General features: G+C 63.7%; 51 protein-coding genes and 2 pseudogenes (2 of these 53 only partly in view). 34 read left to right on the top strand and 19 right to left on the bottom strand.

The features are described 5' to 3' along the window. The 4 genes from VSR68_RS34840 to VSR68_RS34825 all read left to right on the top strand — a co-directional run. Positions 1-1527, top strand: partial view of a ribonucleoside-diphosphate reductase subunit alpha gene (locus VSR68_RS34840; protein WP_342944102.1) — the 3' portion only. Its footprint begins 1494 nt before the window's first position; 1527 of the gene's 3021 nt are visible here — the last part of the coding sequence; its start codon lies off the left edge, out of view; the stop codon is at positions 1525-1527. Positions 1528-2250: 723 nt separating this feature from the next. Beyond that, positions 2251-3474, top strand: a complete 1224-nt coding sequence (locus VSR68_RS34835; protein WP_090868600.1) for a ribonucleotide-diphosphate reductase subunit beta — start codon at positions 2251-2253, stop codon at positions 3472-3474. Positions 3475-3553: 79 nt separating this feature from the next. Further along, complete coding sequence (locus VSR68_RS34830) at positions 3554-3880, top strand: hypothetical protein (protein WP_090868439.1); 327 nt, start codon at positions 3554-3556, stop codon at positions 3878-3880. A gap of 29 nt (positions 3881-3909) precedes the next feature. Next, entirely contained in the window at positions 3910-4548 is a 639-nt protein-coding gene (locus VSR68_RS34825) for a histone H1-like DNA-binding protein (protein WP_342944117.1), read from the top strand. Positions 4549-4881: 333 nt separating this feature from the next. On the opposite strand, the gene VSR68_RS34820 is transcribed toward VSR68_RS34825, so the two are convergent. The 10 genes from VSR68_RS34820 to VSR68_RS34770 form a co-directional block, all read right to left on the bottom strand. Next, positions 4882-5370 carry a glycine zipper 2TM domain-containing protein gene (locus VSR68_RS34820; protein WP_342944101.1) on the bottom strand — a complete coding sequence of 163 codons (489 nt, stop codon included), beginning with the start codon at positions 5368-5370 and terminating at the stop codon, positions 4882-4884. 70 nt (positions 5371-5440) lie between these two features. Further along, positions 5441-6385, bottom strand: coding sequence for a carbohydrate kinase family protein (locus VSR68_RS34815; RefSeq protein ID WP_342944100.1), 945 nt, complete (start codon positions 6383-6385; stop codon positions 5441-5443). A gap of 112 nt (positions 6386-6497) precedes the next feature. Then, positions 6498-6998, bottom strand: a complete 501-nt coding sequence (gene tpx, locus VSR68_RS34810) for a thiol peroxidase (protein ID WP_152755309.1) — start codon at positions 6996-6998, stop codon at positions 6498-6500. A gap of 95 nt (positions 6999-7093) precedes the next feature. Continuing rightward, positions 7094-9091, bottom strand: coding sequence for a DUF3426 domain-containing protein (locus VSR68_RS34805; protein WP_428983662.1), 1998 nt, complete (start codon positions 9089-9091; stop codon positions 7094-7096). A 59-nt stretch (positions 9092-9150) separates the two neighbouring features. Beyond that, positions 9151-10053 (bottom strand): 50S ribosomal protein L11 methyltransferase, encoded by a 903-nt coding sequence (gene prmA, locus VSR68_RS34795; protein ID WP_342944099.1) that lies wholly within the window; start codon positions 10051-10053, stop codon positions 9151-9153. Between the two features lie 3 nt (positions 10054-10056). After that, positions 10057-11424 (bottom strand): acetyl-CoA carboxylase biotin carboxylase subunit, encoded by a 1368-nt coding sequence (gene accC, locus VSR68_RS34790; protein ID WP_087735195.1) that lies wholly within the window; start codon positions 11422-11424, stop codon positions 10057-10059. A 136-nt stretch (positions 11425-11560) separates the two neighbouring features. Next, positions 11561-12031 (bottom strand): acetyl-CoA carboxylase biotin carboxyl carrier protein, encoded by a 471-nt coding sequence (gene accB / locus VSR68_RS34785; protein WP_090868451.1) that lies wholly within the window; start codon positions 12029-12031, stop codon positions 11561-11563. 68 nt (positions 12032-12099) lie between these two features. Beyond that, a complete protein-coding gene (gene aroQ / locus VSR68_RS34780) occupies positions 12100-12564 on the bottom strand; it encodes a type II 3-dehydroquinate dehydratase (RefSeq protein WP_342944098.1) in 465 nt (154 codons plus the stop codon). Positions 12565-12758: 194 nt separating this feature from the next. Then, a complete protein-coding gene (locus VSR68_RS34775) occupies positions 12759-13307 on the bottom strand; it encodes a TlpA disulfide reductase family protein (protein WP_342944097.1) in 549 nt (182 codons plus the stop codon). Between the two features lie 18 nt (positions 13308-13325). Beyond that, positions 13326-13976, bottom strand: coding sequence for a UDP-N-acetylmuramate--alanine ligase (locus tag VSR68_RS34770; protein WP_342944096.1), 651 nt, complete (start codon positions 13974-13976; stop codon positions 13326-13328). A gap of 216 nt (positions 13977-14192) precedes the next feature. Between VSR68_RS34770 and mpl the strand changes: the two genes are divergently transcribed. From mpl to mtgA, 5 genes are all read left to right on the top strand, one after another. Beyond that, positions 14193-15614 carry a UDP-N-acetylmuramate:L-alanyl-gamma-D-glutamyl-meso-diaminopimelate ligase gene (mpl, locus tag VSR68_RS34765; protein ID WP_342944095.1) on the top strand — a complete coding sequence of 474 codons (1422 nt, stop codon included), beginning with the start codon at positions 14193-14195 and terminating at the stop codon, positions 15612-15614. After that, positions 15611-16213 (top strand): YqiA/YcfP family alpha/beta fold hydrolase, encoded by a 603-nt coding sequence (locus tag VSR68_RS34760; RefSeq protein WP_342944094.1) that lies wholly within the window; start codon positions 15611-15613, stop codon positions 16211-16213. The genes mpl and VSR68_RS34760 overlap by 4 nt, the downstream gene beginning before the upstream one ends. Positions 16214-16341: 128 nt before the next feature. Next, entirely contained in the window at positions 16342-18453 is a 2112-nt protein-coding gene (locus VSR68_RS34755; RefSeq protein WP_342944093.1) for a ribonuclease catalytic domain-containing protein, read from the top strand. Then, positions 18450-19319: a shikimate dehydrogenase gene (gene aroE, locus VSR68_RS34750; RefSeq protein WP_342944092.1), complete on the top strand. Its 870-nt coding sequence runs from the start codon at positions 18450-18452 to the stop codon at positions 19317-19319. Before VSR68_RS34755 ends, aroE begins: the two co-directional genes overlap by 4 nt. A 49-nt stretch (positions 19320-19368) precedes the next feature. Further along, positions 19369-20103 (top strand): monofunctional biosynthetic peptidoglycan transglycosylase, encoded by a 735-nt coding sequence (gene mtgA, locus VSR68_RS34745; protein ID WP_342944091.1) that lies wholly within the window; start codon positions 19369-19371, stop codon positions 20101-20103. A gap of 77 nt (positions 20104-20180) precedes the next feature. On the opposite strand, the gene VSR68_RS34740 is transcribed toward mtgA, so the two are convergent. Next, a complete protein-coding gene (locus tag VSR68_RS34740; RefSeq protein WP_342944090.1) occupies positions 20181-20696 on the bottom strand; it encodes an outer membrane protein in 516 nt (171 codons plus the stop codon). Between the two features lie 563 nt (positions 20697-21259). Between VSR68_RS34740 and VSR68_RS34735 the strand changes: the two genes are divergently transcribed. The 11 genes from VSR68_RS34735 (at position 21260) to pyrF (ending at position 33058) form a co-directional block, all read left to right on the top strand. Then, positions 21260-22276, top strand: coding sequence for an IclR family transcriptional regulator (locus VSR68_RS34735; RefSeq protein WP_342944089.1), 1017 nt, complete (start codon positions 21260-21262; stop codon positions 22274-22276). Next, positions 22273-23328, top strand: a complete 1056-nt coding sequence (locus tag VSR68_RS34730; protein ID WP_342944088.1) for a 2-dehydro-3-deoxygalactonokinase — start codon at positions 22273-22275, stop codon at positions 23326-23328. The genes VSR68_RS34735 and VSR68_RS34730 overlap by 4 nt, the downstream gene beginning before the upstream one ends. Positions 23329-23409: 81 nt before the next feature. Further along, complete coding sequence (locus VSR68_RS34725) at positions 23410-24090, top strand: 2-dehydro-3-deoxy-6-phosphogalactonate aldolase (RefSeq protein WP_342944087.1); 681 nt, start codon at positions 23410-23412, stop codon at positions 24088-24090. Continuing rightward, complete coding sequence (locus VSR68_RS34720; RefSeq protein ID WP_342944086.1) at positions 24087-24863, top strand: SDR family oxidoreductase; 777 nt, start codon at positions 24087-24089, stop codon at positions 24861-24863. The genes VSR68_RS34725 and VSR68_RS34720 overlap by 4 nt, the downstream gene beginning before the upstream one ends. Positions 24864-25046: 183 nt before the next feature. After that, entirely contained in the window at positions 25047-26021 is a 975-nt protein-coding gene (locus VSR68_RS34715) for an arabinose ABC transporter substrate-binding protein (protein ID WP_342944085.1), read from the top strand. A 209-nt stretch (positions 26022-26230) separates the two neighbouring features. Beyond that, a complete protein-coding gene (gene araG, locus VSR68_RS34710; protein WP_342944084.1) occupies positions 26231-27745 on the top strand; it encodes an L-arabinose ABC transporter ATP-binding protein AraG in 1515 nt (504 codons plus the stop codon). A gap of 128 nt (positions 27746-27873) precedes the next feature. Next, positions 27874-28890 carry an L-arabinose ABC transporter permease AraH gene (gene araH, locus VSR68_RS34705; RefSeq protein ID WP_087735180.1) on the top strand — a complete coding sequence of 339 codons (1017 nt, stop codon included), beginning with the start codon at positions 27874-27876 and terminating at the stop codon, positions 28888-28890. Between the two features lie 37 nt (positions 28891-28927). Next, entirely contained in the window at positions 28928-29728 is an 801-nt protein-coding gene (locus VSR68_RS34700; protein ID WP_342944083.1) for an SDR family oxidoreductase, read from the top strand. Next, positions 29725-30687, top strand: coding sequence for an SMP-30/gluconolactonase/LRE family protein (locus VSR68_RS34695; protein WP_342944082.1), 963 nt, complete (start codon positions 29725-29727; stop codon positions 30685-30687). Before VSR68_RS34700 ends, VSR68_RS34695 begins: the two co-directional genes overlap by 4 nt. A 270-nt stretch (positions 30688-30957) precedes the next feature. Next, the gene (locus VSR68_RS34690) at positions 30958-32022 is read left to right on the top strand and encodes an aldose 1-epimerase (RefSeq protein ID WP_342944081.1); all 1065 of its coding nucleotides are present in this window, start codon (positions 30958-30960) and stop codon (positions 32020-32022) included. Between the two features lie 214 nt (positions 32023-32236). Continuing rightward, entirely contained in the window at positions 32237-33058 is an 822-nt protein-coding gene (gene pyrF / locus VSR68_RS34685; RefSeq protein ID WP_342944080.1) for an orotidine-5'-phosphate decarboxylase, read from the top strand. 25 nt (positions 33059-33083) lie between these two features. On the opposite strand, the gene VSR68_RS34680 is transcribed toward pyrF, so the two are convergent. The 4 genes from VSR68_RS34680 to thiL all read right to left on the bottom strand — a co-directional run bounded on the left by VSR68_RS34680 (position 33084) and on the right by thiL (position 35854). Beyond that, on the bottom strand, positions 33084-33599 hold the full coding sequence (locus VSR68_RS34680; protein ID WP_342944079.1) for a cupin domain-containing protein: 516 nt from the start codon (positions 33597-33599) through the stop codon (positions 33084-33086). 118 nt (positions 33600-33717) lie between these two features. Next, positions 33718-34218 carry a CinA family protein gene (locus VSR68_RS34675; protein WP_090868493.1) on the bottom strand — a complete coding sequence of 167 codons (501 nt, stop codon included), beginning with the start codon at positions 34216-34218 and terminating at the stop codon, positions 33718-33720. Positions 34219-34272: 54 nt separating this feature from the next. Continuing rightward, the gene (locus tag VSR68_RS34670; protein WP_342944078.1) at positions 34273-34869 is read right to left on the bottom strand and encodes a phosphatidylglycerophosphatase A; all 597 of its coding nucleotides are present in this window, start codon (positions 34867-34869) and stop codon (positions 34273-34275) included. Beyond that, positions 34859-35854 carry a thiamine-phosphate kinase gene (gene thiL, locus VSR68_RS34665; protein ID WP_342944077.1) on the bottom strand — a complete coding sequence of 332 codons (996 nt, stop codon included), beginning with the start codon at positions 35852-35854 and terminating at the stop codon, positions 34859-34861. The genes VSR68_RS34670 and thiL overlap by 11 nt, the downstream gene beginning before the upstream one ends. A 263-nt stretch (positions 35855-36117) precedes the next feature. Here thiL and VSR68_RS34660 point away from each other — a divergent pair, with 263 nt between their 5' ends. The 4 genes from VSR68_RS34660 to VSR68_RS34645 all read left to right on the top strand — a co-directional run bounded on the left by VSR68_RS34660 (position 36118) and on the right by VSR68_RS34645 (position 42593). After that, positions 36118-38412 carry an NADP-dependent malic enzyme gene (locus tag VSR68_RS34660; RefSeq protein WP_342944076.1) on the top strand — a complete coding sequence of 765 codons (2295 nt, stop codon included), beginning with the start codon at positions 36118-36120 and terminating at the stop codon, positions 38410-38412. A 1348-nt stretch (positions 38413-39760) separates the two neighbouring features. Next, positions 39761-41461 (top strand): group II intron reverse transcriptase/maturase, encoded by a 1701-nt coding sequence (ltrA, locus tag VSR68_RS34655; RefSeq protein WP_342944075.1) that lies wholly within the window; start codon positions 39761-39763, stop codon positions 41459-41461. Between the two features lie 150 nt (positions 41462-41611). Then, positions 41612-42016, top strand: a complete 405-nt coding sequence (locus VSR68_RS34650) for a ribonuclease (protein ID WP_342944074.1) — start codon at positions 41612-41614, stop codon at positions 42014-42016. Between the two features lie 16 nt (positions 42017-42032). Next, a complete protein-coding gene (locus VSR68_RS34645; protein ID WP_342944073.1) occupies positions 42033-42593 on the top strand; it encodes a barstar family protein in 561 nt (186 codons plus the stop codon). A gap of 160 nt (positions 42594-42753) precedes the next feature. Here VSR68_RS34645 and VSR68_RS34640 read toward each other — a convergent pair whose 3' ends face one another. Together VSR68_RS34640 and VSR68_RS34635 are read right to left on the bottom strand one after the other, a co-directional pair. Beyond that, positions 42754-43494 (bottom strand): 16S rRNA (uracil(1498)-N(3))-methyltransferase, encoded by a 741-nt coding sequence (locus VSR68_RS34640; protein ID WP_342944072.1) that lies wholly within the window; start codon positions 43492-43494, stop codon positions 42754-42756. Between the two features lie 19 nt (positions 43495-43513). Next, on the bottom strand, positions 43514-43927 hold the full coding sequence (locus VSR68_RS34635; protein WP_342944115.1) for a glyoxalase/bleomycin resistance/extradiol dioxygenase family protein: 414 nt from the start codon (positions 43925-43927) through the stop codon (positions 43514-43516). Between the two features lie 669 nt (positions 43928-44596). Between VSR68_RS34635 and tkt the strand changes: the two genes are divergently transcribed. Together tkt and gap are read left to right on the top strand one after the other, a co-directional pair. Next, the gene (gene tkt / locus VSR68_RS34630; protein WP_342944071.1) at positions 44597-46615 is read left to right on the top strand and encodes a transketolase; all 2019 of its coding nucleotides are present in this window, start codon (positions 44597-44599) and stop codon (positions 46613-46615) included. A gap of 108 nt (positions 46616-46723) precedes the next feature. Further along, positions 46724-47734: a type I glyceraldehyde-3-phosphate dehydrogenase gene (gene gap, locus VSR68_RS34625; protein ID WP_342944070.1), complete on the top strand. Its 1011-nt coding sequence runs from the start codon at positions 46724-46726 to the stop codon at positions 47732-47734. A gap of 103 nt (positions 47735-47837) precedes the next feature. Here gap and VSR68_RS34620 read toward each other — a convergent pair. Then, positions 47838-48532: pseudogene (locus VSR68_RS34620) on the bottom strand (FadR/GntR family transcriptional regulator). 139 nt (positions 48533-48671) lie between these two features. Between VSR68_RS34620 and VSR68_RS34615 the strand changes: the two are divergent. The 3 genes and pseudogenes from VSR68_RS34615 to VSR68_RS34605 all read left to right on the top strand — a co-directional run. Next, positions 48672-49847: pseudogene (locus VSR68_RS34615) on the top strand (C4-dicarboxylate transporter DctA); the annotation flags it as partial. A gap of 108 nt (positions 49848-49955) precedes the next feature. After that, complete coding sequence (gene alc / locus VSR68_RS34610) at positions 49956-50966, top strand: allantoicase (RefSeq protein WP_342944069.1); 1011 nt, start codon at positions 49956-49958, stop codon at positions 50964-50966. A gap of 39 nt (positions 50967-51005) precedes the next feature. Then, positions 51006-51518, top strand: coding sequence for an ureidoglycolate lyase (locus tag VSR68_RS34605; protein ID WP_342944068.1), 513 nt, complete (start codon positions 51006-51008; stop codon positions 51516-51518). Between the two features lie 125 nt (positions 51519-51643). Here the strand turns inward: VSR68_RS34605 and fur are convergent, their stop codons facing one another. After that, complete coding sequence (gene fur, locus VSR68_RS34600; protein WP_342935836.1) at positions 51644-52072, bottom strand: ferric iron uptake transcriptional regulator; 429 nt, start codon at positions 52070-52072, stop codon at positions 51644-51646. A 151-nt stretch (positions 52073-52223) separates the two neighbouring features. Here fur and VSR68_RS34595 point away from each other — a divergent pair, with 151 nt between their 5' ends. The 5 genes from VSR68_RS34595 to leuS form a co-directional block, all read left to right on the top strand. Continuing rightward, a complete protein-coding gene (locus tag VSR68_RS34595) occupies positions 52224-53084 on the top strand; it encodes an outer membrane protein assembly factor BamE (RefSeq protein WP_342944067.1) in 861 nt (286 codons plus the stop codon). Between the two features lie 239 nt (positions 53085-53323). After that, the gene (dapB, locus tag VSR68_RS34590; RefSeq protein ID WP_342944066.1) at positions 53324-54121 is read left to right on the top strand and encodes a 4-hydroxy-tetrahydrodipicolinate reductase; all 798 of its coding nucleotides are present in this window, start codon (positions 53324-53326) and stop codon (positions 54119-54121) included. Between the two features lie 61 nt (positions 54122-54182). Continuing rightward, entirely contained in the window at positions 54183-54920 is a 738-nt protein-coding gene (locus tag VSR68_RS34585) for a MotA/TolQ/ExbB proton channel family protein (protein WP_342944065.1), read from the top strand. Positions 54921-54960: 40 nt separating this feature from the next. Further along, on the top strand, positions 54961-55467 hold the full coding sequence (locus VSR68_RS34580) for a biopolymer transporter ExbD (protein WP_342944064.1): 507 nt from the start codon (positions 54961-54963) through the stop codon (positions 55465-55467). A gap of 245 nt (positions 55468-55712) precedes the next feature. Next, positions 55713-57671, top strand: partial view of a leucine--tRNA ligase gene (gene leuS, locus VSR68_RS34575; RefSeq protein ID WP_342944063.1) — the 5' portion only. It continues 636 nt past the right edge of the window; 1959 of the gene's 2595 nt are visible here — the first part of the coding sequence; it begins with the start codon at positions 55713-55715; its stop codon lies off the right edge, out of view.

Genomic DNA, 57671 nt, shown 5'->3' with positions numbered 1-57671 from the left:
GACTGGACGCTGTTCTCGCCGTCCACCTGCCCGGACCTGCACGACAAGTTCGGCGCCGAGTTCGAAGCCGCTTACACGGCTTACGAAGACAAGGTCGCGCGCGGCGAGATCAAGCTGTTCAAGAAGATTCCGGCGGCGCAGCTGTGGCGCAAGATGCTCGGCATGCTGTTCGAAACGGGCCATCCGTGGATCACGTTCAAGGACCCGTGCAATGTGCGCTCGCCGCAACAGCACGTCGGCGTCGTCCACTCGTCGAACCTGTGCACGGAAATCACGCTGAACACGAGCGACACCGAAATCGCCGTCTGCAACCTGGGCTCGGTGAACCTCGTCGCGCACCTGAAGGAGCAGGCCGATGGCACGCTCGCGCTCGACCACGACAAGCTCAAGCGCACGGTCAGCGTCGCGATGCGCATGCTCGACAACGTCATCGACATCAACTACTACGCGGTCGCGAAAGCACGTAACTCGAACCTGAAGCATCGCCCCGTCGGCATGGGCATCATGGGTTTCCAGGACTGCCTGCACGTGCTGCGCACGCCGTACGCGTCGCAGGAAGCCGTCGAGTTCGCCGACCGTTCGATGGAGGCCGTCTGCTACTACGCGTACTGGGCGTCGACGGAACTGGCGGAAGAGCGCGGCCGCTACTCGACCTACCGCGGCTCGCTGTGGGATCGCGGCATCCTCCCGCAGGACACGTTGAAGCTGCTCGCCGACGCACGCGGCGGCTACGTCGAAGTGGATTCGAGCGAATCGATGGACTGGGCGTCGCTGCGTTCGCGCATCGCCACGCACGGCATGCGCAACTCGAACTGCGTCGCGATCGCGCCGACGGCGACGATCTCGAACATCATCGGCGTGTCTGCATGTATCGAGCCGACGTTCCAGAACCTGTACGTGAAGTCGAACCTGTCGGGCGAATTCACGGTGGTGAACGACTACCTCGTGCGTGACCTGAAGGCACGCGGCCTGTGGGACGAAGTGATGGTCGCCGACCTGAAGTACTTCGACGGCTCGCTGTCGCGCATCGACCGCGTGCCGGCCGACCTGCGCGCGATCTACGCGACCGCGTTCGAAGTCGATGCAACGTGGCTGGTCGAAGCGGCGTCGCGCCGTCAGAAGTGGATCGACCAGGCGCAGTCGCTGAACATCTACATGGCGGGTGCGTCGGGCAAGAAGCTCGACGAGGTCTACAAGCTCGCATGGCTGCGCGGCCTGAAGACGACGTACTACCTCCGCACGATGGCGGCGACGCACGTCGAGAAGTCGACGGTCGCGCACGGCGCGCTGAACGCAGTGCCGTCGGGCGACGGTGGCCAAGGCGGCGCAGCGGGTGGATTCGGTGTCGGTGGCGGTGCGGCTTCGTCGGGCGTGACGGGCGGCTTCCAGGCATCGGCGGCGGCAGCGAAGGCAGTGCCCGCAGCGGCAACCGAAGCAGCACCCGAAGCAGCACCCGAAGCGGACGGTCCCGTTTGCATGATGCGTCCGGGCGACCCTGGCTTCGAAGAGTGCGAAGCCTGCCAGTAAGCACGCGCAGTCAGCAGGCAGTACAGCCATCAGCAGCAAGCGGCGGCAAGCAGTAACCCGCCGCCGGTCCTCGCCGGCGGCGCGCAGAAAGAGATGGGCGGCGCAGGCAGGACGCGGCGCTCATTGCGAAGCGAAGTCGCTCACACGTAAGAGGTCGAGCAAGACTTCGGGCAGGACTCGGCGCAAGACTCCGATCACGCGCCGCGCAAGCAGAAGCCGATGCGCTTCGAGCGAGCGTGACGCACGAGAGCCGACGTTCGAGCAGCACTTCGATCAGGCGATTCATCGCGCAGTTTGCCCGGCGATGTGCCGGGGCAGTCAGTCAGACGAAGCAACGAGGAACATCACGTGCTACACGTCAGTTGATGGCTGCGAGGAAACACGAAGCCGCAAGCAGAATGAAGTACGCGAAGCAGCGGACGAACAGGCGGTGCATCACATGCCCGACATGCTTCGACAGAACATCGCGACGTGTACGAAGACGCAATCGTTTCGAAGCCGAAGCAACGCACACGCATCGCTGAAGCAACGCTCTTTCGATCATGCATCGCGCTGCATCGACACACGTTTCGATCGACTCGCGTCGAGTGACCTTCACAGACTCACGAACAAAGTGTTGTATGAAGGTCGCAACGCGATTCGAAAACAGGATTTTTCATGAGCGGACCCTTTTAACGCTCGTGAAAAGATGGTACAAACCGATCTAAATTGATGGTGACATTTATGCTCAACTGGGATGACGAGATCACTGCCGTAACTCCCTCGAGTGCTACGCAACCGAACGTGTTGCGCAACGCTGAGGGAACGGCCGTCGGTTCGCAAGTGCAAACGCGTTCCGCTCATCAAGCTCCCTCGGCTCAACAGGTCTTCGCGAACGACATCGCAATCGCACCGCCGGCACAAACGAATGCGCCGGCCGTCGCTCCCGAAGCACGCGTGAATGTCGCCGACAAGCGCATCATCAACGGCCAGACTGACGTCAATCAGCTGGTGCCGTTCAAGTACAAGTGGGCGTGGGAGAAGTATCTGTCCGGCTGCGCGAACCACTGGATGCCGCAGGAAATCAACATGTCCCGCGACATCGCGCTCTGGAAAGATCCGAACGGGCTGACGGAAGACGAGCGCCGCATCGTCAAGCGCAACCTCGGCTTCTTCGTGACGGCCGACTCGCTCGCGGCGAACAACATCGTCCTCGGCACGTATCGTCACATCACGGCGCCCGAATGCCGCCAGTTCCTGCTGCGCCAGGCGTTCGAAGAGGCGATCCACACGCACGCCTACCAGTACATCGTCGAGTCGCTCGGTCTCGACGAAGGTGAAATCTTCAACGCGTATCACGAAGTTACATCGATCCGCGACAAAGACGAATTCCTGATTCCGTTCATCCACACGCTGACCGACCCGGCCTTCAAGACGGGCACGCTCGAAGCAGACCAGAAGCTGCTCAAGTCGCTGATCGTGTTCGCGTGCGTGATGGAAGGGCTGTTCTTCTACGTCGGCTTTACCCAGATCCTGGCGCTCGGCCGCCAGAACAAAATGACGGGCGCGGCGGAACAGTACCAATACATCCTGCGCGACGAGTCGATGCACTGCAATTTCGGCATCGACCTGATCAACCAGATCAAACTCGAAAACCCGCATCTGTGGACGCCGGAGTTCCGCGCGGAGATCCGCGAGATCTTCAGGCATGCGGTCGACCTCGAATATCGCTACGCAGAAGACACGATGCCGCGCGGGGTGCTCGGCCTCAATGCGTCGATGTTCAAGAGCTATCTGCGCTTCATCTGCAACCGCCGTTGCCAGCAGATCGGCATCGATGCGCTGTTCCCGAACGAGGAAAACCCGTTCCCGTGGATGAGCGAGATGATCGACCTGAAGAAGGAACGCAATTTCTTCGAGACTCGGGTTATCGAATATCAGACCGGCGGCGCGCTGTCCTGGGAGTAACCCAACGCGTCGCGTATGTATTTGATGGGGTTGCCGCCGGCTGTGCCGCGGCAAGTTTGATGAGGAGCATGACCGCCTGATGCAGAGCGTGCCCGGTGCGCCGCGGAATGCCGCGACCCATAAAGATTACAGGCACTTTGCGAACCCTTCAGTGGGATGGGCAAACTTCCCCCCGGAAAAAGCCGTCCGCGCGAAAGCGAGCGGCTCGATCAAACGATTGCCGGCATCGACATCCGATGCCGACTGGACTTGGCGCGCTGTGCCCGATGGCACGGCGCGCCTTACCGTATTCATTAGCGTAAGCGCGCTGGAGCTGCGTACGCCGATGAATAGCCCGCTTCGCAGTGGCCGCCGTGAGAAGCGTCCGCGGGAAGCGGGTTTTGACGAAGGGTGTAGTTTGAACTGACTCTCATCTGAAACCTGAAGGAGAAAATGATGGCACTCGCCAAGAAGAAGCCGGCAGCCAAGAAGGCTGCAGCAAAGAAGGTCGTTGCGAAGAAGGCGGCTCCCGCCAAGAAGGCAGCACCGGCGAAGAAGGCCGCTGTGAAGAAGGTTGCTGCGAAGAAAGTCGCCGTGAAGAAGGTTGCTGCGAAGAAGGCAGCACCGGCGAAGAAGGCCGCTGCGAAGAAGGTCGCGGCGAAGAAGGTTGCAGCGAAGAAAGTCGCCGTGAAGAAGGTTGCTGCGAAGAAGGCAGCACCGGCGAAGAAGGCTGCTGCAAAGAAGGTCGCAGCGAAGAAGGTCGCAGCGAAGAAGGTCGCAGCAAAGAAGGTTGCAGCGAAGAAAGTCGCCGTGAAGAAGGTTGCTGCGAAGAAGGCAGCACCGGCGAAGAAGGCCGCTGCGAAGAAGGCGCCTGCTAAGAAGGCTGCCGCCAAAAAGGCTGCGCCTGCCAAGAAGGCTGCCGCGAAGAAGGCCGCTGCCCCTGCGAAGAAGGCTGCTCCTGCGAAGAAGGCAGTTGCGAAGAAGGCAGCACCTGCTCCCGCTGCGCCCGCTGCTTCGACGGCGCCGGCTGCTACGGTCAAGACGGCGTTGAACCCGGCTGCAGCATGGCCGTTCCCGACGGGCAGCCGTCCGTAAGAGCTGATGTCGCAACGGACGCATCCAGCATGCGTCCGGCGATTGAGTAGGGCTACTCAATCAACCTGATCCCGCCGCCGGGCAACTGGCGGCGGGATTTTTTCGTCTGGTGCCCGTCCAGACTCGTCGTGCGCTTCGCGCCGGCGGCGATGCGATAGGCTCGCGCACGGACAATGCCTGTCGAAGGATGCGCTGCTCGCAACTCATGCGGCGATGCGCAAACGCGGAGGCAAAAAAAAACGCATGCACAGGGGAGCACATGCGTGTGAGGTTGCCGTCACGGCGCGAGAGCGCGCCGCTGGCAGGGAAATGGATTGCGTCTGCGGGAACGCGTCAGTGGGTCACGCGGGTCACGCCGCCGCTCGACAGCAGACGCACGCGCTCGCCGGCGCTGAAGATTTCGCCTGTTGCGCTTTGCGTGATCGCGCGCATGTCGCCGTTGTCGAGGCGCACCGTGATCTCGACGCCGTCGCGCATCGCGGTGCTGTTCTCGATCGTGTTGCCTGCCACGGCGCCCGCCAGCCCGCCGACGATGCCCGTCAGGATCGAGCCACGGCCGCCGCCGATCGCGCTGCCCGCCACCGCGCCGAGCGCGCCGCCGCCCACTGCGCCGATGCCGCTCGGCTGACCGTTGTTCGTGCTGATCTTCACGGCACGCACGCTGTCGACGATGCCCATGCGTACGGTCTCTTCACGTTGCGCCTGCGATGACGTGTAGACGTCGGCGGAACTGCTGTTGTACGCGCAGCCCGTCACGGCGAGCGAACTGACGATCACCGCGCCCAGTATCAGGCGGCCCAAAGTACGACTTGTTGTTTTCATTCCCTTGACTCCAGACGGGCTCGCTTATTCGAGCCCTCAAACGCGACCGGTCAGGCGCGGCGTATGCTCGTCACGCGCCTTCAGGCAGTTCATACCCGAATGCCTGTTTGAACCGGTCGTTGATCTCCGCGCGCGAAGGCGCATAGTTTTGCGGCCCCTGATGTTCGATCTTGAGCGCGCCCATCAGGCTCGCGAGACGGCCCGTGGTTGCCCAGCCGAGACCCTTCTCGATACCGTGCAGCAGGCCGCCCCGGAAGGCATCGCCGCAACCCGTGGGGTCCAGCACCTGCTTTGCCTTGACGGCCGGAATCTCTTCGATGCCGCCCGAGTGGTGAATCTGCGCTCCGTGTTCGCCGCGCGTCACGATCAGCGCATCGACACGGCTTGCGATCTCTTCGATCGACCAGCCCGTCTTGTTGCTCACGAGCGCGGCTTCGTAGTCATTGACTGCCACGTAGGTGGCAAGTTCAATCATGCGGCGCAGCGACGCGCCGTCGAACAGCGGCAGTCCCTGGCCCGGATCAAAGATGAACGGAGTGCCTGCCGCCGCGAACTGTTCGGAGTGCTGGATCATGCCGTCGAAGCCGTCCGGCGCGACGATGCCGAGCTTCACGCCCGGCTGGTCGGCGCGGTTCAGGTGCGACTGCATCATCGCGCCCGGGTGGAACGCGGTGATCTGATTGTTCTCGAGGTCGGTCGTGATCATCGCCTGCGCCGAGTACGTGTCGGGCAGCACGCGCACGTGCTCCTTCGAGAGGCCGAGCGTGTCGAGGCGATCGATGTACAACTGCGCGTCGACGGCGCCGAGCGTTGCCATGATACGCGCGTCGCCGCCGAGCAGATGCAGCGAGTACGCGATATTGCCCGCGCAGCCGCCGAATTCGCGACGCATTGTCGGCACGAGGAAGCTGACGTTCAGGATGTGGACCTGTTCCGGCAGGATGTGCTCCCGAAAGCGCCCTTCGAAGGTCATGATGTTGTCGTAGGCGAGCGAGCCGCAAATCAGCGTAGCCAAGGCGAGCGTTCCTATAAGAAGTATCGGTGTCGGAAGAAAATGGGCGCGACGATGTGACAGCGCCGCGCCCGGACGATGCGGGAGCGGCGCTGTGTCGACGCAAGCGTGAAGCTTACTTCAGCGCGGCGAGCGCTGCGTCGTAGTTCGGTTCGTTCTTGATTTCGCCGACGAGCTCTGCGTGCACGACTTTATCGTTCTCATCGAGGACGACGACGGCGCGCGCCGTCAGGCCCGTCAGCGGGCCGCTCGTCACGTCGACGCCGTACGCTTGCGCGAACTCGTGGCCGCGGAACGTCGAGGCCGTCACGACGTTTTCGATCCCTTCCGTCGTGCAGAAGCGCGAAGCGGCGAACGGCAGATCACCCGACACGACGATCACGGCCGTGTTGTTCAGCTTGGCGGCTGCTTCGTTGAACTTGCGCGTCGAGGTTGCGCAGGTCGGCGTGTCGAGACTCGGGACGATGTTCAGCACCTTGCGCTTGCCGGCGAAGTCGGCGAGCGAGAGCGGCTTCAGATCCTTGCCGACGAGCGTGAAGGCAGGTGCCTTCTGGCCGACGGACGGGAAGGTGCCAGCGACTTCGATCGGGTTGCCACCCAGCGTGACTTGACTCATGTTGTGCTCCGAAGATTCGTCAGGGATTGACGGGATGCGCGCCCGGTTCGTGCCGGACGCGCGGGTGTAACCTGCTCGCGCCGCAGAGATATCCGTTACGGATAGAAGATCTGCACGCGGAAATTCGAGGCGACGGTATTGCCGGTGTCGAGGCGCACGATCATCGTCTGCGTCGTGCGGGCGGGCAGGCCCGCCGCAATCGGCGTGCCGGGCTTTACGTAGTCTTGCGGCCACAGCACGCGCCGCACGGCGACGTTGTTGTTCTCGTCGAGCAGCGTCAGCTCGACGGCGGGATAGGCGAGCGCGATGTCGAAGCGGTTGCGCAGCGGCATCCTCAGTTCGAGCTTGTGCGGTCCGTCGATCTGGCGCAGATCGGACGGCTCGACCAGCAGGCCATCGATATCGCGCGGCGGTCCGACCTTGCAGCCGAGGTTCGCGCAAGCCTTCACGAAGAGCGACTGCGAATCGGGCCACGCGACCATCACCGATTCGCGTTGCCACCATGCGAGCTGCGCGAGCAGCAAGACGGCCAGCACGCCGATCGCGACTCCGCCGACGGCCTGCCACACGACGCGGCGCGAGTCTTGTCCGAGCGGCTCGCGTCGGACGGCGAATGCATCGTCGTCATCGTCGGGCGTGGACGCGAACGGCTTGCGCGCGCTCCCGCCGAAGCGCGGTTCGTAATCGTGTTCTTCCGCAGGCGACCCGAAGTGAGGCTCGCGATCCCGACGATCGTCGGCGGGCGGCGCGGCGGCGCTCTCATCGGGGTCGAAGAGGGGTTTGTGCCGCTTGTCGCGAAGCGGCTCGTACAGCCCCTCGTGCAAGGTTTCGTGCAGCGGTTCGTGCAATGGCTCGTGCAACGATGCGTCGGCTTCGGTTTTTGCTGCGCCCGCTGTACCGGCATCGGGTGTGTGTGCCGATTCGCGCGCGGGCTCCGCTGCGCGCCACGTATGCGGCGGCGGCTCTGCGATTTCCTGTTCGAGCACGCGCTCGGGCGAGGCTTCGAAGCTCGGTTCGGCCTTCGGCTGAGCTTGCGCGGCGGCTGAGGGCTCGGTCTTCGGCTGAGCTTGCGCGGCGGCTGACGGCTCGGCCTTCGGCTGAGCTTGCGCGGCGGCTGACGGCTCGGCCTTCGGTTGCGTTTGCGTGGAGACTGACGGTTCTGTCTTCGGCTGAGCTTGCGCGGCGACTGAGGGCTCTGTCTTCGGCTGAGCTTGCGCGGCGGCTGAGGGCTCGGCCTTCGGCTGAGCTTGCGCGGCGATCGACGGCTCGACCTTCGGCTGAGCTCCCTCCTCGGCAGCCGGCGCGGCCTTCTGCTCGACGGGCGCTTCGACATGCGGCTCGACCGCTTTGCGTGCGGTCGCCTTTTCCGCATCGGGCGTCGCGTCGGTCAGCTCGAGCGTCAGAGGCGGCTGAGCGGAACTCGGAATCGTGACGGGCTTGAGCGGAATCGTCGATGCGTTGTGGCGAATGCGTCCGTCGATCGACGCGTCGGGCGACGGGGCCCACGGGTTCCACGCTTCCGCGCGGAAATCGGGCGAGCTGGCGGCCGCTGCGTCGTGTTCCGGCGTCGAGCCTTTGGCTTCGACGGACACTTCATCGACTTGCGCTTGCGCCGCGGCGTGACCGGCCGGCGCTTTTTCGTGTCGTGCTGCCTCGTCGCTCGCAAGCGGCTTTGCAGCATGCTCGCCGATGGCTTCTGCCGGATGCGCAGCGGTGCGTTCTATCGTGGCTTCCGCGACGTGTGGCGAAGCGGATTCCACGGCGTGCATGCCGGCATCTTTGGCCGGCTGCTCGATGCGACCCGCATTGGTATCGGCGGGCGCAGCGGGTTCGGCAGCAGGAGCGGTTCCTTCACGCGCGGGCGCTTGCCCGCCATTGGCGAGTTTATCGAGCGTGTACGCGGTGACATCGTCGATCGACACGCGCTTCGCTTTGTCGACGCTCGTGCCGTTGGTCACATCAAAGAGATTGTTCGATGCATCGAACACTTCGTGGCAATGGCCACAACGAACGAGACCGCGGCGCAGCGTGAGCTGCTCCGGCTGGAGTTTGAAGGCAGTTTTACAGAAGGGACAGCGTGTCGCTAGAAGCATATTGAGCCGATTGACCGGTTAGCCGTTAAGGGGCCGGAAGCAGACAGATATGCCTTATTCTAATGGCTTTCGCGGCGAGTACCTGCAAGGCAGACCCAGCCCTCGTGTTCACGCCATACGTCGATGTCGATCCATTGCCGATAGATCTGCGCGACCTCTTCGGCCTGGCGCGCGAGAATGCCCGACAGCGCAATGCGTCCGCCCGGCTTCACCTTCGACGACAGCATCGACGCCATCAGTTTCAGCGGATTCGACAGAATATTCGCCACGACGATGTCGAACTCGCTCGCGGGGCAATCGTCGGGCAAGCCGTAGGTGACGTCGGCGTGATTGCGCTCGCTGTTGTGGCGCGCCGACTCGACCGCTTGCGGATCGATGTCGATGCCGATCACCGGGTCCGCGCCGCATTTCTTCGCGAGAATCGCGAGGATGCCCGAGCCGCAGCCATAGTCGAGCACCGACTCGCCTTTCTTCACCGACTGCTCGAGCCACTCCATGCACAGACGCGTCGTCGGGTGGCTTCCCGTGCCGAACGCGAGGCCCGGATCGAGTTCGAGCACGAGCGCATCGGGATCGGGTGCGGCGTGCCATGACGGCACGACCCAGATGCGCTCGCCGATCGGAATCGGATCGAACTGCGATTGCGTGAGGCGCACCCAGTCCTGTTCCTCGACTTCGCGCACGCTGAACGACGGCGTATCGGCGAGACCGAGTTCGTTCGCGGCGGCCGCGAGCAGCACCGCCGGCTCGTGTTCGGGTGCGAGCAGGGCGATCACGCGCGAATGCGTCCACGCGGTGCGCTCCGGCGTGAGACCGGGCTCGCCGAAAAGCGGCTGCTCGTCGGGCGTATCGGCATCCGCGTCTTCGACGGACACCGACAGCGCGCCCAGTTCGAGCAGCGCATCCGACAACGCTTCCGCGTGTTCGCGCGCGAGTTCGACGATCAGTTCCCGGTAGCTCATTGCTTACGCTTCTTCCGGTGCGGCCTGCAGCTTCGCGGCCAGCCGGTTTTCGAGGTAATGGATGCTGGTGCCGCCTTCGACGAACTTCGCGTCGAGCATCAGTTCGCGATGCAGCGGAATGTTGGTCTGAATGCCTTCGACCACCATTTCCGACAGCGCGATGCGCATCCGGCTGATCGCCTGTTCGCGCGTCGCGCCGTAAGCGATCAGCTTGCCGATCATCGAATCATAGTTCGGCGGAACGAAATAGCCGTTGTACGCATGCGAATCGACGCGAATACCGGGGCCGCCCGGCATATGCCACGACGTCAGACGCCCCGGCGAAGGAATGAACTTGAACGGATCTTCGGCGTTGATACGGCACTCGATCGCGTGTCCGCGGAACTGGATGTCGCGTTGGCGCAGCGCGAGCTTTTCGCCGGCAGCGATGCGGATCTGTTCCTGGACGATGTCGATGCCCGTGATCAGTTCGGTGACGGGATGCTCGACCTGCACGCGCGTGTTCATTTCGATGAAGTAGAACTCGCCGTTCTCGTACAGGAATTCGAACGTGCCCGCGCCGAGGTAGCCCATCTTCTTGCACGCGTCCGCGCAGCGGTCGCCGATGCGCTCGATCAGGCGTCGCGCGATGCCGGGCGCCGGCGCTTCCTCGATCACCTTCTGGTGACGGCGCTGCATCGAGCAGTCGCGCTCGCCGAGCCAGAGCGCGTTCTTGAACGAATCGGCGAGCACCTGGATTTCGATGTGCCGCGGGTTCTCCAGGTATTTCTCCATGTAGACCTGCGGATTGCCGAACGCACGGCCGGCTTCTTCGCGCGTCATGTTGACGGCGTTGACGAGCGCCGCTTCCGTGTGCACGACGCGCATGCCGCGGCCGCCGCCGCCGCCCGCCGCCTTGATGATCACCGGATAGCCGATCGCGCGCGCAATCTTCACGATTTCCTTCGGATCATCCGGCAATGCGCCTTCCGAACCGGGCACGCACGGCACGCCCGTCTTGATCATCGTCTGCTTTGCCGTGACCTTGTCGCCCATCAGGCGAATCGTGTCGGGGCGCGGGCCGATGAACACGAAGCCCGATTGCTCGACGCGCTCGGCGAAGTCGGCGTTCTCGGAGAGGAAGCCGTAGCCGGGGTGAATCGCTTCGGCGTCCGTGACTTCCGCCGCGCTGATGAGCGCGGGCATGTTCAGGTAGCTCAGGTTCGACGGCGCCGGTCCGATGCAGACCGCCTCGTCGGCGAGCTTCACGTATTTGGCTTCCTTGTCGGCTTCGGAATAGACGACGACCGTCTTGACGCCGAGCTCGCGGCACGCGCGCTGAATACGGAGCGCGATTTCGCCGCGATTGGCAATGAGGATTTTTTCAAACATAGCGGATATTCGACTCATCAATGGGCGCCGCGTGCGGGTTGCGCAGTTGCTTCCAGAAGCGCGGCTGCCACAGAGGATCGGTGGCGCGCCCGAAGAAGGAGGGCGCGCGGATGGCGTGTGGCTAAAAAGCGCCGCGTCAGCCGATCACGAAGAGCGGCTGGCCATATTCGACTGCCTGCCCGTTCTCGACGAGGATTTCCTTGATGACGCCAGCCTGATCCGACTCGATTTCGTTCAGCAGCTTCATCGCTTCGATGATGCAGATCGTCTGGCCTTCCTTGACGGCATCGCCTACCTGCACGAACGGATCTGCGCCCGGCGACGGCGCGCGATAGAACGTACCGACCATCGGCGAAGTCACGACGTGGCCCTGCGGCGCAGCGGCGGCCGGCGTGGCCGGGCCCGCGACGGCGGGCGCTTCCGAGTGAACGCCAGGCGCGGACGCCGTCGCCGGGAATTGCGGCGCGAAGTTGCCGGGTTGCTGGACGTAAACCGGCGGCGCGTTCTTGACGATGCGCACCTTGCCTTCGCCCTCGGTCACTTCGAGCTCGGAAATGCCGGACTCGGAGACGAGGTCGATCAGAGTCTTCAGTTTACGTAGATCCATGGGCTTCCCCTTTCAATGCGTGAAGCGCCGGCGGGATGCCGCCGGCGCTGAATTCGTGTTTTGGGTTGTCAGTCGCGCGACGTCCCGGCTGTCTGAACGGACAACCGGTCGAGCGCGTATTCGAGTGCGTACAGATAACCCTTCCAGCCGAGGCCGCAAATCACGCCCTCTGCCTGGTCGGAGAAATACGAGTGATGCCTGAACGGTTCTCGACGATGCACGTTCGACAGATGAATCTCGACGAACGGGATGCCGACGCCCGCTAGTGCGTCCCGGATCGCCACGCTCGTATGCGTGTACGCGGCGGGATTAATCACGATGAAATCGGTCTTCTCGGTCCGGGCGGCCTGGATGCGATCGACGAGTGCGCCTTCGTGATTGCTCTGGAAGGTGGCCAGTTCGACGCCGGCGTCCGCTGCGCGGTCGGCGAGCGCCTGATCGATCTGCGGGAGCGTGACGCGGCCGTACACCTCAGGTTCCCGGGTGCCGAGAAGATTGAGATTGGGGCCGTGCAGAACCAGCAGTCGCGTCATGGTCGCTTCGTTTTCCGTGGAATTGGCCGCACTTTAGCGCTGATTAGAGAAATTTGTCTAGTTTCTCGAGCACCCGCGACGATCCGGCGCCTTTCCGCGATAGCCGCAACTAGCCGAACTTCTGACAATTCCGTCGGAATGTCGGGCAATCTGGAGCCAAACGTTCTCAATTAAACGTCAATAAGTTGTCGACGTCATAGCGCGTCAAGCGTCCGTTTCAGCTCGTCGGGCTTGACCTGTCCTAATTTTGTCGACCGTACGACCCCTTTTGCGTCAATTACGACGGTGTAAGGCAAACCGCCCGCGTTGTTGCCGAATGCGCGGGCGAGATCGGCGCCTCCGAAGCCGGCGACGAAAATCGGGTAGTCAACGGGGACTTTCTGAAGGAACGCCTTCACGTTTTTGTCGGAGTCGACGCCGAGCCCGACGAACTCGACGCCTTTCTTCGCGTATTCCTTATGCAACTGCGACAGCGACGGCATCTCCTCGACACACGGTCCGCACCATGACGCCCAGAAGTTGACGACGACGGGACGACCCTTGAATCCGGCAAGCGACTGCGGCTTGCCGTCCGCGTTCGTGACTTTCGCCGACCACAGCTGGTTGACGGCATTGCTGCTGTCGGCGGGCGCGGCGTTCGCGACGCCCGCAAGGTCGTTGCTGCCGACGAACCAGTGGCTCGCCACCGCTCCTCCCGCCGTTGCGACGACGGCCACCGCCGCGATTGCCAGAATGCGCTTCATATATAGAGAGGGTGTCAGTTAGGGGAAGGGCGAGCCGTCGCTCTCGTCGATCAGCGCCTGCACTGCGCGAACGTCGGCCCTTGCGAGCCGGCCGCGTGCGTCGGCGCGCACCGCGCCGCGCAGGTCGTCTGTGCTGTACAGCGCGACGTGGATGCCCACCGGTTCGGCGTCCCGTCCTTCATCCGCCGGGCGCCACAGAAAGCTCAATGTTTCGACGTATCCACGCCCCGCAAAGTGCCGCGTTTCGGAAACGTCGTACTGCACATTCGTATTCAGCAGGTAGATGGCGACTTCCTTCGGATTGTCGCAAAACGCCTGCAGATGTATGTCGGAATGCTCGCCGGCCGTTCCGCCCAGCACGGCGCCCGTCAGATAAGGATTGAACGGCGCAAGCCGCTGCATCCAGTCCAGCGCGATTTCTCTCAGGCGGCGCAGCACGGCCGGCTGGCTGTCGCCCTGAAACAGCGACTGGTATTCGCGGATTTCTTCCTCGATCTGGTCGTTATCCGGCAGCCATTCGCCCGCGACGCGCGTTTCCCCGACGACCTGCCGCGCAGCCTTGCGCTTGGCCGTCGAGTAATCGAGACCGTCTTCGGCGATCATTCTCGCAGCCGCGATCGCGATTTCCTCGCGCACGCGCTGCGGATCGAAGTGTGATTTGCGAACCATCCGTCAATGATACTAGAGAAAACCCGATGGCCTTTTTGCGCGCGCCGGCGCCGCGCAAGGGTTTGAAGCCGTGTTCGGCGGCGTTTCGGAAAGCTCGCGCGACCGGGAACGGGCGAGCCTGTCGGTTACAATAGGCGTCCTTTGCCGCGAGGGCTTTCCGGCCCCTTGCGCGCACCTTCTTCCACGCAAAACACGCTCTGCGGCGCGACAGCTTTTATGCACATTCACATCCTCGGCATCTGCGGCACGTTCATGGGCGGTCTCGCGGTTCTCGCGCGCAACGCCGGGCACACGGTGACGGGTTGCGACGCCGGTGTCTACCCGCCGATGAGCACGCAGCTCGAGGCGCAAGGCATCAAGCTGATCGAAGGCTGGGGCGTCGAGCAGCTCGACCTGAAGCCCGATCTCTTCGTGGTCGGCAACGTGGTGACGCGCGGCAATCCGCTGATGGAAGAAATCCTGAATCGCGGACTGCCGTACACGTCCGGGCCGCAGTGGCTCGGCGAGCATGTGCTGAACGGCAAATGGGTGCTGGCCGTGGCGGGAACGCACGGCAAGACGACCACGACGTCGATGCTGACGTGGCTGCTGGAAGACGCGGGCATGAATCCGGGCTTTCTGATCGGCGGGGTGCCGTTGAATTTCGGCGTGTCGGCGCGGCTGACCGATTCGAGCTTCTTTGTGATCGAAGCCGACGAGTACGACACGGCGTTCTTCGACAAGCGCTCGAAGTTCGTCCATTACCGGCCGCGCACGGCGATCCTGAACAACCTGGAATTCGATCACGCGGACATCTTCCCTGATCTCGCGGCGATCGAAACGCAATTCCACCATCTCGTGCGCACGGTGCCCGGTATCGGCCGCATCGTGTCGAACGGCCGCGAAGACGCGCTCGAACGCGTGCTGACGCGCGGCTGCTGGAGCGAAGTGGAACGCTTCGGCGTCGAAGGCGGCTGGCAGGCGCTGCCCGCTGAAGACGGTGTCGCCGTCGATGAACGCTTCGCCGTCTATCACGGCGGCGAGCGCGTCGGCGTGGTCGACTGGCAGGTGCAGGGCGAGCACAACCGGATGAACGCGATCGCCGCGATCGCCGCCGCGCGCCACATCGGCGTGCCGCCCGTGCAGGCCGCGAAGTCGCTGTCGACCTTCCGCAACGTGAAGCGCCGGATGGAAGTGCGCGGCAGCGTCGACGGCGTGACCGTCTACGACGATTTCGCGCATCATCCGACGGCGATCGAGACAACGATCGCCGGCCTGCGCACGCGCGTGGGCCGCGGCGAAAGCGGAAAACACATCCGCATTCTCGCTGTGCTGGAGCCGCGCTCGAACACGATGAAACTCGGCGTGATGAAGGCGCAACTGCCGTCGAGCCTCGCAGACGCCGACCTCGTGTTCGGCTACGGCGCGCCGGCGGGCAAGGACGCGCTCGGCTGGAATCTCGCCGAAGCGCTCGCGCCGATGGGCGGCAAGGCGCAGGCGTTCAGCGACATCGACGCGCTGGTCAAAGCCATCGTCGCGGCGGCGCAGCCCGGCGATCACGTGCTCGTGATGAGCAACGGCGGCTTCGGCGGCGTCCACCAGAAGCTGCTCGATGCGCTGTCGGCACGCCCGGCGGAGCAGGCGCGGGGCGTCGCGTGATTCTCTATCTGCACGGTTTCCGCTCGTCGCCCAATTCGTTCAAGGCGCGCGTGATGGCCGGGCGGCTTGCCGCGCTCGGCCGCGGCGCCGAATGGTGCTGTCCGATGCTGCCCGTGTCGCCGCTCGAAACCGTGGCGCTCGTCGAAGAACGGGTCGCGGCGGCCAGGCCGTCGCACGTGACGTTGATCGGCAGCTCGCTTGGCGGCTATTTCGCGACGCATCTCGCCGAAAAGCACGGTTGGCGCGCGGTGCTGCTGAACCCCGCCGTCGTGCCGCAGCGCGACCTGAGCCACTATCTCGGCGAGCAGCCGTTGTGGCACGGCGGCGGCAGCATCGTCGTCGAGCAGCATCATCTGGACGAATTGCGCGCGCTCGGCGTTGCGTCGGTCACGCGCCCCGAACGCTATTATCTGATTGCCGCCACCGGCGACGAAGTGCTCGATTACCGCGAAATGCTCGCGCACTATCCCGGCGTGCGGACGAAACTGATCGAAGGCAGCGACCACGCGATCAGCGAGTTTCCCGATTATGTCGACGACGTGCTCGCGTTTTGCGACGCCGCCGACGCCGAGCCGCCCGCGCCAAGCGAGGCGGCATGATCCGATGATCCGCAAACGGTGCGCGCCGGCCGGCACGCGCGTTGCGGGGCACCACACCGAACACGACGCCGACGCGCAATCACGCAGCACCGCGCGCCGGCCGACGCAAGCCAGAACGAGAGTATTGAGTGAACGTTTTCTTTGAGGAATCGGGCAGTTTCAAGGCGGGCAGCGTGCTGTCGCGTCAGGGCGACGCGTTCCAGGTCGAGCTGCCTGGCGGACGCCGCGCGAAAGTCCGCGCGAAAGACGTGCTGATCGAGTTCGAGAAGCCAACGGCGGGCGAGCTGATGGAGCAGGCCGACGCCGTTGCGCAGGACATCGATCTCGACTTTCTGTGGGAATGCGCGCCGGAAGAAGAGTTTCCGTTTGCGACGCTCGGCGCCGAGTATTTCGGCGAGTCGTCGTTCGGGCCTGTCGAGCGCGCGGCGCTGATCCTGCGCATGCATGGATCGCCCGTCTATTTCCGACGCAAGGGGCGCGGCCAGTATCAGCGCGCACCGGAAGAGCAGCTGAAGATGGCGCTCGCGTCGCTCGAGCGCAAGCGCCAGCAGGCGCTCGTCCAGCAGAGCTACGAAGAGGAGCTGAAGGCGGGCCGTCTGCCGGATGGCTTCCAGAGCAAGGCGCTCGGCCTGCTGACGAAGCCCGACAAGAACTCGATCGAATACAAGGCGCTCGAAGCCGCGGCGGCGGCGCGCGGCATTTCGGCGGCGCGTCTGATGCTCGAATGCGGCGGCATTCCGTCGGCGCGCGCGCTGCACGAAGCGCGCTTCCTGTCCGAATACTTCCCGCATGGCACCGGCTTCCCGGCCGTGACGGTCGGCGAGCTGCCGGAAGATTTGCCGCAAGCCGAAGTCGAAGCGTTCTCGATCGACGACGTGACAACGACTGAAATCGACGACGCGTTCTCCGTCGAGCATCTCGCCGACGGGCGCGTGCGGATCGGCATTCACATCGCGGCGCCCGCGCTCGGCATCGCGCGCGGCGATACCGTCGATGCGATCGCGCGCGGCCGTCTGTCAACGGTGTACATGCCGGGCGACAAGATCACGATGCTGCCCGATTCCGTCGTCGACACATTCACGCTTGCCGAAGGCGGTCTGCGGCCGGCGCTGTCGCTGTACAGCATCGTGAATCGCGAGACGCAGGAAATCGTCGCGAGCGAAACGCGCGCCGAACTCGTCTACGTGAAGAACAATCTGCGCCACAACACGCTCGACGAACTCGTGACGGAAGAGGCGCTCGCCAACGGCACGGGTGACTATCCGCACAAGGAAGACATCGCGGTGCTGTGGCCGTTCGCGCAGTCGCTGTTCGAGAAGCGCCAGGTCGCGCGCGCGGGCTACGGCCTGAAGCGCGAAGTGCAGCGCAATACCGATTTCAACTTCTACGTCGAAGGCGAGCACGTGACGATCACACCGCGCCGCCGCGGTTCGCCGCTCGATACGATCGTCGCCGAACTGGCGATTCTCGCGAACTCGACGTGGGGCGCGTTCCTGCACGATCACGGCGTGCCGGGCATCTATCGCTCGCAGCGCGCGTTCGGCGCGCCCACGGGCCCGAAGCGCACGCGCATGCAGACGACGGCCGCACCGCACGAAGGACTCGGCGTCGCGCAGTACGCGTGGAGCACGTCGCCGCTGCGCCGGTATGTCGACCTCGTGAACCAGTGGCAACTGATCGCGTGTGTGCAGCACGGCGTGACGGCCAAGCTCGCGTCGCCGTTCAAGCCGAAGGACGCCGATCTGTTCGCCGTCGTGCAGGGCTTCGACGACACCTATACCGCGTACGCCGATCATCAGCGGCGCATGGAGTATTTCTGGTGTCTGCGCTGGCTCACGCAGGAGAACAGGAAGCAGGTGGTCGCGTCGGTGGTGAAGGGCGATCTCGTGCGGCTCGAAGAAGTGCCGCTGCTGCTGCATGTGCCGGGGCTCGGCGTGCATGCACGCGGCACGCGGCTGATGCTCGAAGTGATGTCGGTCGATGAGCTGACGATCGAGGCGTCGGTGCGTCCGCTGCACGTGCTCGATGCGCCGACGGTGACGAGCGGCGCGGAAGAGGAGGAGGAGGGCGACGAAGAGATCATCGACGCCGCCGATGCATCCGCCGAAAGCGAAGCCGAAGCGCAGGCCGAAGCCGACACCGCGACGAACGCAGAAGGCGAGCCGGCGGCCGGCAACGATTCGTCGGCATCCGCCGATCAAAAGGACGTGAACCAGGACGCGACGGAGCACAGCAGATGAGCACAACGCCGACCCAGCGTGACCGCTACGCGGTGATCGGCAATCCGGTCGCGCACAGCAAGTCGCCGTTCATCCATGCGCGTTTCGCCGAGCAGACAGGCGAGCCCGTCGAATACGGCCGCCTGCTCGCGCCTGTCGACCAGTTCGCGGCGCACGTGCGCGCGTTCATCGACGAAGGCGGGCGCGGCCTGAACGTGACCGTGCCGTTCAAGCTCGACGCGCATGCGTTCGCGACGTCGCTGTCGCCGCGCGCGGCCGCGGCGGGCGCGGTGAATACGCTGCGCTTCGACAAGGACGGCGGCATCTACGGCGACAACACCGATGGCTTCGGCCTCGTGCGCGACATCGAAGTGAATCTGCGCGTGCCGCTCACGGGCGCGCGTGTGCTGTTGCTCGGAGCGGGCGGCGCGGCGCGCGGCGTCGTGCTGCCGATTCAGGAGCGCAAGCCGCACACGCTGACCATCGTGAACCGGACGGCATCGAAGGCCGAGGCGCTGGTCGCGCAATTCGCGAGCGCGGCATGCGACGCGGCGTGCCGTCTGACGGGCGGCAGCGCGCAGGCGATCGAACCCGGCGCCTACGATGTGATCGTCAACGCAACGGCGAGCAGCCTCGATGCGTCGCTGCCCGAGTGCGACGACGGCGCGTTCGGCGCGAGCACGCTCGCGTACGACATGATGTACGGCGCGCAGCCGACCGTCTTCATGCAGCACGCCAGCCGGCTCGGCGCGCGCGCGGCGGACGGGCTCGGCATGCTGGTCGAACAGGCGGCGGAGTCGTTCTTCGTGTGGCGCGGCGTGCGTCCCGATGGCGCGCCCGTGCTCGCCGCGCTGCGCGAGATGCTGCGCGCGCCGCAAAGCGCGTAAGCGCGGGCAGCGCCCACGCGTTCCCCGACTTCACGGCACAGCGACGACAATGACAAAAACGAGGCGCGCGAGCAGGCCGGGGTCGAATGCGGGGCCGACGCGCTGGGTGGCCTACGCGGTCGCGGTCTTCGTTGCCGCGTGGTTCGCGACGCAGCTGTTCTACTTCGCGCAGATCGCGTTATGGAACTACGTGAATCCGCCGTCGACGGCGTTCATGCGGTCCGATGCCTGGCGTCTGTCGCAGGATCGTCCCGATCTGTCGATCCAGCACATATGGATGCCCTACGATCAGATCTCGCGCAATCTGAAGCGCGCGATCATCGCGTCGGAAGATGCGAATTTCGTCAATAACAACGGCTACGAAACCGACGCGATTCTCCAGGCGTGGGAGAGGAACAAGGCGCGCGGCAAGATCGTCGCAGGCGGTTCGACGATCACTCAGCAACTGGCGCGCAATCTGTTTTTGTCGCGAGAGAAAAGCTATATCCGCAAGGGCCAGGAACTGATCATTACGTGGATGCTCGAGACGCTGATGGACAAGGAGCGAATTTTCGAGATCTATCTGAATTCGGTCGAATGGGGCAACGGCGTGTATGGCGCGGAAGCGGCGGCGCGCTATTACTTCAAGACGTCGGCGGCGAAGCTGACGGCTGGCCAGTCGGCGCGGCTCGCGGTGATGCTGCCGAGACCGAAATACTTCGACGAGCATCGCAGCTCCGGCTATCTCGCGCAGCGCGCACGGGTGATCGCCCGCAGAATGGGCGCGGCGGAATTGCCGGATTGATTATCCGGTTTCAAGGTGTAATAAAAACGGCGATTATCTTCGCGGATAATCACCGTTTTTTATTTTGACGAACCGGATTATTTGAATCTGTAATTCGCCCCGATGGTAATGCTGTTGTTTACCCAATGGGTGTTGTGTGCATTGGCTGCATCGTGAGTCCATTCAGAGAACAAGCTCACATTTTTCGTGAATTGATATTCGACGCCGATGCCGTAATGGAAGGCCGACGAGGGCCAGTCGGTGGTCACGCCAAGGCGCGCATACGGCATGAATCGATCGATCGGATAACCGATCTTTGCATCGACTCCTCCGTCCTTGTAGGTCGCGGAACCGTGATGCAGATCGGCGAACGCTTCGGCGCCAAGTACCACCGGGCCGAGATTGAAACCGTAGCCGACCACCAGGCCAGGGAAGAACGTCGTGTGCGACGGCTTTGCCATCGCGCCCGATGCACTCGAAAAGTTCGCACCAGCCTTGACGCCGACATAAGGACCGGAGAAGTCAGCTACCAACTGATCGTGCGTCGGTTGCGCGTGAGCCATGCCTGCGCCGACAATTGCCGCGCATATAAATAGCGGTTTGAATCGATTCATGATTTTATCGGTATTTTAAATTGAGTTGCGAGAGTGCCAGCGAATCGAAAATGATCGGCATATGACTGTGATGCGCCAATTGTCGAAAGCATTTAGTGATTTGCTTGAGCGTAAGCAGGCTAAGCAGGCAAAAGCGGACTCTCCATCGGATGACTCCGAAACACATATCCCCAGTCTTGGATTTCGCTAATTTCTGACTACAGGCGCTTATCGTCATGTAGCAGGGTGGTGGGGTATTTCTGTCGGATATTCCCGAGCACGTTCGCCAATGACATCCCAACATATGAACGCAACGCTCATATGTTGGTGAATCTCAAAAAAGCGCCCTACAATCCGGTTCAACAAGCCGAACGACATCGGCAAAAAACACCGCCTCGTCGCCAGCGCCATGCGCGGCGCATGAAGCGGGATGAAACTGGAGACGCCACGCCATGCCTTCCTGCTCCTTGCTGCACGACACGCGCGCCGCGCACACGCTGCACGCGCCACTTCCAGTCGCTCCGGACGCGAGCCGCCAAGCCGGCACTTCGCGGTAACTCCCCTCTGCACGTTGCCCACCCGCCATGAACAAAGCGATGACCACCCACGCCGAGTCAGAAGCGCCGGATGTGCAGGACGCGTCTTCAGCATCCGAAGCGCCTGAAGCATCTCAAGTACCGGAAGCACCTGGAAAGCAGAAGGCAGACGCTGCGCGCACGCCCGCGCCGCGCTCCGCGAACGGCGCCGTCGTTCCGTCGCCGCCCGCCGACAGCATCGGCCTGCCGAGCACGCTGCTCGACATCACGCCGCAGCAGGCGGGCACGCAGACGCTGCTGCGCGGCCTCGCGATTCTCGAAGCCGCCGCAGCCGGCGTGCGCGACCTGCGCACCTTCGGCGCCGCGCTCGGCACGACGCGCAGCACGACGCACCGGCTCGTCAGCAGCCTCGTGCAGGCGCGTTATCTGCGCCAGGTGCAGGGCGGCTATCTGCTCGGTCCGAAGCTGATCGAACTCGGCACGATCGCGCTCGAACAGATGCCGCTCACGACGGTCGCGCGTCCGCATCTGGAGTCGCTTGCCGATCTGACGCACGACACCATCCATCTCGGCGTGCGCGACGGCGACGATGTGCTGTACATCGACAAGATCCCCGGCACGCGCGGCCTCGAAATGCGCTCGCGCGTCGGCCACCGGATGCCGCTCGCGTCGACGGGCATCGGCAAGGCGATGATGCTCGACCTCGTTCCCGATCAATGGCAGTCGCTGTTCGACGCGTCGCGCCGCGCGCTCGCGGGCGTCAGCTTCAAGCCCGACAACCGCCCCGACCAGCAGACCTTCATGCAGCGCATGACGAACTACGCGGCTGGCGGCTTCACGTTCGATCTCGAAGAGAACGAAGCATCGATTCGCTGCGTGGCCGCGCCCGTGCGCGATGCGTCGGGTTCGATCGTCGCGGCGCTGTCGGTGGCGAGCACGATCCCGTACATGTCGCTCGAACGCATGGACGAACTGATCCCCGTCGTGCAGCGCGAAGCGCGCGCAATCTCCGAAGAACTGGGCTGGCGTGTTCCGCAACCGACTACGCGCAGGATCAAACGATGACTCAGACGGGTTCGACCCTGTCCACGCAACGCGCCGAGCCGGCCCAGCCGGCAGGCGGCGCCGCGCTGATCGCGCTCGACTGGGGCACGACCTCGTTGCGCGCGTATCTGTTCGATGCGAACGGCGCGGTGCTGGAAACGCGTGCATCGACGGCCGGCATCATGAATTTGCCGCGCCCCGCTGCGGAAGGCGGTTTCGATGCCGCATTCGATGCCGCCGTCGGCGCGTGGCTCGACCGCTCGCCTGAACTGCCCGTGATCGCGGCGGGCATGGTCGGCAGCGCGCAGGGCTGGAAAGAAGCGCCGTATGTGAATACGCCCGCGAGCGCCGATGCGCTCGTCGACGGCATCGTGCGCGTGCAGACCGCGCGCGGCGTGGCGCTCAACATCGTGCCCGGCGTGCTGCAGAACGGCGAACTGCCGAACGTGATGCGCGGCGAGGAAACGCAGATTTTCGGCGCGCTGGCTTGCGCGGATGCGTCGGACGCCGGTGCGTCGGCAGCCAGCAAGGGCGTGCTGATCGGTCTGCCAGGCACGCACGCGAAATGGGTGATGGTGCGCAACGCGCAGATCGAGCGTTTTCACACGTTCATGACGGGCGAGGTGTTCGCGGCGCTCACCGAGCACACGATTCTCGGCCGCACGATGGTCACGCCCGACCTTCCCGACACCGATGCGTTTTTGCGCGGCGTGCGCGTCGCGCGCGACAAGGGCCAGGCCGGCGTGCTCGCGACGATCTTCAGCACGCGCACGCTCGGCCTGACGGCTCAACTGACGCGCGAGCAGCAACCCGACTATCTGTCCGGTCTCCTGATCGGCCACGAACTGAGCGGCCTCGAAGCCGCGCTCGCGCAACAGCAATCGACGCTCGCCGGCCGCTCGTTGCAGTTGATCGGCAACGAAGCGCTGTGCGAGCGCTATCGGCTCGCGCTCGAGCAGTTCGGCTGCCATCGGGCGGAACTCGTCAGGCACGCGACGGAGCGCGGCTTGTGGCGCATCGCGGCGCAAGCGGGCCTCGTCGGCGAGGCGTCGGGCGCCGCGCGGGCGAGCTGAAGCGGCCCGAAGCGACATGAGGCGACCCGAGGCGGCGAGCGACGAACAGCAACTGACACAGCAAGCGACATAGGAACCGACATGCAACTCGATCTGAATCTGCCCGCACCGTATCAGCCGCACGCCGGCCTGATGGCCGCTTTCGAAGCGTGTCCGCTGATCGCGATCATGCGCGGCATCACGCCCGCCGACGCCGCCGATCACGGCCGCGCGCTCTACGAAGCCGGCTTCCGGATCATCGAAGTGCCGCTGAATTCGCCGAATCCGTTCGACAGCATTTCGGCCATTCGCCAGGCCATTCCCGTCGATGCGATCGTCGGCGCGGGCACGGTGCTGCGCGGCGAGCTCGTGCACGACGTGAAAGCGGCGGGCGGCGAGCTGATCGTGATGCCGCACAGCGACCCGGAAGTGGTGACGACGGCGAAGTCGCTTGCGATGGCCTGCGCACCCGGCGTCGCGACGCCGACGGAAGCGTTCCTCGCGCTGAAGAACGGCGCCGACGTGCTGAAGATGTTCCCGGCCGAACAGATGGGCTGCCAGATCGTGAAGGCGTGGCGCGCGGTGATCCACAAAGACGTGCCGTTGCTTCCCGTCGGCGGTATCGCGCCGGACAACATGGGCCCGTTCCTGAGCGCGGGCGCGAACGGTTTCGGGCTGGGCTCGGCGCTGTACAAGCCGGGCCAGCCGGCGACGGCGACGGCTTCGAACGCGAAGGCGTTCATCAACGGCCTGCGCATCGCGCGCGCGGGCGTGAAGAAATGAACCGGCTCGCAGGCAAGGTCGCGCTGGTGACGGGCGCGGGACGCGGCATCGGCGCGGCGATCGCGGCGGCGTTCGCGCGCGAAGGCGCGGCTGTCGTGCTGGCGGAGCTCGATATCGATACAGCACAAAAGACGGCCGCCGACATTGCGGCACAAACAGGCGGCAAGACGCTCGCGGTGCAGACGGACGTCACGCAGTCGGCTTCCGTGCAGCGCGCGGTGAGCGAAGGTGAAAGGGCGTTCGGCCCGATCGGCGTGCTCGTGAACAACGCGGGCATCAACGTCTTTTGCGACCCGCTGACGATGACCGACGACGACTGGCGCCGCTGTTTCGCCGTCGATCTGGACGGCGTGTGGAACGGTTGCCGCGCGGTGCTGCCGGGGATGGTCGAGCGCGGCGAAGGCAGCATCGTGAACATCGCGTCGACGCACTCGTTCAAGATCATTCCGGGCTGCTTTCCGTACCCGGTCGCGAAGCACGGCGTGATCGGCCTCACGCGCGCGCTCGGCATCGAGTACGCGCCGCGCAACGTGCGCGTGAATGCGATCGCGCCCGGCTACATCGAAACGCAGCTGACGCACGACTGGTGGAATACGCAGTCCGATCCCACCGCCGCGCGCCAGGCGACGCTCGATCTGCAGCCGATGGGACGCATCGGCAAGCCGGAGGAAGTCGCGATGACAGCTGTCTTTCTCGCGTCGGATGAAGCGCCGTTCATCAACGCGAGTTGCATCACGGTTGATGGCGGGCGCTCGGCGCTCTATCACGACTGAGCGATACGGAAGAAGAAAGCGCAACGAAGCAGTAGCGAAGGAACAGAAGAAAAGCAGCAAAGGCGCCTCGCAAGAAGAGGCGACGGTGTCGACCGCTTGACGCGCTGGCCGCGTGTGTCAAAGCCGGTACAAGAAGACGCGGCCAATACCTTCTCGTTACTCACTAGTCAGGAGACACGCATTATGAAACGCAGAATTTTCCTCACGCTGGCAGCGGCGGCGACGGCGGTGCTCTTCAACGCACCCATCGCGCAAGCCGCCGACCCGGTCAAGATCGGCTTTCTCGTGAAGCAGCCGGAAGAGCCGTGGTTCCAGGACGAGTGGAAGTTCGCCGAAACGGCCGCCAAGGAAAAGGGCTTCACGCTGGTGAAGATCGGCGCGCCGTCGGGCGAGAAGGTCATGAGCGCAATCGACAACCTCGCTGCGCAAAAGGCGCAGGGCTTCGTGATCTGCACGCCGGACGTGAAGCTCGGACCGGGCATCGTCGCGAAGGCGAAGGCTGATGGCCTGAAGATGATGACGGTGGACGACCGTCTGGTCGACGGCGCGGGCAAGCCGATCGAATCGGTGCCGCACATGGGCATCTCGGCGTACAACATCGGCAAGCAGGTCGGCGAAGGCATCGCGGCTGAAATCAAGAAGCGCGGCTGGGACATGAAGGACGTCGGCGCAATCGACGTGACCTACGAGCAGTTGCCGACGGCGCACGACCGCACGTCGGGCGCAACCGATGCGCTCCTCGCAGCGGGCTTCCCGAAGGCCAACGTGATCGCCGCGCCGCAAGCGAAGACCGACACGGAAAACGCGTTCAACGCAGCGAACATCGCGCTGACGAAGAATCCGCAGTTCAAGCACTGGGTAGCCTACGGCCTGAACGACGAAGCCGTGCTCGGCGCGGTGCGCGCAGCGGAAGGCCGCGGCTTCAAGGCCGACAACATGATCGGCGTCGGCATCGGCGGCGCGGACTCGGCATTGAACGAGTTCAAGAAGCCGAACCCGACGGGCTTCTTCGGCACCGTGATCATCAGCCCGAAGCGCCATGGCGAAGAGACGTCGGAACTGATGTACGCGTGGATCACGCAAGGCAAGGAACCGCCGAAGCTCACGCTGACGCAGGGCATGCTCGCGACGCGCGAAAAGGTGGGCGATGTGCGTTAAATGTGGGGCCTCGCTGCGATGTACGGGGGCTGGGGGACGCTGGCGCGTTATTGCCGTGGGGCGGCATTCACGCGCCGCGCGCAGGACGTAACGGATCGGAAGCAGGCGAAGGCAAGCCGTCGTGCAGGCGGACAGGAGACGATCGCGCGGACGACTGCGCGGACGACGACGGCCCGCACGAAGGATCAATCGAAGCAACAGGAGGCAAAGTGTCAGCGACGCTGCGTTTTGACAATATCGGCAAGGTGTTTCCAGGCGTGCGTGCGCTCGACGGAATTTCTTTCGACGTGCACGCCGGCCAGGTGCACGGCCTGATGGGCGAAAACGGCGCAGGGAAATCGACCCTGCTGAAGATTCTCGGCGGTGAATATCAGCCGGATTCCGGCCGCGTGCTGATCGACGGCAACGAAGTGCATTTCGCGAGTGCGGGCGCGTCGATTGCCGCGGGGATCGCGGTGATTCACCAGGAACTGCAGTACGTGCCGGACCTGACGGTATCGGAAAACCTGCTGCTGGGCCGCTTGCCCAACACGATCGGCTTCGTGAAGAAGGCCGATGCGAAGCGCTACGTGCGCGAGCAGCTCAAGGCGATGGGTGTCGATCTCGATCCGAACGCGAAGCTGCGCAAGCTGTCGATCGCGCAACGGCAGATGGTCGAAATCTGCAAGGCGCTGATGCGCAATGCTCGCGTGATCGCGCTCGACGAACCGACGAGTTCGCTGTCGCACCGCGAGACGGAAGTGCTGTTCAAGCTGGTGCGCGATCTGCGCGCCGACAACCGCGCGCTGATCTACATCTCGCACCGCATGGACGAGATCTACCAGCTGTGCGACGCATGCACGATCTTCCGCGACGGCCGCAAGGTCGCGTCGCATCCGACGCTCGAAGGCGTGAGCCGCGACACGATCGTCAGCGAAATGGTCGGCCGCGAAATCTCGGACATCTACGGCTACCGGCCGCGCGAGCTGGGTGAAGTGCGCTTCTCGGCGAAGAACATCGAAGGCCATCCGCTCGCCGAGCCCGCGAGCTTCGACGTGCGGCGCGGCGAGATCGTCGGCTTCTTCGGTCTCGTCGGCGCGGGCCGCAGCGAACTGATGCACCTCGTCTATGGCGACGACCCGAAGAAGGGCGGCGAGCTCGTGCTCGACGGCAAGCCGATCAAGGTGAAGAGCGCCGGCGAGGCGATCCGCCAGGGCATCGTGCTGTGCCCGGAAGATCGCAAGGAAGAAGGCATCGTGGCGATTGCGTCGGTGGCGGAGAACATCAACATCAGTTGCCGCCGTCACTATCTGAAGGCGGGCGTGTTTCTCGACCGCAAGAAGGAAGCCGAAACGGCCGACCGCTTCATCAAGCTCTTGAAGATCAAGACGCCGAGCCGCCGCCAGAAGATTCGCTTCCTGTCGGGCGGCAATCAGCAGAAAACGATTCTGTCGCGCTGGCTGGCCGAGCCCGATCTGAAGGTGGTGATTCTCGACGAGCCGACGCGCGGCATCGACGTCGGCGCGAAGCACGAGATCTACAACGTGATTTATCAACTCGCGGAGCGCGGCTGCGCGATCGTGATGATTTCGTCGGAGCTGCCTGAAGTGCTGGGCGTGTCCGACCGTATCGTCGTGATGCGGCAAGGGCGCATTTCCGGCGAGTTGTCGCGCGGCGCCGCGACCGAGCAATCGGTGCTGAGCCTCGCGCTGCCGAAGAGTTCGTCGACGGCGCAAGCGGCATGAATTCGTGCAGGACGTTTGCGCAAGTCGCGAACGACTGCTGCGAATGAGCACTGAACGAGATCTGAATCCGACCGGGACGACAGCCCCGATAGACCGATAGCCCGTGGGGAACGGGAGGAGTGAACAAAATGCAAGCCAGAGAAAACCTCGCGCAACAGGCGGCCAAGAGCGCCGCCGAAGCGCTGATTCCGCAAGCCAGCGACAAGCAGAAGTGGTGGCAGCAGATCACCGAGTACAGCCTGATCGTGATCTTCGCGGTGATGTTCATCACGATGTCGCTGACCGTCGATCACTTCTTCTCGATCGAGAACATGCTCGGCCTCGCGCTGTCGATTTCGCAGATCGGCATGGTCGCGTGCACGATGATGTTCTGTCTCGCGTCGCGCGATTTCGACCTGTCCGTCGGCTCGACGGTCGCGTTCGCGGGCGTGCTGTGCGCGATGGTGCTGAACGCGACGGGCAACACGTTCATCGCGATCTTCGCGGCCGTCGTGGCGGGCGCGGTCATCGGCTTCGTGAACGGCGCGGTGATCGCGTACCTGCGCATCAACGCGCTGATCACGACGCTCGCGACGATGGAAATCGTGCGCGGGTTGGGCTTCATCGTGTCGCATGGCCAGGCGGTGGGCGTATCGTCGGATACGTTCATCGCGCTCGGCAGCCTGTCGTTCTTCGGCGTGTCGCTGCCGATCTGGGTGACGCTGGTCTGCTTCATCGCGTTCGGCGTCATGCTCAACTCGACGGTGTACGGCCGCAATACGCTCGCCATCGGCGGCAATCCGGAGGCATCGCGTCTCGCCGGTATCAACGTCGAACGCACGCGCGTCTTCATCTTCCTGATCCAGGGCGCGGTGACGGCGCTGGCAGGCGTGATTCTCGCGTCGCGTATCACGTCGGGTCAGCCGAACGCGGCAGAAGGCTTCGAGCTGAACGTGATTTCGGCGTGCGTGCTGGGCGGCGTGTCGCTGCTCGGCGGCCGCGCGACGATTTCGGGCGTCGTGATCGGCGTGCTCATCATGGGCACCGTCGAAAACGTGATGAACCTGCTGAACATCGACGCGTTCTATCAGTACCTCGTGCGCGGCGCGATCCTGCTCGCGGCAGTGCTGCTGGACCAGTTGAAGAACCGTGGCTCGCGCGACTGATCGCGCGCAACAACCAACGTCAGAAGGAAACCGAACGATGTCGTCTCCGGCCAACGCGAACGCGCGCGATGAACACAGCGTCTATGCGCGCTATCCGAGCCTCGTGGACCGCACGGTGCTGATCACGGGCGGCGCGACGGGCATCGGCGCGTCGTTCGTCGAGCACTTCGTCGCGCAGGGCGCGCGCGTCGCGTTCTTCGATATCGACGAAACGGCGGGCGATGCGCTCGCCGACCGGCTCGGCGATTCGCGCCACAAGCCGCTGTTTCTGTACGTCGATCTGACGGATATCGACGCGCTGAGGAAAGCGATCGCCGACGTGCGCGCCGCGATGGGCCCCATCGCGACGCTCGTCAACAACGCGGCGAACGATCGACGCCACAAGATCGAGGACGTCACGCCCGAGTCGTTCGACGCGGGCATCGCCGTCAACGTCCGTCATCAGTTCTTCGCGGCGCAGGCCGTCGCCGACGACATGAAGGCAGCGAGAAGCGGCTCGATCATCAACCTCGGCTCGATCAGCTGGATGCTCAAGAACGGTGGCTATCCCGTGTACACGATGGCGAAGTCGGCCGTGCAGGGACTCACGCGCGGGCTCGCGCGCGATCTCGGTCCGTACAACGTCCGCGTCAATTCGCTGGTGCCCGGCTGGGTGATGACGGAAAAGCAGAAGCGCCTGTGGCTTGACGATGCGGGCCGGCTCGCGATCAAGCAGGGCCAGTGCATCGACGCCGAGCTGCTGCCCGAAGACCTCGCGCGGATGGCGCTTTTCCTCGCCGCCGACGACAGCCGCATGATCACCGCGCAGGATGTGATCGTCGATGGAGGCTGGGCATGAGCGACACGACGCGAAGCGGGACGAAAGGCGCGACGAACGACGCGGCGGCGAACGTACAGGCGGCGCTGCTCGTCGATTCGAAATGCGCGCTCGGCGAAGGCGCGACATGGGACGCGCGCGGCGGTTTCTTCTACTGGACCGATATTGAAGGCGCGCGTCTATGGCGGTACGATCCGCGCGATGGACGCAGCACGTTCTGGAGCATGCCCGAGCGGCTGTCGACTTTCGCGCTGTGCGCCGATCCGCACTACATGCTGTTGGGTCTCGCGTCGCGGCTTGCTTTCTTCGACCTTGCAACGGGACAGATCGAGCACATCGTCGATGTCGAAGCGGGCATGAACACGCGCGTCAACGATGGGCGCTGCGATCGCGAGGGACGCTTCGTGTTCGGCACGAAGGACGAAGCGTCGCCTGTGCAGCCCGTCGGCGGGTTTTACCGGCTGAATCACGATCTGTCGCTGGAGCGTTTGCCGTTGCCATCGCCGGCGATTTCGAACAGTATCGCGTTCAGCCCCGATGGCGCGACGATGTACTTCTGCGATTCGCCGACGCGCGAAATTCGCGCGTGCGATTACCACGCGGACGGCCGCGTCGCGAACGAGCGCCTGTTCACGAAGCTGACCGACGAGACGGGCGAGCCGGATGGCTCGACAGTCGATAGCGAAGGCGGCCTGTGGAACGCGCAATGGGGCGGACGACGCGTCGTGCGCTATGACGCGGGCGGCGTCGAGACGGAACGCATCGACGTGCCGACCGCGCAGCCCAGTTGCGTCGCGTTGGGCGGCGCGCAGTTGGGCACGCTGTATGTGACGAGCGCGCGTGTCGGGCTCGACGCGCAGGCGCTCGCCGCCGATGCGCTCGCCGGTGGCGTGTATGTCGCGACGCAGGGCCGGCGCGGTTTGGCGGAGCCCGTGTTCAAAGGCTCGCCAGCGGCGCTCGCGGGAAGACGAGGCACGTAAGTGGTTGGAGTGCGATGCGCGCTGCGTATCGGAAGCAGCCGGTAGTCGAAGCAATTGCGCAAATGAAATGCGCGAAGCAAGCACACGAAGCACGTGATCGAAAGAAGCATTCTGGAGCAGGGCAGTCCGCGCCCCGAAGGAAGTCCACGCGAGGGGCAGCATGCAGCAAAGACCCAAGAGGCGGCCGCTACGCCGCGCCGCCCGCATAAGCCGCCATCTGCCGTCCGACGCGCCGATGGCGATGTTCGATGCCTCTCATGGGAGCCTGATATGACTGTCGCGAATTCCGCTGTTCCGTCGTCTCCTCAGTCTCGCGCGCGGCGAGCGCGGCTTGCGGCCGCCGTGCAGCAGCCGGTGCTGGCCGGGCCGAGCACGTCCGCAGTGGCGGTCGGCGCGGCGAGCGCCGGCGACGTCGCGTGCGTGACGCTCGCCAATTCCCTGTTGCGGCTCGATGTGGCGCCGACGCTCGGCGGCGGCGTCACGCGCTTCGACTTCCGCAACGAGGGCACGCTCGTGCCCGTGTTCAGGCGCTGCCGCCATGTCGACGCGGACACCGACGCGAACGATCTCGCGTGTTATTCGCTGCTGCCGTATTCGAACCGGATCGGCGGCGGACAATTCACGCTGGGCGAGCGTGTCATCGACGTGCCGTGCAACCGCGACGGAGAACCGCTCCCCATTCACGGCGACGGCTGGCTCGCGAAGTGGGACGTCGCAGCCGCCGATCACGACAGCGTCACGCTGACGCTCGACCGGCGCGACGGCAAGCCCTACGCGTATCGCGCGAAGCAGACTTACGCGCTCGAAGGCGCGACGCTCGTCATTACGCTCGAAGTCGAAAACACGGGTCGCGAGACGATGCCGTTCGGCCTCGGCGTGCATCCGTTTCTGGTGCGCGATGGCGACACGCAACTCTCGGCGGCGGCGGCGGGCCTGTGGCTTTCCGGCGACGACTGGCTTCCCGTACGCCATGTGCCCGTGCCGCCCGCGTGGCAGTTCGGCGTTGCGTATCCGCTGCCGCGCTCGTTCGTCAATCACGCGTTCACGGGCTGGAGCGGACACGCGACGGTGGTGTGGCCGAAGCGCCGGCTGTCGCTGACGATGTCAACGAGCACCGAGTACTACATCCTCTACACGCCGACGTCGAAGGACTTCTTCTGCTTCGAACCCGTCGATCACCCGATCAACGCGATGAACCTGCCCGGCGGCGCGGCCGACAACGGCATGACGATGCTCGCGCGCGGCGAGCGGCTCGCGCGCTCGTTCAGCTTTACCGTCGAGCGGACTGGACTGCGCGCGATGGCGGGCGGACGCGGCGCGAAGCGCGGGCAATGAGCACGGCGCTCTCGTGATTGTGGTGTCGATTCCGCGCCCCGTGGCTCCATTTCCCGCAAGCCCGATTCGCAGCGTGCGATCGCCGCGCGATCTGCGTTCCGGCGCTGCATGGGGCGCTTTGCAATGGCTGGCCGCGTGGCGAGGCTGCGTCTGCAACCGGCGGCGCGGGTAAAATACGCGGCTCATCAGTCATTGACGCGCCGCGAGATTTTTTATGTCCACATTCATCCAGACGCTCGACCACGCATGGCAGACCACGAACTCGCTGCTGTGCGTCGGGCTCGACCCTGAGCCGTCGAAATTTCCCGGCGCGTACGCCAACCGCTCGGACGCGATCTTCGATTTCTGCAAGAAGATCGTCGACGCGACTGCACCTTACGCATCGTCGTTCAAACCGCAGATCGCGTACTTCGCCGCGCATCGCGCCGAAGAGCAGCTGGAGCAGCTGATCGCGCACATTCATCTGAAGCATCCGGGCCTGCCTGTGATTCTCGACGCGAAGCGCGGCGACATCGGCAGCACGGCGGAGCAATACGCGCGCGAAGCGTTCGACCGCTATCGCGCCGATGCCGTGACGGTGAATCCGTATATGGGTTTCGATTCGATCGAGCCCTACCTCGAGCACGAGGGCAAGGGCGTGATCGTGCTGTGCCGCACGTCGAATCCGGGCGGCTCGGACCTGCAGTTCCTGGAGACGGGCGGCCGTCCGCTGTATCAGACCGTCGCGCGCCTTGCGGCGGAAAAGTGGAACACGAACGGGCAGCTTGGCCTCGTCGTGGGCGCGACGTTCCCGAAGGAAATCGAAGTGGTGCGCGGGATTGTCGGCGAGATGCCGCTGCTGATTCCGGGCATCGGCGCGCAGGGCGGCGACGTCGAGGCGACGGTGAAGGCCGGCCGCACACAGCCGGGTACGGGGATGCTGATCAACTCGTCGCGCGCGATCCTTTACGCGGGCAAGGGCGACGACTGGGCGGAAGCGGCGGCGCAGGCGGCGAAGGACACGCGCGACCGTATCAACGCGTTCCGGCAGGCATAACCGAAAGCTTTGATGGAGCGGCCGGTCAGCCTTGGCCGGTCGTCGGACCGAGCTTCACGATCAGGCCGCGATGCTGCGCAAACTCGCGTAGCAACGCATCGACGCTGCCGATTTCGAACTCGCTGAACTCGAATCCCGGCGCGACCGTACAGCCGACGAGCGCAACGCTCGACGCATCGTCGCACTGGGCGGCGAACCAGCGGCCGGATCGAACGACGGCCTGAAACACGCAATCGGCGTTGGCGAGCGCATTGCCGAGCCGATGAACGGCGAGCGCGCCGTCGTCTTCGAGCACGTATACATTGAGCGGATCGCCGGCGTAGAAGTGCCAGAGTTCGTCGGACTTGATCCGGTGCCACGCCGAGTGCGCGCCATCGCAGAGAAGGTAGTAGATCGCGGTGGATGCCGAGCGAAGCTCCGTCGAATTCTCGCGACGAACGCAATCGCCGGCGCGGTAAGTCTCGCGGAAGAAGCCGCCTTCGGGATGCGGCTGGAGATCGAAGCGGCGGATCAGTTCATCGCGGTCAATATTCGAGGCCATGATTCTTCCGATGAGTGCGAAGGCGCGTGGGCTGCGCGCGGATAGTGCGATGGGGAAACAGCGCGATAACTAAAAAGAAGCCAGCGGTTCGAGCGACGTCCCTGCAAGGAACAAAAAATCACCGCTCCCGCTCGTCGAGCAGAATCAAAAGCCCGCGCAGCGCATGCGTCGCGGCCTGCACTCTGACCCGCTCCCGATCGCCTTTGAAAACCAGCGTCTCGACAACCGTATGCAGCCGGTTGCTCCAGCCGAAGCACACCATGCCCACCGGCTTGGACTCGGTTCCGCCGCCGGGCCCGGCCACGCCCGTAATCGACAGCGCGACCTGCGCGCGCGAATTCCTCAACGCGCCTTCGACCATCGCGCGCGCAACAGGCTCGGACACGGCGCCATGTTTGTCGATCAGATCGGACGGCACGCCGATCATCTCGATCTTCGCCTGGTTCGAGTACGTCACGAAGCCGCGCTCGAACCATCCGCTGCTGCCCGAAATGTCGGTGATGGCCGTCGCGACCATCCCGCCCGTGCAGGATTCGGCCGTGGCCAGCATCAGACGCTCGTCCCGCAGACGATTGCCGACGCGAATCGCGAGTTGATGAACGACGGAATCGGTAGCCATGCTGGACTCCGGGTAAGAGGGGACGCCAGGGGCGTCAGGAGCACGAGGAGAAAATCAGACCGACATCCGCCAAAGCGCAATCACCAGCAACGTGAAAAACGCTGCGACGAGATCGTCGAACATGATGCCAAAGCCGCCTTTCAGTCTGCGATCGAAGTACCGGATAGGCGGCGGCTTCACCATGTCGAAGAAACGGAAGATGATGAACGCCCACAACTGGCCGGTGAACGTGGCGGGCGTGACCATTAGCAGCACCAGCCAGAACGCGACGATCTCATCCCAGACGACCGACGACGGATCGTCGATGCCGAGCCGGTTGGCCGTGAAGCCGCAGATCCCGATGCCGGCGACGAACCCGCCAACGATCAGAATGGCCCATTCGATGACCGTGAGCTGCGCGCTGAACGCAGCGAACGATGCCCACGCGAACAGTGTCCCGAAAGTGCCCGGCGCAATCGGCGACAGGCCGCTGCCGAAACCCAGTGACAAGATATGCAGCGGATGTGACAGCATGAAGCGCGCATTCGCGCGTCGCGGCCTGGGCGCGCGCGGCTCGCCCTGACCGGAGCCATTCGGTGATCCGCCGGGTCGTCCGTTCGTTGGCGCGTCGGAAAAATGGCCGGCGGAGCCAAGCGAGGTTTCATTCTGCATGGAAATGGTCGAAGCCTTGCAACGTCAAAGTGAGGGGGGCGCCCGACGCGTCGTGCCAGGAGATCGCGGGCACCGCGCCGGCTGAGTCGAGTGGAGTTATTGTACCGACGCGCGTCACGGCCACACCCGCCTGTTGACCCGCCGCAACGACTGCTGCACGCGCGGACGCCGGCGCGGTGAAGCACAGCTCGTAGTCGTCGCCGCCCGCGATCGTGCAGCGGCGCTGGATGTCGGCGGGAAGACGGCGCAGCGCATCCGAGCGCGGCAGCGCGTCGGCGTCGACGGTTGCGTTCAGGTGCGAGCGCTCCAGAATGTGCATCAGGTCGCCGGCGAGTCCATCCGATATGTCGAGCGCCGCGCGCGCCACGCCGCGCAGCGCGAGACCGAGCGCGATGCGCGGCTCGGGCAGTTCCATCGCTCGGCGGAATGTTGCCGCGTCGCTCGCATCGGCGGTCCATTCGCCGCGCTGCACGCCAAGACTCGCGCGCGCGTCGCCCAATGTGCCCGACACCCAGATATCGTCGCCGGGCTGCGCGGCATCGCGACGCAGCGCGCTCTGCGGCGGCACCGAGCCGAACACGGTGATGCACAAATTCAGCGGCCCGCCCGTCGTATCGCCGCCGATCAGTTCGCAACCGTAACGCTCGGCCAGATCGAAGAGCCCGTCGCTGAATGCGGACAGCCAGTCGGCGTCGGCTTTCGGCAGCGAGAACGCCAGCGTGAACGCCTGGGGCTTTGCGCCCATCGCGGCGAGGTCGGACAGATTCACCGCGAGCGCCTTGTGACCGAGCGCTCCCGGATCGACATCAGGGAAGAAGTGGCGGCCTTCGACCAGCATGTCCGTCGAAATGGCGAGCATCTCGCCTGCGGGCGGGGCGAGCAGCGCGCAATCGTCGCCGATTCCAAGCGCGGCGCGTTGCGGGTAAGCCGAATCTGACGCGCGGCGCGCAAAGAAGCGGTCGATGAGCGAAAACTCTGAAAGCATAAATGGGCGTGGCAGTGCGTAAGGGCGGCCGAAGCGGCGGCCGAAGCGAGTGAATCGACAGGCTCAACAAACGCGAACAGGGAGCGAACACGACGCTAAACGCGCGCATTGTAGTCGCCGCGAGAGCCGGGATGAAATCGCGCGCTTGCCTTTCACGCTGTTTCGGTCGCGGCACTTGCACCCGGATTGCAGGCTTCGATTTGTGGGATTGGCGCTACAATGCCGTCGAACATCTATTCTAATCCGCACTTTCACGTCCGCTTATGTCGACTCCCGTCAATACCAAACTCCGTGAAGCCGCTCTCGATTATCACGAATTCCCGACCCCCGGGAAAATCGCGATCGCCCCGACGAAGCAGATGATCAACCAGCGCGATCTGGCGCTGGCGTACTCGCCGGGCGTTGCGTTCGCGTGTGAAGCGATTGTCGAGAATCCGCTCAATGCCGCACGATTCACGGCACGCAGCAACCTGGTCGGCGTCGTGTCGAACGGCACCGCGGTGCTCGGCCTCGGCAATATCGGGCCGCTCGCGTCGAAGCCCGTGATGGAAGGCAAGGCCGTCCTCTTCAAGAAGTTTGCCGGGATCGACGTGTTCGACATCGAATTGAACGAGACGGACCCGCACAAACTGGTCGAGGTGATCGCCGCGCTGGAGCCGACTTTCGGCGGCATCAACCTGGAAGACATCAAGGCGCCCGACTGCTTCATCGTCGAGCGCGAGTGCCGCAAGCGCATGAAGATTCCCGTCTTCCACGACGACCAGCACGGCACGGCGATCGTCGTCGCGGCGGCGTTCACGAACGGGCTGAAAGTGATCGGAAAGGATATCCGGGAAGTGAAGCTGGTCGCGTCGGGTGCGGGCGCGGCGGCGCTCGCCTGTCTGAACCTGCTCGTCGATCTTGGCCTGCCGCTCGAAAACATCTTCGTGACCGACCTGGCCGGCGTCGTCTACAAGGGCCGCGTGGAACTGATGGACCCGGACAAGGAGCGCTTCGCGCGTGAAACCGACGCGCGCACGCTGTCGGACGTGATTGCCGGCGCGGACGTGTTCCTCGGCTTGTCGGCAGGCGGCGTGCTGAAGCAGGAAATGGTCAAGCAGATGGCGGACAAGCCGCTCATCCTCGCGCTCGCCAATCCGACGCCGGAAATCCTGCCGGAACTCGCGCTGGAAGTGCGCCCGGATGCCGTGATCGCAACAGGCCGCACCGACTATCCGAATCAGGTCAACAACGTCCTGTGCTTCCCGTTCATTTTCCGTGGCGCGCTCGACGTCGGCGCGACGGTCATTACGAAGGAAATGGAAATTGCCGCGGTCAACGCGATCGCGGAACTGGCGCGCCAGGAGCAGTCTGACATCGTCGCGACGGCGTACGGCATTCAGGATCTGTCGTTCGGTCCGGAATATCTGATTCCGAAGCCGTTCGATCCGCGCCTGATCGTCAAGATCGCGCCCGCCGTCGCGCAGGCCGCGATGGATTCGGGCGTCGCCACGCGTCCGATCGAGGACATGGAGGCGTACACGCAGCACCTGCAGCAGTTCGTTTACCACAGCGGCACGACGATGAAGCCGATCTTCCAGCTCGCGCGCGGCGTCGAGCCGGAGAAGAAGCGGATCGTGTTCGCGGAAGGCGAGGAAGAGCGCGTGCTGCGCGCGGTGCAGATCGTCGTCGACGAAAAGCTCGCGAAGCCGATCCTGATCGGCCGTCCCGCCGTCATCGAGCAGCGTATCGCGAAGTACGGCCTGCGCCTCGTCAACGGCCAGGACTACATGGTGGTCAATACCGATCACGATGAGCGCTATCGCGATTTCTGGCAGACGTATCACAAGATGATGTGCCGCAAGGGCTTCACCCAGCAGATGGCGAAGCTCGAAATGCGCCGCCGCACGACGCTGATCGGCTCGATGCTGGTGAAGAAGGGCCACGCGGACGGCATGATCTGCGGCACGGTCAGCACGACGCACCGCCATCTGCACTTCATCGACCAGGTGATCGGCAAGAAGGAAGGCGCGAAGGTCTACGCGGCGATGAACGCGCTGGTGCTGCCGGGCCGGCAGATTTTCCTCGTCGATACGCACGTGAACGTCGATCCGACGGCGCAAGAGCTGGCCGAAATCACGATCATGGCAGCGGAAGAAGTGCGCCGCTTCGGCATCGAGCCGAAGATCGCGCTAGTGTCGCATTCCAATTTCGGTTCGAGCAATGCGCCTTCTGCGCAGAAAATGCGCGATGTCCTCGCTATCTTGCAGGAACGCGCGCCGCATCTGCAGGTGGACGGCGAAATGCACGGCGACCTCGCGCTCGACGCGAACCTGCGCCGCGAAGTGCTCGCGGAGTCGACGCTGGAAGGCGATGCGAACCTGCTCGTGATGCCGAACATCGACGCCGCGAACATCTCGTACAACCTGCTGAAGACGGCGGCCGGCAACAACATCGCGATCGGCCCGATGCTGCTGGGCGCGGCGCAGCCGGTGCACGTGCTGACGCCTTCGGCGACGGTGCGTCGGATCGTCAACATGACGGCGCTGCTGGTCGCCGACGTGAACGCATCGCGTTAAGTCTGTCGTTTGTCTCGCGCGGGCTGGCGTTTGTTAGCCTGCGCAGGCAAAAAAAGAGGCGTGCCCGCAATGGGCACGCCTTCGAGCAGTGGCTGGGGATTAGCCATCCCGCAAAAGGTCGACGCATGACATGAATCCGGCGTGCAGACTGTCGGGACGACGAGGCATGAGAGTCGTCCAACATCGAACCTCAAAGATAAGCTTATCTCGATCGAGATAAAGTGTGCGTCAAGATTTGTCAAATCTGGCGCTGGCGGTTGGCCTGATCCGCCTGGACGGCCTTTCGTCTGACCAATGAACATTGATTCCAAAAGACATTAGCGATACCCTTACGACTTTCGTGCGACACGCATGCTCGTGTCCGGGGGACCCGCCGTTATCTGGGAATGAAATGTGACCCTCGGGTCACCTTAAATAGTGAGCGAGACCCGGTTGGGCTTATCGGGGATCGCCAATGGCGATATCCGGTGTACTCATATATGCCGGGCGCCGCATTGTATTGATCTGATTACCGTCAGGTTCCGCCCAGTCAGCGGCTTCATCCCCGCTGACAAAGCGGAATGAACGTTTGCAACCTCCGCCGCTCTCGGGCGTCGGAGTCGCTATGAAGATACGAGCGAAAGCTCGGCGTGTCATTGTTCGCCTGCACCGGTCGTATTGGTGTCGGTAGTGAACCTGCTATACGACTAGCAGTAGCCTAGGAGGACATGCGTCACTGGCAACGGTGGGGTTTGAAGCTCCTCTGACAATGAAGCCCCCGGAAGTTTCGGGCAAATCGGCATCGTGAGATTCCGGTTTGGAGAGCCCAAGCAGCGATGGGTTCAAGGAGCTAGGCTGGCTGATATGGTCAACGTATGTGAATCACTGATAAACCTCGTGATAAGGACAGTGCCAAATGCTGCTCGGGCACTAACCAAAACGGTACGCGGTCGGTTAATCCGTTGGAAGTTCGGATTACGTCGTCATCAGACCGTCGGGGGATAGGTGGGACCTAAGTCAGTCGTGTGACATGCCGGGAACGTGGTAAGCCTGTACGGCCACCTATCCTTTGGGATCGGTAGGCGAACCGTGAGGAACGCTGTTGGTTGTGCAGGTATGGGAGGACGGAAAAAGCGAATGCCGGGCTGTAATGGCTTGGATAGGGGTTGGGACATTACCCCACGCGAAAGCGGGCAGACTTTCGTCTGGTCTACCGTCGCAAGACGGCTGGCTGACCCTTGAAAACTTGGTGCACTTCGGACTTTGCTGTCCGCGGTGTTTGAAAATTTTCCCCAGCGGGGTGTGTCTCCCCGCTTGGGGAAGATGCATCTCCCATCTGGGGATTTTCTTTCCAGATGAGGAGAGCAGCATGAGAGTATCCGTCCGAAAGGATGGATCTGCGCTCTCCCACGAACTGGACGACTGGCGTGCCGTAGATTGGCACCGGGTTGAACGGAACGTGAGGGGAATGCAGATTCGAATTGCGAAGGCGACGCGGGAAGGCAAATGGCGCAGGGTGAAGGCCCTGCAACGGATGCTGACCCGCACGTTGTCCGCAAAGCTGCACGCGGTACGACGTGTTACGCAAAACCAGGGTGCGCGGACGGCTGGTGTCGATCGCGAGCTATGGGAAACGCCTGAGAGCCGATGGGAAGCCATTGGCAGGTTGAAGCGGCGCGGATACCGACCTCTGCCGTTACGGCGGGTTTTTATCCCTAAGGCCGATGGAAAGGAACGCCCCTTGGGTATCCCAACCATGCGGGACAGGGCGATGCAAGCCTTGTATCTGCTGGCCCTGGAGCCTGTGGCGGAATCCTCGAGCGATCCGAACTCTTATGGGTTCCGAATCAATCGCTCGACGGCGGACGCGAAATCTCAGCTATTCGTATGCCTAAGCCATGAGAGTTCTGCTCCATGGGTACTGGAAGCGGATATTAAGGGATGCTTTGACTTTATCAGCCATGACTGGTTGCTTGATCATGTCCCAATGGACAGGTCTGTTCTCCGGAAATGGTTGAAGGCTGGCTTGTTTTATAAGGGCCAGTTTCAGGCGACTGAGGCCGGTACGCCACAGGGAGGGATCATCTCCCCGACGCTGGCAAACGTGACGCTGAACGGGTTGGAACGGGAGTTGTTGCAACACCTCAAAAAGAGGTTTGGCACCGTAAAAGCCTCGAAGCTGAAAGTGAATGTGGTTCGATACGCGGATGACTTCGTGATTACCGGCACCTCGAGAGAGGTGCTAGAAAGCGAAATCAGACCTTGGATAGAAGCCTTCCTCGTGGTTCGGGGATTGCGGCTGTCGGAGGAAAAGACGCGCATTGTCCATATTGATGACGGCTTCGATTTCCTTGGGTGGAATTTCCGGAAGTACTCGGGAAAACTGCTCATCAAGCCGAGCAAGAAGAACGTCCAAACGTTCTACCGCAAGGTGGCAGAAACGATCAGCGGCAACAAGACGGTGAAGCAGGAGGAGTTAATTCGACTGTTGAACCCGATGCTACGAGGCTGGGCGCAATATCACAGCCAGGTAGCTGCCAAGCAGGTGTACAGCCGGATGGAGCATCTGGTGTTTAAGAAGCTCTGGCGGTGGTCTAAGCGGCGTCATCCCGACAAGAATGCCAACTGGGTAAGGAAGCGGTATTTCCACTCGGTCGGGAATCGGAATTGGGTATTCGCCGCTCCTGTGGTTTGGAAAGAAGGTAGTCGGGGGTTGGTAGAGCTTTACCAGATCAGCGGTATGCCTATCAAATACCTCCCCAAGGTCAAGGGGGATTTCAATCCCTTCGACCCTAGGCTGGAGCGATACGGAGAGAAGTTGCGGCAGGAGCGCATGCAGCATTCGATGCGTTACCGGAAGCAATGGGTCTCACTGTTTATGTCGCAGGGCGGCTTATGTGCGCACTGCGGGCACACACTGACGGACGAGACGGGTTGGCACGACCATCATCTGATGTATAGGATGCATGGTGGATCTGACGCGTTGTCCAACCGTGTCCTGCTTCATCCAGACTGCCACTGGCAGGTGCACGCTGGTAGACTTGTGGTAACTAAGCCGGCTCGATCGTAAGATTGGGCTTCGTAAGCGGTATGTGTAGGCTTGAGCTGTATGCGGGGACAACTCGCACGTACAGTTCTTAGGGGGCCCCTTTTCTGTAAGGAGAGGGGGCTACCCAACATGGTCGTCAAACTCGTTATTCAACAGCGGGAATCTTGATTCATGGCACGCAAGTGGCTCCGCGACGGCGTGCTGATCGCCGCCTTGACGGTCGGCGGTCTTGTCGGCAGCAGCTACCAGACGGGCGCCCTCGCCCGTGAAGCGCAACAGGCACAGGTAGGCGGCACCATTGCGTTGGCGCAATTGCCGCCGGAAGCTGTCAGGACATTGAACTCGATTGCCGCTGGCGGGCCTTACCCGTATGAAAAGGACGGCGTCGTATTCGGCAATCGTGAACGGTTGCTGCCGCCGCACCGTCGCGGGTATTACCACGAATACACCGTCCCCACGCCACACGCCCGCGATCGCGGCGCACGCCGCATTGTCTGTGGAGGACCGCTCAGGCGGACCGACAATTGTTATTACTCAGACGACCACTACGCCAGTTTTAATCGCATTATTGATTGACATCGGGATAATCGGCATGAGCGACAACATCTACGCGCACGACTCGAAAGTCGCGACGGATTTTTTCGCGGCCGGCGAAGGCAATATGTTCCAGCGCGTCATGCAGATGCGCGATGCCGGCCAGGCCCGTGACGTCCAGAACGAAGCGAGCACGGGACCTTCATCGGAAGAGGGACGCATGAGTCTTTTTCAGACCGTACGACCGAACATCGTACAGTCGATCCGCGCATTCCGCGTGCAGGATCTCGCCGACGAAGCGAATCGGCTCGGTCAGCATTTTCTCTACGCTTTTGTCGGCAATGCGCAGTCCAAGCAGGAAGTGATGGAGACGATTGCCACGTCGTTCCTGTTTCCCAAGCACTTCGGCAAGAATTACGACGCGCTGTACGACTCGCTGACGGACCTCGTCCACAAGGCCGGCGCCCAGCCGGGCTTTGTCATCGTGCTCGAAGCGCTGCCGATCGCGACCAAATTCGACAAGGAAGCGCGTGAGACGCTGCTCGACGTGTTCCGCGAAGCAGCGGAGTTCTGGGCCGAGCGCAAGGTCGCGTTCCGCGTGTTCTACTCGTTCGCTTGAAATGTCTAGGGTGAAGAGCGCGTCGCCGGGAATCGTTCGACGCCGATCGATCGGTTCTCAAGCTAGAACCAACAAAAAGGCCCGCTGTCCGGCGGGCTTTTTCATTTTCAACGAGCTTTTCGTATTTCCTCTTCTCTGAAACGCCCCTCGCTGTAAGCGCCTACCAGCCGCCCCAGCGCGCCGCGAGCGCTGACAGCACCGCGATCCCGGCTGTTTCGGTGCGCAGCACGCGTGGTCCGAGGCCGACGGCCATGAATCCGTGACTCGCAGCGGCGGCCTCTTCGGCGGCGGAGAAGCCGCCCTCAGGGCCAACCAGCACCAGCGCGCGGACTTTCGGCGGCTCGGTCTGCAACGCGGAGAACGGCACGCTCGCCCGCGGCGACAGCAAGAGCCGCAACTCGCCTTCGACCGGCTCCTTGGGCATCGAGCCGAGCCATGTCGCGAGTTCGCGCGTCGGCATCACTTCCGGCAGGCGGTTACGCCCGCACTGCTCGCATGACGCCTGGACGATCCGCTGCCAGTGAATCTGGCGGCGCTGTGCGCGCTCGCCGGCAAGACGGACGACGCTGCGCGTCGTCGTGAGCGGCACGAATTCGGACGCGCCGAGTTCCGTCGCCTTTTCGATCAGCCAGTCCATCTTGTCGCTGCCGGCGATGCCCTGCGCAAGGGTGAGCTGATAGGGCGGCTCTGCCTCGATGTCGCGATGTGCGCCGATCCGGGCAATGGTCCCATGCCGATCCATATCGACGATTTCGGCGCTGTACTCGCCGCCATTCCCGTTGAACAGGCTGACAGTGTCACCCGGTTGCAAACGCAGGACGCGGACGTGCCGGTTGACTTCATCCGGCAGGGAAACGATGTCGTCGGTCTTGAACAGGGTGCCGACGAAAAAGCGAGGCATAAGGAAGGTTCTCATTCACTCAAGACAGATGGCAGGCCAACGCCCAGCGATAGCCGTCAAGATCTTCGATCTGGGCAAACCGATCGCCCCAGAACTGATCTTGCGGTTCGCTCAGCGACCTGGCGCCGGCCGCGATGGCCCGCGCATAAACCGTGTCGACATTGTCGACATAGAGATAAAACGATTGGGGCGCCATTGTGCCCGAGCTTTTCGGCGTTTTGGCCGTCGAGCCGAATGCGCCTTCCGGCGCGAACATGACAATCAACTGGTCCTGATACGTCATCTCGACATGCATCACGACGCCCTCGTCATGCACGCTGTCGCGGACGCGGAAACCAAACGCCGCCTCGAAGAACGCGATGGCGGTGCGCGCATCGCGGACCGTCAGATACGGTGTCAGCCACGGCACTCCGGCTGGGCGTGGGGCAGTCATCGAACTCTCCTGAACCAATGGGTCGCTTACGCCATCGCCGCCGCGACCAGCCGTTTGCCATGCGGCAGACGGCCGGTGCCAAAGAGGCGATGCATTTTGCAGCAGTCTCAAAGCCAACGCTTTAAGAATCGGCTTAGTTTACTGCCTGATGCGCGATGAACGGCGAATAACGGATCGTGCGGCGATATTTCCGGGCGTCGCGTGCAAACGGATTTGCACGGCACGATGAATCGAAAATCCGACTGTTCGCGTTCAATTTGCGGCTTCGTCGATGATCGCGCGCGAATTTGGTTAGTCGCGCGCGGCATCTCCACGGAAAGATTCGGGCGACGTCCCAAAAGTTCTTGATGTTTTGCGCGTCATCAAATGCCGCAACGCGGGATCAGCGGAAACTGCGGGCCTTGCAGACCACCCCCGCCTGACTGGCAGCGGACGGCGCGAAAACCACGGTAAATGACGCGAACATGCGTGCCGGATCGCCCCGAAACGCCCGCCGATGGCGGAAGTCGCGTCCGGCTATCTGTTAGAATGTCTCGCTTTGCAGCCCTGTCCGTTTGCCCAGCCCGCCTCGCGTCTTCCGGCGCCGCACCGTGCGCCACAGCAGATCGGCCGCCGCGCTTCCGGACCATCAACGGCGCCCCGCTTTTTGGACCAATCCCCGGACCCGACATGACGACCTCGTCTCCCGCCCCCACTTCCCTGATGGCCAACGCGATTCGCGCGCTCGCCATGGATGCCGTTCAACAAGCGAATTCCGGACACCCCGGCATGCCGATGGGCATGGCCGAAATCGGCGTTGCACTGTGGTCACGCCATCTGCGCCACAACCCGAAGAACCCGCATTGGGCGGATCGCGACCGCTTCGTGCTGTCGAACGGCCACGGCTCGATGCTGCTGTATTCGCTGCTGCATCTGACGGGCTACGACCTGCCGATGGAAGAGCTGAAGAACTTCCGTCAGCTGCACTCGAAGACGCCGGGCCACCCGGAATACGGCATTACGCCGGGCGTCGAGACGACGACGGGCCCGCTGGGTCAAGGTCTTGCGAACGCAGTCGGCATGGCGCTCGCCGAATCGCTGCTCGCGAACGAATTCAACAAGTCTGACGCGAAGATCGTCGATCACCACACGTACGTGTTCCTCGGCGACGGCTGCCTGATGGAAGGCATTTCGCACGAAGCCTGCTCGCTCGCCGGCGTGCTGAAGCTGAACAAGCTGATCGCGTTCTACGACGACAATGGCATCTCGATCGACGGCGACGTCGTTCACTGGTTCCACGACGACACGCCGAAGCGCTTCGAGGCATACGGCTGGAACGTGATTCCGGGCGTGATCGGCCACGACGTCGAAGCCGTCGACGCAGCCATCAAGAAGGCCAAGCAGTCCGACAAGCCGACGCTGATCTGCTGCAAGACCGTGATCGGCGAAGGCTCGCCGAACAAGGCAGGCACGCACGACGTGCACGGCGCCGCCCTTGGCGACAAGGAAGTCGCAGCCACGCGCGAGAAGCTCGGCTGGAACTACCCGCCGTTCGTGATTCCGCAGGAAATCTACGCAGCGTGGGACGCGAAGGAGCAGGGCACGAAGATCGAGGGCGACTGGAACAACGCGTTCGCCGCCTATCGCGCGAAGTATCCGCAGGAAGCCGCCGAATTCGAGCGCCGCATGGCGAACAAGCTCCCGGCCGACTGGGCGGAAAAGGCGCAGGCGATCATCGCTGGCGCGAACGAGCGCGCCGAAACCGTCGCGACCCGCAAGGCGTCGCAGCAGGCCATCGAAGGCCTCGCTGCCGTGCTGCCCGAACTGTGCGGCGGCTCCGCTGACCTGACGGGCTCGAACCTCACGAACTGGAAGGCGGCGAAGTACGTGCGCGTCGGCGAAACGGGCGCGGCCGGCAGCTACGTGAACTACGGCGTGCGCGAATTCGGCATGAGCGCGATCATCAACGGCCTCGCGCTGCACGGCGGCCACAAGGCGTTCGGCGGCACGTTCCTGACGTTCTCCGACTACAGCCGCAACGCGCTGCGCGTCGCCGCGCTGATGAAGTCGCCGTCCATCTTCGTGTTCACGCACGACTCGATCGGCCTCGGCGAAGATGGCCCGACGCACCAGTCGATCGAACATGTCGCGAGCCTGCGTCTGATTCCGCACATGCAGGTCTGGCGTCCGGCGGATACCGTCGAGACGGCCGTCGCCTGGACGCAAGCGGTCGAGCACCAAGGCCCGTCGTGCCTGATCTTCAGCCGCCAGAACCTCGCGTTCAATCCGCGCACGGATGCGCAGATCGCCAACATCGCGAAGGGCGGCTACGTGCTGCAAGACTGGAACGACGAGATCGTCGCGCGCAAGATCATCCTGATCGCGACGGGCTCCGAAGTCGAACTGGCGATGAAGTCGGTCGAGGCGCTCGCGCGTGAAGGCATCGCGGCACGCGTCGTGTCGATGCCGTCCACCACGACCTTCGACAAGCAGGACGCCGAGTACCGCGAGCGCGTACTGCCGCATGGTGTGCGCCGCGTCGCGATCGAAGCGGGCGTGACGGATTTCTGGCGCAAGTACGTGGGTCTGGAAGGCGGCGTCGTCGGTATCGACGTGTTCGGCGAGTCGGCCCCGGCAGGCGTGCTGTTCAAGCATTTCGGCTTTACCGTCGAGCATGTGGTCGCGACGGCCAAGGCGGCGCTCGGCTGACGCGAGCTTCACGCCGCGCGCTGCTGTCGCAACGACGGACGCGCGGCGGGCTTCGCGTCGCAGCCGCGGCATCAGGGAAGAATTTTTTCAGCCATCAGGAGATAGAACATGACGATTCGTGTCGCAATCAACGGCTATGGCCGGATCGGCCGCAATACGCTGCGCGCCTTTTACGAGAACGGCAAGAAGCATGACCTCGAGATCGTCGCGATCAACGACCTTGGCGATGCCAAGACCAACGCGCATCTGACGCAGTACGACACCGCGCACGGCAAGTTCCCGGGCGAAGTGACCGTCGACGGCGAGAACCTCGTCGTCAACGGCGACAAGATCCGCGTGCTGGCCAACCGCAACCCGGCTGAACTGCCGTGGGGCGAACTGGGCGTCGATGTCGTGATGGAATGCACGGGCTTCTTCACGACGAAGGAAAAGGCGAGCGCCCACCTGAAGGGCGGCGCGAAGAAGGTGATCATCTCGGCGCCGGGCGGCAAGGACGTCGACGCGACGATCGTCTACGGCGTGAACCACAACACGCTGAAGGCCGAGCACACGGTTATCTCGAATGCATCGTGCACGACGAACTGCCTCGCGCCGCTCGTCAAGCCGCTCAACGACAAAATCGGTCTGGAAACGGGTCTGATGACCACGATCCACGCGTACACGAACGACCAGGTGCTGACCGACGTGTACCACGAAGACCTGCGCCGCGCGCGCTCGGCCACGCACAGCCAGATCCCGACGAAGACGGGCGCTGCATCGGCTGTCGGCCTCGTGCTGCCGGAACTGAACGGCAAGCTGGACGGCTACGCGATCCGCGTCCCGACCATCAACGTGTCGATCGTCGACCTGTCGTTCATCGCCAAGCGCGACACGACCGTCGATGAAGTCAACGCGATCATGAAGGAAGCGTCGGAAGGCGCGCTGAAGGGCATCCTCGGCTACAACTCGGCGCCGCTGGTCTCGATCGACTTCAACCACAACCCGGCTTCGTCGACGTTCGACGCGACGCTGACCAAGGTATCGGGCCGTCTGGTGAAGGTGTCGAGCTGGTACGACAACGAGTGGGGCTTCTCGAACCGCATGCTGGACACGGCGGTTGCTTTCGCGAACGCGAAGTAAGCGCTCCTCGCTGCGTTCATGACGCTAAAAAGCCGCTCTTCGGAGCGGCTTTTTTCATGCTCGCGGCTTTGGCGAGCGAGGCCGTTCAGGCGCGCTCCCGGGCTCACGCATGCGGCGTCGGAAAATACACGCCCGCGCGCTGCGCCGCGTTCGCGATGTGCTTCTCGATGGCCTTGCCGGCCGCGTGCGGATCGCGTGCTTTCAGCGCATCGAGAATCGCGCGATGCTCGTGATACGTCGACAGCACCAGCTCGCGCCGATAGAACGGCATGCGCTGGCTCTCCTTCATGATGTCGGCGCTGCTGCGCAGAATCGATTCGATGGCCGCATTGCCCGCGATATTCACAATGCGCATGTGAAAGTCGAAGTCGAGCTGCGCGGCCTCGTCCAGTTCGCCATTGGTCAGCGCGGTGTGCAGCGCCGCGATGTTGTCCTCGAACCATTCGACGTCGTCGTCGCCGATCGCGAGCGCCGCCATGCGCGCGACAAAGCCTTCCAGCGCGAAACGCATCTGATACGTGTCCGGCAGCGAGGACTGATCCGCGAAACGCCAAGGATGCGCGGACGACGCCTTCGTCGACTGCACATACACACCTTTTCCCGGACGGATCGTCAGCATGCCGAGCGCTTCGAGCGTCGACAGCGCCTCGCGTAGCGAAGCCCGGCTGATGTCCAGTTCCTCCGACAATTGCCGCTGCGCCGGCAACAGGCTCCCAACGGGATAAGCGCCACCCTCGATCCTCTCGCGGATCGCGTCGCGATGGCGGCGTCGGTGACGGTGTGCGGGACGTTCTTCATGATGGCGTCGGCGGTTCGGTGCGGTCTGACCAGCATTGTAGAACGGCTACGAGAAATCGTCGCAACCCATAGCAACAATGCAAGTTCCGGGCGAGAAGGCCGGTCAGACCAGATCGGGTAAACACCGGTCTCAGAATCCGTGTTCTGCGTCGTCGTCAGCGGGATGGCGCACGCCGGCGATCTGAAAAAAGTGGGCCGCGTCGGCCTGAAGGCCGTCGTCTACTTTGAAATCATGACGACGATCGCGCTCGTGATCGGCGCGGTGCTCGCGTACGTGACGCGGCCCGGCGTCGGCATGAACATCGATCTGCATTCGCTCGATGCCGCGTCGCTCGCCACCTACACCGAGCACGCGAAGAGCCTGAAGGACACGGCGGCGTTTCTGCTGAAGATCATCCCCGACACCGCATTCGACGCGTTCGCGAAGGGCGACATCCTGCAGATTCTCGTGTTCTCCGTGCTGGTCGGCTCCGCGCTGTCGCTGCTCGGACCGCGCGTGCAGCGCGTCAACGGCCTGATCGACGAGCTCGCGCAGGTGTTCTTCCGCGTGATGAGCTTCATCATCAAGCTGGCGCCGCTCGGTGTGCTGGGCGCCATCGCGTTCACGACGGGCACGTATGGCGTCGCGTCGCTGAAGCAGCTCGGCATGCTCGTCGTCGTGTTCTACGCGAGCTGCATCGTGTTCGTCGCGGTCGTGCTCGGCATCGTGATGCGCCTCGCCGGCTTCAGCGTTTTCAAGCTGATCCGCTACCTGCGCGAAGAGCTGTCGATCGTGCTCGGCACCGCTTCGTCGGACGCCGTGCTGCCGCAAATCATGCGCAAGCTCGAATGGATGGGCGTGAAGGATTCGACCGTCGGCCTCGTGATTCCGACCGGCTACTCGTTCAATCTCGACGGTTTCTCGATCTATCTGACGCTCGCCGTGATCTTCATTGCACAGGCCACCAACACGCCGCTGTCGATGCACGATCTGATCGTCGTCGTGCTGGTGTCGCTGATCACGTCGAAGGGCGCGCACGGCATTCCCGGCTCCGCGATCGTGATTCTCGCGGCGACGCTCTCCGCGATTCCCGCGATTCCCGTGCTCGGCCTCGTGCTGATCCTGCCCGTCGACTGGTTTGTCGGCATCGCCCGCGCGCTGACGAATCTGATCGGCAACTGCGTCGCGACGGTGATCGTCGGCGTATGGGAAAACGACATCGACAAGGCGCGCGCCCGCCGCGTGCTGAATCTCGACAGCGACTATCGCTTCGTGCCGACCGTCACCGATGTCGACGAAGAAGCGGGCCACGCGAATCCCGCGCACGCCGTATGACAACGCTTTCCGCCATCTGACCGACCACCCATGGCAACGGCGGCGGGCTCCGACTCCGAAGGCCCGCCGCCAACTCACTCACTCGACTGAAGACTGAACGAACCGATCATGGCCAATCCGATTCTCGATCCGAACGCACCCGCTTTCACGCGCCGCTACATGAATCTTGCCGACCCGCGTCTGGGCGCCAAGGCGCTCTTCGCCAGCGACGAATTCTTCGCGCCGAAAGAGCGCATGCTCGACCCGCAGCCGGCGGTGTTCATCCCCGGCAAATACGACGACCACGGCAAATGGATGGACGGCTGGGAGACGCGCCGCAAGCGCACGACGGGCCACGACTACTGCGTCGTGCGGCTCGCGCGGCCGGGCATCGTGCACGGCGTCGATCTCGACACGAGCCACTTCACGGGCAATTTCCCGCCGGCCGCGTCGATCGACGCCTGCTACTCCGACAGCGACGTGCCCGCCGATCACGCCGACTGGCAAACCATCGTCCCCGCGACGACGCTGCAGGGCAACCAGCATCACTACGTCGAAATCAGCGATGCGCGCGCGTTCACGCATCTGCGCGTGAACCTGTATCCGGACGGCGGACTCGCGCGGCTGCGCGTCTATGGGCAGCCGAAGCGCGACTGGGAGCGGATCGAGCGCGGCACGCTCATCGACCTGGCCGCGATCGAAAACGGCGCGTACCTGGTCGCGGCGAACAACCAGCACTTCGGGCCGGCATCGCAGATGCTGATGCCGGGGCGCGGCGTGAACATGGGCGACGGCTGGGAAACGCGACGCCGCCGCGAGCCGGGCAACGACTGGGCGATCGTCGCGCTCGCGCGTCCTGGCGTGATCCGCAAGGTCGAAGTCGATACGGCGCACTTCAAGGGCAATTTCCCGGACCGCTGCTCGCTGCAGGCGGCGTCCGTCACGGGCGGCACCGACGATTCGCTCGTCACGCAGGCGATGTTCTGGCCGGTCCTGCTGCCGGAACAGAAGCTGCAGATGGACAACGTCCACACGTTCAGCGCCGAACTCGCCGCGCTCGGCCCTGTCACGCACGTGCGCTTCAACATCTATCCGGATGGCGGCGTGTCGCGTCTGCGTCTGTGGGGCGAGATCGAATAAGGCACACTGAACAGGTCAGCGGGACTCACGGAGAAGGCCATGAACACACTGCGCATCGAGCGCCTGACGGGCGAAGCGTTCGCTCCTTTCGGCGACGTGATCGAACTGGAAGGCGCGCGGCATTATCCGATCAACGAAGGCACGACCGAGCGCTATCACGATCTCGCGAAAGTGGACGTGAGCACGCAGGGCGGCCGTCCGCTGATCAACGTGTTTCGTGCGCAGCCGCGCTCATGGCCGATCGATATCGTGATGATGGAGCGGCATCCGCTCGGCAGCCAGGCGTTCGTGCCGCTGTCGGATACGCCGTATCTGATCGTCGTCGCGCCGGCGGGTGAGCTCGATCCGACGAAGCTCAGAGCGTTCTCGACGCGCGGCTGGCAGGGCGTGAATTACGCGAAGGGCGTCTGGCATCATCCGCTGCTGGCGCTGGAGCGCGTGAGCGATTTCCTGATTGTCGATCGAGGCGGCGAGGGGCCCAACTGCGACGAAGTGTCGTTGCCGCACGCGTGGCGGCTCGAACGGGAGTCGCTCGAGGCCGTTGCTGTCTGAGGCGTGCGCTCGCTTTCTGGAGGCAGTGGAAAGCAAAAGGCCCGGCCGATTTTCATCGGGCGGGCCTTTCGCGTATTGCCTGTCACGTCGACCGGACCGCGCCCCGAATCGCGGCCCAACGCCCGTCAGTGCTTGCGATGCGGGCACTTGTCCTTCGTGCACGCGCCATACAGCGCGAGCGCGTGTTCCTGCAGCTTGAAGCCGCGTTCCTTCGCGATCGCCTGCTGGCGGCTCTCGATTTCAGGGTCGAAAAACTCTTCGACCAGGCCGCAGTCGATGCACACCAGATGGTCGTGATGCGTCCCTTCGTTCAGCTCAAAAACGGCTTTACCCGACTCGAAATTGCTGCGCGACAGCAGCCCCGCCTGCTCGAACTGCGTGAGCACGCGATACACCGTGGCGAGCCCGATATCCAGTTCTTCATGCAGCAGATTACGGTAGACATCTTCGGCGGTCAGATGGCGCACCGGGCTGTGCTGAAAGATCTCCAGAATCTTGAGGCGCGGTAGGGTCGCCTTGAGTCCGATATTTTTCAGATCGGTTGGATTGGTCATGGCAAGGGATCCCTAGAGTACAATGCAAGGTTCTAATAGTAATGTGAATTGCTGTTGAGGTCATCTTCGACGGAAACTCGCGCGGCTCGGGAAGCCCCGCACGGTGAGGGAAATGATTCCAAAAGCTCTATTGATCAACCGGGGGAGCCGCATGCGGGGCACCATGATCGTCGCTGCGGCTGTGGCGGTTCTTGCTGGATGTTCCACGTACGACAGCCTGACGCAACGTGTCGCCCAAAGCATCACGCCGTACCGCATTACTGTGGTTCAGGGCAACTTCGTGTCGAAGGAAATGGCCTCGCAGATGCAGGCCGGCATGTCGCGTGCGCAGGTGAAGCAGGTGCTCGGCACGCCGCTCCTGACCGACATGTTCCATGCCGACCGCTGGGACTACGTCTTCTACTTCAAGCGCGGTTCGACTGCGGTCGTCCAGCAGCGTGATTTCATCGTGAACTTCTCGGGCGATCGCGTCGCGAGCTGGTCGGGCGGCGAAGATCTGCCGTCGAACCTCGAACTGCTCGCCGATATCGACGGCGATCGCACGGGCAAGAAAGTGGCGGTAGCGCCTGCCGTCGCGAGCGCTGCGGGTGCGGCGAGCGCGCCTGTTGCAGCCGCGTCCGCGCCCGCCTCGACGCCCGATACGGCACGCACGTCCACGTCCGACGCCGCGCAGGCGGGCAATCTGCCCGCCGTCGATCCGAACGCGCAGGCCGCCCAGGCTGCGAACCGCCTGACCAACGCCGTGCAGGCGCCGGCGCCCGGCACGACGCCGTCGGTGCGCGCGGGTACACCGCAGTCGAATGGCGGCGTGCCGCAGAACTCGACGGAGCCCGGCCAGCCGCAGTTCCGATTCACGCGTCCGCCGCCTCCGCAGATCCAGGGCGTGCCGAAGGAAAACCCCGTCGGTCCGACCGGCCCCCAAAGCAACAATGGCAAGAATGGACAGGCGAAAGACGCGCCCGTCGCGTCGTCGCCGGGTTCGTCCAAGACCAGCACGGGAACGGGCGGCTGATTCCGTTGTCCGTAACATGACGGGCGGCATCTTCGCCCGTCATGCGTCTCGCCGCGATGCATGGCCGCTTTGGTTCATCGCATGGTGTCGCCGCGATTTTCCGGCGCATGCACGAGTGTCCGCTGCTCGCTTCGTTTTCTTGATCGCCGGCCGGCGCGCTGCCTTTCGGATCAACTGACAGCGCAACAGTCGGCGCAACCCGATGTCGCCGTTCGACGGCGCCGTTTGCTGGATTACCCATGAAAATTGCCATCGCTGGCGCATCGGGCCGCATGGGCCGGATGCTCGTCGAAACCGTCCTCAACGATCCCGACGCGACGCTGTCCGGCGCACTCGATCGCAAGGGCGCGCCGCAACTCGGTCAGGACGCCGGAGCGTTTCTGGGCAAACAGACGGGCGTGCCGATCTCGGACGATATCGACGCGGTGCTCGCGCAATCCGACTGTCTGATCGATTTCACGCGCCCCGAAGGCACGATTGCCCACATCGACGCAGCGCTGCGCACGAACACGAAGCTCGTGATCGGCACGACGGGGTTCGACGACGCGCAAAAGGCGCACATCCGCGCCGCGGCCGAAAAAATCGCCATCGTGTTCGCGTCGAACTTCAGCGTCGGCGTGAATGTGACGATGAAGCTGCTCGAATTCGCCGCGCCGCATTTCTCGCAGGGCTACGACATCGAAATCATCGAGGCGCATCACCGTCACAAAGTGGACGCGCCGTCGGGCACCGCGTTGACAATGGGCGAAGTGGTGGCGAAAGCGCTGGGCCGCAAGCTCGAAGACTGCGCGGTGTACGCGCGCGAAGGCGTGACGGGCGAACGCGATCCGTCGACGATCGGCTTTTCGGCGATACGCGGCGGCGACATCGTCGGCGATCACACGGTGCTGTTCGCGGGAATCGGCGAGCGCATCGAGATCACGCACAAATCGGCAAGCCGTCTGTCGTATGCACAAGGCGCGCTGCGTGCGGTACGTTTCCTGCAAGGCCGTCGGAACGGCCTGTTCGACATGCAGGACGTGCTCGGCCTTCGCTAGGCACCCGTAGCCTGTTCTCACGCGCCGGGGCACTCGTGGCCGAGGCGAACGGCGAGGTCCGATGGCAAACTCCGGCATCATCCACTACCTGCAATCCAGCGACGCCATCACGCATGGCGTCGCATACGTGCTGCTGGCGATGTCGATTGCGAGCTGGTGTTTCCTGATCGTCAAAAGCTGGATGCTCGGGCGCGCAAAGCGCCAGGGGCCGCGCGCCATTGCACTTTTCTGGCAGGCGCCGACGCTCGCCGATGGCGTCGCCGCGTTGCGGCTCGCCGATCGCGAGCACATCTTTTCTCCGTTGGCGGAAGCGGCGCTGCAGGCGTCGGAAGTCGAGATGCCGGGCGTGCTGCTCGCGCGCGTCGAGCGCAGCGAACGCGTGCTGCGCGCGCTGCGCCAGGCACTGCACCGCTCGCAACGGCGGCTGGAGTTCGGGCAGGTGCTGCTGGCGTCGGTGGGCAGCACCGCGCCGTTCGTCGGTCTGCTCGGCACCGTGTGGGGCATCTATCACGCGCTCGGCAGCATCGCGTTGAGCGGCCAGGCGATGATCGAAAACGTCGCGGGGCCCGTCGGCGAAGCGCTCATCATGACGGCATTCGGCCTCGTCGTCGCGATCCCCGCAGTGCTCGCCTATAACGTGCTCGGACGGATGGTGCGACAGTTGTCGGAGGAACTCGACGGCTTCGCGCACGATTTGCACGCATATGTCTGCGCGCCCGCCGGCGAGACGCACGACGGCGCGCGCGCCGACATGCGCGACGGCGAGAGCTGGCGCTCGCCCGCGCGGACGCAGGCTTAGGCTCAGCCAGGGCTGAAACGGAAAGAGCGAGGCGCGACACATGGCATTCGGCGGACTCGACAGACACAAGACGGCCGCGCCGATGGCGGACATCAACATGACGCCGCTGATCGACGTGATGCTCGTGCTGCTCGTCATTTTCATCATCACGGCGCCGCTTTTCACGCACGCGATCCGGCTCGATCTGCCGCGCGTAGCGTCCGCCGAGGCGCGCGAGACGCCGCAGACCATCACGCTGTCGATCGACGCGGCGGGCAAGCTCTACTGGAACGACAAACCCGTCACGTTCGAGCAGATGCGCACGCAATTCAACGACGCCGGCAAGCAAAAGGAACAGCCCGAAATCCATCTGCGCGCCGAGCGCTCGACGCGCTACGAGGTCATCGCGCAGGTGATGGGCGCTGCGCAGCAGGCGGGGCTGGAGCGGATCGGCTTCGTGACCGAGCCGCCGTCGGCGGGCAATGCGAAAGCCGGCTCCGCGACGACAGGCGGCGCGAGCGCGGGCCAGCCAGCGCCTTCGGCAGCGGGAGCGTCCGCCGCGCAGTAAGCGTCCAGACGTCGCTTGCCGGGCCGAAAGCCCGCTTTTAGCGCGAACCGGAATCGAATCGAAATCGATCGGCGCGCAAAACGCGCCGCATACGCCGCATCGCGTGCGGCGTCGTCTCGCCCGGACGGTATAATCAGCCCTTTCCCCTTGACGCAAGGGGAATCGACGAGACATTTCTTCACGCAGAGCACCGGCCGGTGCCGAAGCACTGAAAAGCGGCACCGAACCAGCGATCCCATCACACCATGCACGAAAAATACGTTCCCTCCGACGTCGAATCCGCCGCGCAAGGACAATGGCGCGCCACCGACGCGTACAAAACGACGGAAAAGGCCGACAAGCCCAAGTTCTATTGCGTTTCGATGCTGCCGTATCCGTCGGGCAAGCTGCATATGGGGCACGTACGCAACTACACGATCAACGACGTGATGTACCGCTATCTGCGGATGAACGGCTACAACACGCTGATGCCGATGGGCTGGGACGCGTTCGGCATGCCCGCCGAGAACGCCGCGATGGCCAACGGCGTGCCGCCCGCGAAGTGGACGTACGACAACATCGCGTACATGAAGAAGCAGATGCAGTCGATGGGTCTCGCCATCGACTGGTCGCGCGAAGTCGCCACGTGCAGCCCGGACTACTACAAGTGGAACCAGTGGATCTTCCTGAAGATGCTGGAGAAGGGCATCGCGTACAAGAAGACGGGCACCGTGAACTGGGACCCAGTCGACCAGACCGTGCTCGCGAACGAGCAGGTGATCGACGGCCGCGGCTGGCGCTCGGGGGCGCTCGTCGAAAAGCGCGAAATCCCGATGTACTACATGCGCATCACGCAGTACGCGGATGAACTGCTGAACGATCTCGACGGCCTCGGCTGGCCCGAGCGCGTGAAGATCATGCAGCAGAACTGGATCGGCAAGAGCTATGGCGTCAACTTCGGCTTCCCGTACGAAATCGACGGCGAGCAAAAGCTCTTACGCGTGTTCACGACGCGCGCCGACACGATCATGGGCGTGACGTTCTGCGCGGTTGCCGCCGAGCACCCGCTCGCGACGCGTCTCGCGCAGGACAAGCCCGAGCTGCTGCCGTTCATCGACGAGTGCAAGCACGGCGGCGTCGCCGAAGCCGACATGGCGACGATGGAAAAGAAGGGCATGCCGACGGGCTTTTTCGTCACGCATCCGCTGACGCAGGAAAAGGTCGAGGTGTGGATCGGCAACTACGTGCTGATGAGCTACGGCGAAGGCGCCGTGATGGGCGTGCCGGCGCACGACGAGCGCGACTTCGCGTTCGTGAAGAAGTACGGCATTCCCGTCAAGCAGGTGGTCGCGGTCGAGGGCCACCCGTTCTCGACGGATGCATGGCAGGAGTCGTACAGCGACAAGGAAAACGGCGTGCTGGTCAACAGCGGCAAGTACGACGGCATGAAGTACCAGGAAGCCGTCGACGCCATCGCCGCCGATCTCAAGGCGCTCGGCCTCGGCGACAAGCAGGTCACGTGGCGTCTGCGCGACTGGGGCATCTCGCGCCAGCGCTACTGGGGCACGCCGATCCCGATCATCCACTGCCCGTCGTGCGGCGACGTGCCCGTGCCCGAGAAGGATCTGCCCGTCGTGCTGCCCGAAGACCTCGTGCCGGACGGCACGGGCAATCCGCTCGCGAAGTCGGAAGCGTTCCTCAACTGCACGTGTCCGAAGTGCGGCGCGGCCGCGAAGCGCGAAACCGACACGATGGACACGTTCGTCGATTCGTCCTGGTACTTCTATCGCTACGCGGCACCCGACGCGAAGACGATGGTCGACGAGCGCACCGACCACTGGATGCCGATGGACCAGTACATCGGCGGCATCGAGCACGCGATTCTTCACCTGTTGTACTCGCGTTTCTGGGCGAAGGTCTGCCGCGATCTGGGCATCGTGAAGTTCGGCGAGCCGGCGAAGAACCTGCTCACGCAGGGCATGGTGCTCAACGAAACGTACTACCGCGAAAACGTCGCGGGCAAGAAGACCTGGTACAACCCGGCCGACGTCACCGTCACGCACGACGACAAGGGCCGCCCGATCGGCGCGACGCTGAACGCCGACGGCCAGCCCGTCGAACTGGGCGGCGTCGAGAAGATGTCGAAGTCGAAGAACAACGGCGTCGATCCGCAAGTGCTGATCGACCAGTACGGCGCCGACACCGCGCGTCTCTTCACGATGTTC

The organism is Paraburkholderia phymatum (assembly GCF_038900715.1).
GTDB lineage: Bacteria > Pseudomonadota > Gammaproteobacteria > Burkholderiales > Burkholderiaceae > Paraburkholderia > Paraburkholderia phymatum_A.
Note: the sequence above shows the minus strand (reverse complement) of the source record. Positions and strands in the feature narration are given on the sequence as shown.

Bases quoted from the DNA above. Each gene is read 5' to 3' on its own strand.
- VSR68_RS34805 (WP_428983662.1), bottom strand. From the start codon at position 9,091: ATGCTTCTAGCGACACGCTGTCCCTTCTGTAAAACTGCCTTCAAACTC.
- fur (WP_342935836.1), bottom strand. From the start codon at position 52,072: ATGACCAATCCAACCGATCTGAAAAATATCGGACTCAAGGCGACCCTA.
- araH (WP_087735180.1), top strand. From the start codon at position 27,874: ATGCAAGCCAGAGAAAACCTCGCGCAACAGGCGGCCAAGAGCGCCGCC.
- VSR68_RS34595 (WP_342944067.1), top strand. From the start codon at position 52,224: ATGCGGGGCACCATGATCGTCGCTGCGGCTGTGGCGGTTCTTGCTGGA.
- VSR68_RS34585 (WP_342944065.1), top strand. From the start codon at position 54,183: ATGGCAAACTCCGGCATCATCCACTACCTGCAATCCAGCGACGCCATC.
- VSR68_RS34775 (WP_342944097.1), bottom strand. From the start codon at position 13,307: ATGAAGCGCATTCTGGCAATCGCGGCGGTGGCCGTCGTCGCAACGGCG.
- VSR68_RS34825 (WP_342944117.1), top strand. From the start codon at position 3,910: ATGGCACTCGCCAAGAAGAAGCCGGCAGCCAAGAAGGCTGCAGCAAAG.
- ltrA (WP_342944075.1), top strand. From the start codon at position 39,761: ATGAGAGTATCCGTCCGAAAGGATGGATCTGCGCTCTCCCACGAACTG.
- VSR68_RS34635 (WP_342944115.1), bottom strand. From the start codon at position 43,927: ATGACTGCCCCACGCCCAGCCGGAGTGCCGTGGCTGACACCGTATCTG.
- VSR68_RS34730 (WP_342944088.1), top strand. From the start codon at position 22,273: ATGACTCAGACGGGTTCGACCCTGTCCACGCAACGCGCCGAGCCGGCC.
- VSR68_RS34645 (WP_342944073.1), top strand. From the start codon at position 42,033: ATGAGCGACAACATCTACGCGCACGACTCGAAAGTCGCGACGGATTTT.
- VSR68_RS34640 (WP_342944072.1), bottom strand. From the start codon at position 43,494: ATGCCTCGCTTTTTCGTCGGCACCCTGTTCAAGACCGACGACATCGTT.
- VSR68_RS34835 (WP_090868600.1), top strand. From the start codon at position 2,251: ATGCTCAACTGGGATGACGAGATCACTGCCGTAACTCCCTCGAGTGCT.
- alc (WP_342944069.1), top strand. From the start codon at position 49,956: ATGGCCAATCCGATTCTCGATCCGAACGCACCCGCTTTCACGCGCCGC.
- aroE (WP_342944092.1), top strand. From the start codon at position 18,450: ATGAGCACAACGCCGACCCAGCGTGACCGCTACGCGGTGATCGGCAAT.
- VSR68_RS34670 (WP_342944078.1), bottom strand. From the start codon at position 34,869: ATGCAGAATGAAACCTCGCTTGGCTCCGCCGGCCATTTTTCCGACGCG.
- accC (WP_087735195.1), bottom strand. From the start codon at position 11,424: ATGTTTGAAAAAATCCTCATTGCCAATCGCGGCGAAATCGCGCTCCGT.
- VSR68_RS34725 (WP_342944087.1), top strand. From the start codon at position 23,410: ATGCAACTCGATCTGAATCTGCCCGCACCGTATCAGCCGCACGCCGGC.
- VSR68_RS34830 (WP_090868439.1), top strand. From the start codon at position 3,554: ATGCAGAGCGTGCCCGGTGCGCCGCGGAATGCCGCGACCCATAAAGAT.
- dapB (WP_342944066.1), top strand. From the start codon at position 53,324: ATGAAAATTGCCATCGCTGGCGCATCGGGCCGCATGGGCCGGATGCTC.
- VSR68_RS34770 (WP_342944096.1), bottom strand. From the start codon at position 13,976: ATGGTTCGCAAATCACACTTCGATCCGCAGCGCGTGCGCGAGGAAATC.
- VSR68_RS34735 (WP_342944089.1), top strand. From the start codon at position 21,260: ATGAACAAAGCGATGACCACCCACGCCGAGTCAGAAGCGCCGGATGTG.
- mtgA (WP_342944091.1), top strand. From the start codon at position 19,369: ATGACAAAAACGAGGCGCGCGAGCAGGCCGGGGTCGAATGCGGGGCCG.
- VSR68_RS34715 (WP_342944085.1), top strand. From the start codon at position 25,047: ATGAAACGCAGAATTTTCCTCACGCTGGCAGCGGCGGCGACGGCGGTG.
- thiL (WP_342944077.1), bottom strand. From the start codon at position 35,854: ATGCTTTCAGAGTTTTCGCTCATCGACCGCTTCTTTGCGCGCCGCGCG.
- gap (WP_342944070.1), top strand. From the start codon at position 46,724: ATGACGATTCGTGTCGCAATCAACGGCTATGGCCGGATCGGCCGCAAT.
- mpl (WP_342944095.1), top strand. From the start codon at position 14,193: ATGCACATTCACATCCTCGGCATCTGCGGCACGTTCATGGGCGGTCTC.
- pyrF (WP_342944080.1), top strand. From the start codon at position 32,237: ATGTCCACATTCATCCAGACGCTCGACCACGCATGGCAGACCACGAAC.
- VSR68_RS34580 (WP_342944064.1), top strand. From the start codon at position 54,961: ATGGCATTCGGCGGACTCGACAGACACAAGACGGCCGCGCCGATGGCG.
- tpx (WP_152755309.1), bottom strand. From the start codon at position 6,998: ATGAGTCAAGTCACGCTGGGTGGCAACCCGATCGAAGTCGCTGGCACC.
- VSR68_RS34675 (WP_090868493.1), bottom strand. From the start codon at position 34,218: ATGGCTACCGATTCCGTCGTTCATCAACTCGCGATTCGCGTCGGCAAT.
- VSR68_RS34695 (WP_342944082.1), top strand. From the start codon at position 29,725: ATGAGCGACACGACGCGAAGCGGGACGAAAGGCGCGACGAACGACGCG.
- VSR68_RS34605 (WP_342944068.1), top strand. From the start codon at position 51,006: ATGAACACACTGCGCATCGAGCGCCTGACGGGCGAAGCGTTCGCTCCT.
- aroQ (WP_342944098.1), bottom strand. From the start codon at position 12,564: ATGACGCGACTGCTGGTTCTGCACGGCCCCAATCTCAATCTTCTCGGC.
- VSR68_RS34650 (WP_342944074.1), top strand. From the start codon at position 41,612: ATGGCACGCAAGTGGCTCCGCGACGGCGTGCTGATCGCCGCCTTGACG.
- tkt (WP_342944071.1), top strand. From the start codon at position 44,597: ATGACGACCTCGTCTCCCGCCCCCACTTCCCTGATGGCCAACGCGATT.
- VSR68_RS34740 (WP_342944090.1), bottom strand. From the start codon at position 20,696: ATGAATCGATTCAAACCGCTATTTATATGCGCGGCAATTGTCGGCGCA.
- accB (WP_090868451.1), bottom strand. From the start codon at position 12,031: ATGGATCTACGTAAACTGAAGACTCTGATCGACCTCGTCTCCGAGTCC.
- VSR68_RS34700 (WP_342944083.1), top strand. From the start codon at position 28,928: ATGTCGTCTCCGGCCAACGCGAACGCGCGCGATGAACACAGCGTCTAT.
- VSR68_RS34680 (WP_342944079.1), bottom strand. From the start codon at position 33,599: ATGGCCTCGAATATTGACCGCGATGAACTGATCCGCCGCTTCGATCTC.
- prmA (WP_342944099.1), bottom strand. From the start codon at position 10,053: ATGAGCTACCGGGAACTGATCGTCGAACTCGCGCGCGAACACGCGGAA.
- VSR68_RS34690 (WP_342944081.1), top strand. From the start codon at position 30,958: ATGACTGTCGCGAATTCCGCTGTTCCGTCGTCTCCTCAGTCTCGCGCG.
- VSR68_RS34720 (WP_342944086.1), top strand. From the start codon at position 24,087: ATGAACCGGCTCGCAGGCAAGGTCGCGCTGGTGACGGGCGCGGGACGC.
- VSR68_RS34660 (WP_342944076.1), top strand. From the start codon at position 36,118: ATGTCGACTCCCGTCAATACCAAACTCCGTGAAGCCGCTCTCGATTAT.
- VSR68_RS34820 (WP_342944101.1), bottom strand. From the start codon at position 5,370: ATGAAAACAACAAGTCGTACTTTGGGCCGCCTGATACTGGGCGCGGTG.